At 59.3% G+C, this 55,350-nt stretch carries 55 protein-coding genes, 1 tRNA gene and 1 riboswitch (2 of these 57 cut by a window edge); of the genes, 41 read left to right on the top strand and 15 right to left on the bottom strand.

Going from position 1 to position 55,350, the window contains the following annotated elements; translation table 11 throughout:
• The 10 genes from KUW67_RS09205 to KUW67_RS09160 form a co-directional block, all read left to right on the top strand.
• Positions 1–1,127, top strand: the 3' portion of a protein-coding gene (locus KUW67_RS09205; RefSeq protein ID WP_224824995.1) for an RsmB/NOP family class I SAM-dependent RNA methyltransferase. Its footprint begins 145 nt before the window's first position; 1,127 of the gene's 1,272 nt are visible here — the last part of the coding sequence; the start codon falls outside the window, past its left edge; its stop codon occupies positions 1,125–1,127.
• A 73-nt stretch (positions 1,128–1,200) separates the two neighbouring features.
• On the top strand, positions 1,201–2,949 hold the full coding sequence (locus tag KUW67_RS09200) for a heparinase II/III family protein (RefSeq protein ID WP_224824994.1): 1,749 nt from the start codon (positions 1,201–1,203) through the stop codon (positions 2,947–2,949).
• 18 nt (positions 2,950–2,967) lie between these two features.
• On the top strand, positions 2,968–4,557 hold the full coding sequence (purH, locus tag KUW67_RS09195) for a bifunctional phosphoribosylaminoimidazolecarboxamide formyltransferase/IMP cyclohydrolase (RefSeq protein WP_224824993.1): 1,590 nt from the start codon (positions 2,968–2,970) through the stop codon (positions 4,555–4,557).
• Between the two features lie 11 nt (positions 4,558–4,568).
• Positions 4,569–5,051: a signal peptidase II gene (gene lspA, locus KUW67_RS09190; RefSeq protein WP_224824992.1), complete on the top strand. Its 483-nt coding sequence runs from the start codon at positions 4,569–4,571 to the stop codon at positions 5,049–5,051.
• Between the two features lie 52 nt (positions 5,052–5,103).
• A complete protein-coding gene (locus KUW67_RS09185; protein ID WP_224824991.1) occupies positions 5,104–5,631 on the top strand; it encodes a DUF3035 domain-containing protein in 528 nt (175 codons plus the stop codon).
• Positions 5,632–5,713: 82 nt separating this feature from the next.
• Positions 5,714–7,054 (top strand): pitrilysin family protein, encoded by a 1,341-nt coding sequence (locus KUW67_RS09180; protein ID WP_224824990.1) that lies wholly within the window; start codon positions 5,714–5,716, stop codon positions 7,052–7,054.
• Positions 7,051–8,364 carry a pitrilysin family protein gene (locus KUW67_RS09175; RefSeq protein ID WP_224824989.1) on the top strand — a complete coding sequence of 438 codons (1,314 nt, stop codon included), beginning with the start codon at positions 7,051–7,053 and terminating at the stop codon, positions 8,362–8,364. Before KUW67_RS09180 ends, KUW67_RS09175 begins: the two co-directional genes overlap by 4 nt.
• Positions 8,365–8,408: 44 nt before the next feature.
• Positions 8,409–10,220, top strand: a complete 1,812-nt coding sequence (gene mutL, locus KUW67_RS09170; RefSeq protein WP_224824988.1) for a DNA mismatch repair endonuclease MutL — start codon at positions 8,409–8,411, stop codon at positions 10,218–10,220.
• Positions 10,217–11,386, top strand: coding sequence for a DNA recombination protein RmuC (locus KUW67_RS09165; protein WP_224824987.1), 1,170 nt, complete (start codon positions 10,217–10,219; stop codon positions 11,384–11,386). Before mutL ends, KUW67_RS09165 begins: the two co-directional genes overlap by 4 nt.
• Positions 11,387–11,410: 24 nt before the next feature.
• Positions 11,411–11,866: a cupin domain-containing protein gene (locus tag KUW67_RS09160; RefSeq protein ID WP_224824986.1), complete on the top strand. Its 456-nt coding sequence runs from the start codon at positions 11,411–11,413 to the stop codon at positions 11,864–11,866.
• Positions 11,867–11,917: 51 nt separating this feature from the next.
• Here the strand turns inward: KUW67_RS09160 and KUW67_RS09155 are convergent, their stop codons facing one another.
• Together KUW67_RS09155 and KUW67_RS09150 are read right to left on the bottom strand one after the other, a co-directional pair.
• Positions 11,918–12,568, bottom strand: a complete 651-nt coding sequence (locus KUW67_RS09155; RefSeq protein WP_304522390.1) for a ChrR family anti-sigma-E factor — start codon at positions 12,566–12,568, stop codon at positions 11,918–11,920.
• Between the two features lie 5 nt (positions 12,569–12,573).
• The gene (locus tag KUW67_RS09150) at positions 12,574–13,110 is read right to left on the bottom strand and encodes a sigma-70 family RNA polymerase sigma factor (RefSeq protein WP_224825147.1); all 537 of its coding nucleotides are present in this window, start codon (positions 13,108–13,110) and stop codon (positions 12,574–12,576) included.
• Between the two features lie 240 nt (positions 13,111–13,350).
• Here KUW67_RS09150 and KUW67_RS09145 point away from each other — a divergent pair, with 240 nt between their 5' ends.
• From KUW67_RS09145 to KUW67_RS09120, 6 genes are all read left to right on the top strand, one after another.
• A complete protein-coding gene (locus KUW67_RS09145) occupies positions 13,351–14,649 on the top strand; it encodes an NAD(P)/FAD-dependent oxidoreductase (RefSeq protein ID WP_224824985.1) in 1,299 nt (432 codons plus the stop codon).
• Positions 14,646–15,404, top strand: a complete 759-nt coding sequence (locus KUW67_RS09140) for a DUF1365 domain-containing protein (protein ID WP_224824984.1) — start codon at positions 14,646–14,648, stop codon at positions 15,402–15,404. The genes KUW67_RS09145 and KUW67_RS09140 overlap by 4 nt, the downstream gene beginning before the upstream one ends.
• Complete coding sequence (locus KUW67_RS09135) at positions 15,401–16,642, top strand: MFS transporter (RefSeq protein WP_224824983.1); 1,242 nt, start codon at positions 15,401–15,403, stop codon at positions 16,640–16,642. The genes KUW67_RS09140 and KUW67_RS09135 overlap by 4 nt, the downstream gene beginning before the upstream one ends.
• Positions 16,643–16,647: 5 nt before the next feature.
• Positions 16,648–17,211, top strand: a complete 564-nt coding sequence (locus KUW67_RS09130) for a DUF3833 domain-containing protein (protein ID WP_224824982.1) — start codon at positions 16,648–16,650, stop codon at positions 17,209–17,211.
• On the top strand, positions 17,208–17,939 hold the full coding sequence (locus KUW67_RS09125) for an SDR family NAD(P)-dependent oxidoreductase (RefSeq protein ID WP_224824981.1): 732 nt from the start codon (positions 17,208–17,210) through the stop codon (positions 17,937–17,939). The genes KUW67_RS09130 and KUW67_RS09125 overlap by 4 nt, the downstream gene beginning before the upstream one ends.
• Positions 17,940–18,010: 71 nt before the next feature.
• The gene (locus KUW67_RS09120) at positions 18,011–18,328 is read left to right on the top strand and encodes a DUF3775 domain-containing protein (RefSeq protein WP_224824980.1); all 318 of its coding nucleotides are present in this window, start codon (positions 18,011–18,013) and stop codon (positions 18,326–18,328) included.
• Here KUW67_RS09120 and KUW67_RS09115 read toward each other — a convergent pair.
• Together KUW67_RS09115 and KUW67_RS09110 are read right to left on the bottom strand one after the other, a co-directional pair.
• Positions 18,325–19,464 carry a saccharopine dehydrogenase family protein gene (locus KUW67_RS09115; protein WP_224824979.1) on the bottom strand — a complete coding sequence of 380 codons (1,140 nt, stop codon included), beginning with the start codon at positions 19,462–19,464 and terminating at the stop codon, positions 18,325–18,327. The two genes, KUW67_RS09120 and KUW67_RS09115, sit on opposite strands and share 4 nt — an antisense overlap.
• Positions 19,465–19,467: 3 nt before the next feature.
• Complete coding sequence (locus tag KUW67_RS09110; RefSeq protein ID WP_224824978.1) at positions 19,468–20,520, bottom strand: saccharopine dehydrogenase; 1,053 nt, start codon at positions 20,518–20,520, stop codon at positions 19,468–19,470.
• Between the two features lie 192 nt (positions 20,521–20,712).
• Here KUW67_RS09110 and KUW67_RS09105 point away from each other — a divergent pair, with 192 nt between their 5' ends.
• The 11 genes from KUW67_RS09105 to KUW67_RS09055 all read left to right on the top strand — a co-directional run bounded on the left by KUW67_RS09105 (position 20,713) and on the right by KUW67_RS09055 (position 31,203).
• Positions 20,713–22,683, top strand: a complete 1,971-nt coding sequence (locus KUW67_RS09105) for an AMP-binding protein (RefSeq protein ID WP_224824977.1) — start codon at positions 20,713–20,715, stop codon at positions 22,681–22,683.
• 30 nt (positions 22,684–22,713) lie between these two features.
• Positions 22,714–23,532 carry an ABC transporter ATP-binding protein gene (locus KUW67_RS09100; protein WP_224824976.1) on the top strand — a complete coding sequence of 273 codons (819 nt, stop codon included), beginning with the start codon at positions 22,714–22,716 and terminating at the stop codon, positions 23,530–23,532.
• An 89-nt stretch (positions 23,533–23,621) separates the two neighbouring features.
• Positions 23,622–24,617, top strand: a complete 996-nt coding sequence (locus KUW67_RS09095) for a branched-chain amino acid ABC transporter permease (protein WP_224824975.1) — start codon at positions 23,622–23,624, stop codon at positions 24,615–24,617.
• A gap of 2 nt (positions 24,618–24,619) precedes the next feature.
• Positions 24,620–24,865, top strand: coding sequence for a hypothetical protein (locus KUW67_RS09090; protein ID WP_224824974.1), 246 nt, complete (start codon positions 24,620–24,622; stop codon positions 24,863–24,865).
• Positions 24,865–25,941, top strand: coding sequence for a branched-chain amino acid ABC transporter permease (locus KUW67_RS09085; RefSeq protein WP_224824973.1), 1,077 nt, complete (start codon positions 24,865–24,867; stop codon positions 25,939–25,941). The genes KUW67_RS09090 and KUW67_RS09085 overlap by 1 nt, the downstream gene beginning before the upstream one ends.
• A 119-nt stretch (positions 25,942–26,060) precedes the next feature.
• Positions 26,061–27,350, top strand: coding sequence for an ABC transporter substrate-binding protein (locus KUW67_RS09080; protein WP_224824972.1), 1,290 nt, complete (start codon positions 26,061–26,063; stop codon positions 27,348–27,350).
• A gap of 67 nt (positions 27,351–27,417) precedes the next feature.
• Positions 27,418–28,242, top strand: a complete 825-nt coding sequence (locus KUW67_RS09075; protein WP_224824971.1) for an ABC transporter ATP-binding protein — start codon at positions 27,418–27,420, stop codon at positions 28,240–28,242.
• On the top strand, positions 28,230–29,387 hold the full coding sequence (locus KUW67_RS09070; protein WP_224824970.1) for a phenylacetate--CoA ligase family protein: 1,158 nt from the start codon (positions 28,230–28,232) through the stop codon (positions 29,385–29,387). The genes KUW67_RS09075 and KUW67_RS09070 overlap by 13 nt, the downstream gene beginning before the upstream one ends.
• 61 nt (positions 29,388–29,448) lie before the next feature.
• Positions 29,449–29,880 carry a YeeE/YedE family protein gene (locus tag KUW67_RS09065; protein WP_224824969.1) on the top strand — a complete coding sequence of 144 codons (432 nt, stop codon included), beginning with the start codon at positions 29,449–29,451 and terminating at the stop codon, positions 29,878–29,880.
• Between the two features lie 3 nt (positions 29,881–29,883).
• Positions 29,884–30,309, top strand: coding sequence for a DUF6691 family protein (locus KUW67_RS09060; protein ID WP_224824968.1), 426 nt, complete (start codon positions 29,884–29,886; stop codon positions 30,307–30,309).
• A gap of 9 nt (positions 30,310–30,318) precedes the next feature.
• Complete coding sequence (locus KUW67_RS09055) at positions 30,319–31,203, top strand: MBL fold metallo-hydrolase (RefSeq protein WP_224824967.1); 885 nt, start codon at positions 30,319–30,321, stop codon at positions 31,201–31,203.
• Here the strand turns inward: KUW67_RS09055 and KUW67_RS09050 are convergent.
• The gene (locus KUW67_RS09050) at positions 31,200–32,372 is read right to left on the bottom strand and encodes a zinc ABC transporter substrate-binding protein (RefSeq protein WP_224824966.1); all 1,173 of its coding nucleotides are present in this window, start codon (positions 32,370–32,372) and stop codon (positions 31,200–31,202) included. The genes KUW67_RS09055 and KUW67_RS09050 overlap by 4 nt on opposite strands.
• A 126-nt stretch (positions 32,373–32,498) precedes the next feature.
• Here KUW67_RS09050 and msrA point away from each other — a divergent pair, with 126 nt between their 5' ends.
• The 3 genes from msrA to KUW67_RS09035 all read left to right on the top strand — a co-directional run bounded on the left by msrA (position 32,499) and on the right by KUW67_RS09035 (position 34,564).
• Positions 32,499–33,008 (top strand): peptide-methionine (S)-S-oxide reductase MsrA, encoded by a 510-nt coding sequence (msrA, locus tag KUW67_RS09045; RefSeq protein WP_224824965.1) that lies wholly within the window; start codon positions 32,499–32,501, stop codon positions 33,006–33,008.
• Complete coding sequence (locus tag KUW67_RS09040) at positions 33,008–33,505, top strand: peptide-methionine (S)-S-oxide reductase (RefSeq protein ID WP_224824964.1); 498 nt, start codon at positions 33,008–33,010, stop codon at positions 33,503–33,505. Before msrA ends, KUW67_RS09040 begins: the two co-directional genes overlap by 1 nt.
• Before the next feature lie 162 nt (positions 33,506–33,667).
• On the top strand, positions 33,668–34,564 hold the full coding sequence (locus KUW67_RS09035) for a PRC-barrel domain-containing protein (protein ID WP_224824963.1): 897 nt from the start codon (positions 33,668–33,670) through the stop codon (positions 34,562–34,564).
• Positions 34,565–34,654: 90 nt separating this feature from the next.
• On the opposite strand, the gene KUW67_RS09030 is transcribed toward KUW67_RS09035, so the two are convergent.
• The 3 genes from KUW67_RS09030 to KUW67_RS09020 form a co-directional block, all read right to left on the bottom strand.
• Positions 34,655–35,548: a homocysteine S-methyltransferase family protein gene (locus tag KUW67_RS09030; RefSeq protein WP_224824962.1), complete on the bottom strand. Its 894-nt coding sequence runs from the start codon at positions 35,546–35,548 to the stop codon at positions 34,655–34,657.
• Positions 35,549–35,626: 78 nt separating this feature from the next.
• Complete coding sequence (gene ykgO, locus KUW67_RS09025; protein ID WP_010141322.1) at positions 35,627–35,752, bottom strand: type B 50S ribosomal protein L36; 126 nt, start codon at positions 35,750–35,752, stop codon at positions 35,627–35,629.
• 51 nt (positions 35,753–35,803) lie between these two features.
• Positions 35,804–35,878: transfer RNA gene (locus tag KUW67_RS09020), tRNA-Val, on the bottom strand.
• Between the two features lie 160 nt (positions 35,879–36,038).
• On the opposite strand from KUW67_RS09020, the gene KUW67_RS09015 reads away from it, so the two are divergent.
• Complete coding sequence (locus KUW67_RS09015; protein ID WP_224824961.1) at positions 36,039–36,899, top strand: N-formylglutamate amidohydrolase; 861 nt, start codon at positions 36,039–36,041, stop codon at positions 36,897–36,899.
• Positions 36,900–36,963: 64 nt separating this feature from the next.
• Positions 36,964–38,013, top strand: coding sequence for a bifunctional transcriptional activator/DNA repair enzyme AdaA (locus KUW67_RS09010; RefSeq protein ID WP_224824960.1), 1,050 nt, complete (start codon positions 36,964–36,966; stop codon positions 38,011–38,013).
• Here the strand turns inward: KUW67_RS09010 and KUW67_RS09005 are convergent.
• Entirely contained in the window at positions 38,005–39,258 is a 1,254-nt protein-coding gene (locus KUW67_RS09005) for a DNA polymerase IV (RefSeq protein WP_224825146.1), read from the bottom strand. The genes KUW67_RS09010 and KUW67_RS09005 overlap by 9 nt on opposite strands.
• A gap of 75 nt (positions 39,259–39,333) precedes the next feature.
• Between KUW67_RS09005 and KUW67_RS09000 the strand changes: the two genes are divergently transcribed.
• Positions 39,334–40,347 (top strand): glycosyltransferase family 2 protein, encoded by a 1,014-nt coding sequence (locus KUW67_RS09000; protein ID WP_224824959.1) that lies wholly within the window; start codon positions 39,334–39,336, stop codon positions 40,345–40,347.
• Positions 40,348–40,369: 22 nt separating this feature from the next.
• Here KUW67_RS09000 and KUW67_RS08995 read toward each other — a convergent pair whose 3' ends face one another.
• The gene (locus KUW67_RS08995; protein ID WP_224824958.1) at positions 40,370–41,254 is read right to left on the bottom strand and encodes a hypothetical protein; all 885 of its coding nucleotides are present in this window, start codon (positions 41,252–41,254) and stop codon (positions 40,370–40,372) included.
• Positions 41,255–41,258: 4 nt separating this feature from the next.
• A complete protein-coding gene (locus KUW67_RS08990) occupies positions 41,259–42,071 on the bottom strand; it encodes a hypothetical protein (RefSeq protein WP_224824957.1) in 813 nt (270 codons plus the stop codon).
• 151 nt (positions 42,072–42,222) lie between these two features.
• On the opposite strand from KUW67_RS08990, the gene KUW67_RS08985 reads away from it, so the two are divergent.
• From KUW67_RS08985 to KUW67_RS08970, 4 genes are all read left to right on the top strand, one after another.
• Positions 42,223–44,037 carry a glycosyltransferase family 2 protein gene (locus KUW67_RS08985; RefSeq protein WP_224824956.1) on the top strand — a complete coding sequence of 605 codons (1,815 nt, stop codon included), beginning with the start codon at positions 42,223–42,225 and terminating at the stop codon, positions 44,035–44,037.
• Between the two features lie 87 nt (positions 44,038–44,124).
• Positions 44,125–44,210: riboswitch (glycine riboswitch) on the top strand.
• A 127-nt stretch (positions 44,211–44,337) separates the two neighbouring features.
• A complete protein-coding gene (locus tag KUW67_RS08980; protein ID WP_224824955.1) occupies positions 44,338–45,591 on the top strand; it encodes a D-amino acid dehydrogenase in 1,254 nt (417 codons plus the stop codon).
• A 51-nt stretch (positions 45,592–45,642) separates the two neighbouring features.
• Positions 45,643–46,536 carry an SPFH domain-containing protein gene (locus tag KUW67_RS08975; protein ID WP_224824954.1) on the top strand — a complete coding sequence of 298 codons (894 nt, stop codon included), beginning with the start codon at positions 45,643–45,645 and terminating at the stop codon, positions 46,534–46,536.
• Entirely contained in the window at positions 46,536–46,820 is a 285-nt protein-coding gene (locus KUW67_RS08970) for an NfeD family protein (RefSeq protein WP_224824953.1), read from the top strand. The genes KUW67_RS08975 and KUW67_RS08970 overlap by 1 nt, the downstream gene beginning before the upstream one ends.
• Here the strand turns inward: KUW67_RS08970 and KUW67_RS08965 are convergent.
• The 3 genes from KUW67_RS08965 to KUW67_RS08955 form a co-directional block, all read right to left on the bottom strand.
• Positions 46,807–47,517 carry a hypothetical protein gene (locus tag KUW67_RS08965; protein WP_224824952.1) on the bottom strand — a complete coding sequence of 237 codons (711 nt, stop codon included), beginning with the start codon at positions 47,515–47,517 and terminating at the stop codon, positions 46,807–46,809. The two genes, KUW67_RS08970 and KUW67_RS08965, sit on opposite strands and share 14 nt — an antisense overlap.
• Positions 47,518–47,855: 338 nt before the next feature.
• A complete protein-coding gene (gene pyrF, locus KUW67_RS08960) occupies positions 47,856–48,545 on the bottom strand; it encodes an orotidine-5'-phosphate decarboxylase (RefSeq protein ID WP_224824951.1) in 690 nt (229 codons plus the stop codon).
• 63 nt (positions 48,546–48,608) lie between these two features.
• Entirely contained in the window at positions 48,609–48,917 is a 309-nt protein-coding gene (locus KUW67_RS08955; RefSeq protein ID WP_224824950.1) for a hypothetical protein, read from the bottom strand.
• Between the two features lie 208 nt (positions 48,918–49,125).
• Between KUW67_RS08955 and clpB the strand changes: the two genes are divergently transcribed.
• Complete coding sequence (gene clpB, locus KUW67_RS08950) at positions 49,126–51,741, top strand: ATP-dependent chaperone ClpB (RefSeq protein ID WP_224824949.1); 2,616 nt, start codon at positions 49,126–49,128, stop codon at positions 51,739–51,741.
• A 202-nt stretch (positions 51,742–51,943) separates the two neighbouring features.
• Here the strand turns inward: clpB and KUW67_RS08945 are convergent, their stop codons facing one another.
• On the bottom strand, positions 51,944–52,429 hold the full coding sequence (locus KUW67_RS08945) for a fasciclin domain-containing protein (RefSeq protein WP_224824948.1): 486 nt from the start codon (positions 52,427–52,429) through the stop codon (positions 51,944–51,946).
• Positions 52,430–52,679: 250 nt separating this feature from the next.
• On the opposite strand from KUW67_RS08945, the gene KUW67_RS08940 reads away from it, so the two are divergent.
• The 3 genes from KUW67_RS08940 to msrQ all read left to right on the top strand — a co-directional run.
• On the top strand, positions 52,680–54,173 hold the full coding sequence (locus KUW67_RS08940) for an FMN-binding glutamate synthase family protein (protein ID WP_224825145.1): 1,494 nt from the start codon (positions 52,680–52,682) through the stop codon (positions 54,171–54,173).
• A gap of 69 nt (positions 54,174–54,242) precedes the next feature.
• On the top strand, positions 54,243–55,145 hold the full coding sequence (gene msrP / locus KUW67_RS08935; protein WP_224824947.1) for a protein-methionine-sulfoxide reductase catalytic subunit MsrP: 903 nt from the start codon (positions 54,243–54,245) through the stop codon (positions 55,143–55,145).
• On the top strand, positions 55,142–55,350 hold the 5' end (the start) of the coding sequence (gene msrQ / locus KUW67_RS08930) for a protein-methionine-sulfoxide reductase heme-binding subunit MsrQ (protein WP_224824946.1). Its footprint extends 406 nt past the window's final position; only the first 209 of its 615 coding nucleotides appear in the window; it begins with the start codon at positions 55,142–55,144; its stop codon lies beyond the right edge, outside the window. Before msrP ends, msrQ begins: the two co-directional genes overlap by 4 nt.

The raw sequence follows: 55,350 nt of genomic DNA, 5'->3' as shown, positions 1-55,350 counted from the left end.
CGGAAACCCTGCGCCATTTGGACCGTGCAGATCGCGTGTTGAAGCGGTTCTTGAAGAAAACGCCGCCAATTGCTGTGCAAAATGTGCTCCGTCTGGGCGTCGTGGAGATGGCCGAAATGGGGTCGGCTTCCCACGGTGTCGTCAACGATGCGGTCAGCATTGTGGCCGCCAACAAGCGCACCCAGGGTATGAAGGGGCTGGTCAACGCGGTGCTGCGCAAAGTGGGTGATGCGGGCTTTGACCGGTGGCATTCACTGCCCCTCGCGCGATTGCCGAAATGGTTGCGCGGGCCTTTGTCAGAGGCTTACGGCGAGAAGGCAATCGTCGCCATGGAGCGCGCCCATGGCCGCGGCGCGCCGCTTGATCTGACCGCGAAAAGCGATCCAAGAGCGGTTGCCAAGGCCGTTGGCGGTACGGTCTTGCCGACTGGCAGCGTCCGGATTCCGGAGGCCGGTCAGGTTTCGGCACTTGCGGGATTTGAGGCAGGTGACTGGTGGGTGCAGGACGCGGCTGCCGCTTTGCCGGTGCGCATCCTTGCGCCGCAAAAGGGTGAGCGCATCTTGGACATGTGTGCGGCCCCCGGTGGGAAAACCATGCAGATCGCAGCATCTGGGGCACATGCTGTTTCTTTGGATATTTCAGAAAAGCGAATGGGGCGGGTGCGCGAGAATCTGCAGCGGGTCGGCCTTGAGGCCGAGGTCGTTGTGGCCGATGCGCTGGACTATGAAGACGGGCCATTTGATGCGGTGGTGTTGGATGCGCCTTGTTCGGCCACCGGGACTTTGCGGCGCCATCCTGATTTGCCTTATGCCAAGGACGGGAGTGCCATTGCGGGTTTGATTGAATTGCAGGGCTATCTTCTGGACCGCGCCTTGGGTTTGCTTAAACCCGGTGGGCGTCTGGTCTTTTGCACCTGTTCGCTGTTGCCTGATGAGGGAGAATGCCAGGTTGATTGGGCGCTTGAGCGGCACTCCGATCTAAAGGTCGAACGGGATGCGGTTTTGATCGAAGGCGTTGATCCCGCATGGCAAAGCAGCGAAGGCGGGCTGCGTTTGCGGCCTGATTATTGGCCTGATCACGGCGGCATGGACGGTTTTTTCATCGCGATGTTACGTAAGCCTGCCTGAAATTCGTGACTTGGGTGCGGCGGCGCTGTAGGCTGTCTGCAAAACAATAAACGTCACATTGAGGCTCTATCCCGTGACACTCATTGATGCTGTGCGCGCGCGACAAACGCGTCTGGTGAACCTGTGGCATGCGCGACGGGCCGCCCGCGTGCATCCTGCGACCGGGCTTGTCTCGCAACCAGAGCCGAAAAGCATCGGCTCTTTCGCGCGCGGGCGTCAGCTTGTGGCGGGCAATTGCCTGTTTGCAGGGCATCTGATCGAGACGGATGGGCGCATGATCTGGGAGATCGACGCACCTGATGCCGCGTTCGAGGATGAGATCCACGGGTTTGCCTGGCTTGATGATCTGGCGGCGGTCGGGGATGCGCCCGCGCGGCAGTTGGCGCAGCAATGGTTGCTGGATTGGATCGCGCGTTACGGGCGCGGTTCTGGCCCCGGTTGGACGCCGGATCTGGCGGGGCGGCGGCTGTTTCGATGGACCAGCCATGCGATGATGCTGTTGCGTGGGATGGACGCGGAGGCGTCCGAGCAGATGTTCCGCTCGCTTGCGCAGCAGACCGTGTTTGTGAGCCGGCGCTGGCAGGCGGCCTCGGACGGGCTGCCGCGATTTGAGGCGCTTATGGGGTTGGTTTACGCCGGACTGTCGCTGACCGGGCTTGAGGCGCATATTGGCCCGGCGCGCAAGGCGCTGGCGGCCGAATGCACGCGCCAGATTGATGCGACAGGCGGGATCGCCACGCGTAATCCCGAACATTTGCTTGAGATTTTGTCGTTGCTCACATGGGCTGCTGAGGCGCTTGAAGATGGTGCGATGCCTGTTGAGGACAGCCACCGGGACGCGATCCAGCAGATCGCAGCGACCTTGCGCGTATTGCGCCACGCGGATGGCGGTTTGGCGCGGTTTCATGGTGGTGGGCGCGGATTGGACGGGCGGCTTGATCAGGCGCTTTCGCTGGCCGGGGCGCCGTCGACGATGACCGACACGTTTGCGATGGGCTATGCGCGGCTGAGCGGTGGGCGCAGCACGGTTATTCTGGATGCGGCCCCACCGCCAAAAGGCGCGGCCTCTGTCAATGGCCATGCCTCGACCCTCGCGTTTGAGCTGACATCGGGGCGACGTCCGGTGATTGTGAATTGCGGGGCGGGAACCTCCTTCGGGGCGGATTGGCAGCGCGCGGGGCGCGCCACGCCGTCCCATTCGACGCTCGGGCTTGCGGGTGTTTCGTCGGCTCAATTAGGGCCACAAGCCGAGCATCGCGGGCATTTGCGCGAATTGCTGGTGGGTGGCCCGCGCCGGGTGCCGCACCAGTTGAACCAAGGCCGGACGGGACCGCGTTTTGAGGGCGGCCATGACGGCTATCTGGATCGCTTCGGTCTGACCCATGTGCGTCAGCTCGAGTTGAGCGCGGATGGCCGCACGCTGGATGGCGAAGATACGCTCGCTTGTCTTGAAGCAGCTGATCAAAAACGGTTCGACAAGGTGTTGGATGGGCGCGCTCTGGAAGGTGTGCCTTTCGCGGTGCGCTTTCACTTGCACGCCGAGGTGGATGTCGCGCTGGATATGGGCGGCAATGCCGTTTCTTTGGCGTTGAAAAGCGGGGAAATCTGGGTGTTCCGCCACGATGGCACCGCGACCATGACGCTTGATCCCAGCGTTTATCTGGAGAAAGGGCGTCTGCAACCGCGCGCCAGTCAGCAGATCGTGCTATCTGCAAAGGCCGTGACATATGCGACGCGGGTCTGTTGGTCCTTGGCTAAGGCGCAAGATACGCCTAATAGCATCCGCGACGTGTGGCGGGATGATCCCGCGCTGCCTGAATAAGACCACTGGGGACCTTTCATGACCGATCTTGTGCCACTGCGCCGTGCGCTTCTTTCCGTATCCGACAAGACCGGGCTGATTGATCTGGGCAAGGCGCTGGCTGCGCGCGGGGTTGAACTGCTGTCGACCGGCGGAAGCGCCAAGGCGCTGCGCGATGCCGGGCTTGAGGTAAAGGACGTGGCCGAGGTGACCGGGTTCCCCGAGATGATGGATGGTCGGGTAAAGACGCTGCACCCGGCGGTGCATGGCGGTTTGCTGGCGCTGCGCGACAATGACGATCATGTGGCTGCGATGGCGGAGCATGGGATCGGGGCGATCGACCTGCTGGTGGTGAACCTTTATCCGTTCGAGGCGACGGTCGCTGCGGGTGCGGGCTATGACGACTGCATCGAGAATATCGACATTGGCGGGCCCGCGATGATCCGGGCGGCGGCCAAGAACCATGGGTTCGTGTCGGTTGTGGTCGATGTCGAAGACTATGACCCCTTGCTGAGCGAATTGGAGGCGAATGACGGGCAGACCTCGCTCGCCTTCCGCAAGACGCTGGCGCAAAACGCGTATGCGCGCACAGCCGCTTATGACGCGGCAGTCTCCAACTGGATGGCGGATGCGATTGGCCAAACTGCGCCGCGCCGTCGTGCTGTGGCTGGCACGCTGGCGCAGACCCTGCGTTACGGGGAGAACCCGCATCAGACGGCGGCGTTCTATACCGACGGCACTAACCGCCCCGGTGTGGCCACTGCGGCCCAGCTTCAGGGCAAAGAGCTGTCTTACAACAACATCAACGACACCGATGCCGCGTTCGAGTTGGTGTCGGAGTTTCTGCCTGCAGACGGCTTCGCCTGCGCAATCATCAAGCACGCCAACCCTTGCGGCGTGGCGCAGGGCAAAACGTTGAAAGAGGCGTATACCCGCGCGTTCGATTGTGACCGCACCTCGGCTTTTGGGGGGATCATCGCGCTGAACTCGACACTGGATGGCGAGACGGCAGAAGCAATCTCAGAGATTTTCACCGAGGTCGTGATTGCACCCGGTGCGCATCAGGAGGCCAAGGATATCTTTGCGAAGAAAAAGAACCTGCGCCTGCTGCTGACCCCCGGTCTGGCTAATGTGCGCGATGGCAACATGACCGTGCGCCAGGTTTCGGGCGGGTTGCTGATGCAGGACAAGGACAATGGCTATGTCGGGCTGGATGATCTGAAAACCGTGACCAAGCGCGCGCCAACCGAGGCTGAGCTGAAAGATCTGCTTTTTGCCTGGAAGGTCGCAAAGCATGTCAAATCCAACGCGATCATCTATGTGAAAGACGGCGCCACCGTTGGTGTGGGTGCCGGTCAGATGAGCCGGGTGGACAGCGCCCGGATTGCCGCCCGCAAGTCGCAGGACATGGCCGAGGCGATGGGGCTGGACAGCGCGCTGATCCAAGGCTCGGTTGTGGCCTCTGACGCGTTTTTCCCCTTTGCCGATGGCCTGATGGCTGCGGCTGAGGCCGGGGCGACGGCTGTGATCCAACCCGGCGGTTCGATGCGCGATGACGACGTGATCGCGGCAGCAGACGAAGCGGGTCTGGCGATGGTCTTCACCGGCATGCGCCACTTCCGCCATTAGGAGCCCGACCGATGCGCCTTCTCACTTGGACTGCCTTCTGGGCGTTTCTGGCAGACCAGATGACGAAATATCTGGTCGTCCATGTGATGGAGCTTGAACGGACCTCTCCTATCGAGGTGTTCCCACCGTTCCTGACCTTTATCATGGGGCGCAATTACGGGATCAACTTTGGCCTCTTTGCCAATCAGGGCGATGCAATGCGCTGGATCCTGATCGGTCTGGCGCTTGTGATCTGTGCGCTTGTGGTTCACTGGATGCGCTCGGAAAGCTCGCGTTGGTCGTTTATTTCGGCCGGATTGCTGATTGGCGGGGCGCTTGGCAACGTGGTTGATCGCGTTCTCTACGGCTACGTGGCTGACTTTTTGAATATGTCGTGTTGTGGAATCCGCAACCCCTACACGTTCAATGTGGCCGATATTGCAATTTTTGCAGGGGCGATTGGGCTTGTGATCTTCACAGGCGAAAAGAAAAGCGATGATGCAAAGACCCCGTGACGCCGCCCAATGGATCGGCTAACAAAGGGGCAACAAGCAGATGGAGGCTTCAATGCAAGGCAAGATGCGTAGCACAATCGGTGTGATTTGTGTGGCGATGACCTTGTCCGCCTGTGATCGGGACCGGGTGCCAGAGCTGCTGCACATCCGCTCGGATGGCCCTGACGAATTCGCGATCCTGCCGAACAAGCCTCTGCAAGCTCCGACGGATTACACGGCCTTGCCACAACCCACCCCCGGTGGGGCCAATCTGGTCGATCCGACGCCAAAGCAAGACGCTGTGGCGGCCCTTGGGGGCAGCCCTGCGCGGATGCAGCGCAACAACGCTTCTGCCGGTGATGGTGCAATCCTGGCCCATACAACGCGCTTTGGTCGCGCCGGTGGCATTCGCGAAAGCCTTGCCTCTGCGGACGAGGATTATCGCCGCCAGAATGACGGGCGTTTGCTGGAGCGTTGGTTCAACGTGAACATCTACTACGACGCCTATGCGCCACAATCGCTGGACGCCTATCGCGAGCTGGAACGCTTCCGTCGTCTGGGTGTGCGCACCCCGTCTGCTCCGCCCCCGATCGAAGAGTGATCTCACATCCCCGTTGGGATGCTTGAAGTTGGGCCGCCGTGACGTAAGTCTCTCACAACGTTTCTTTATGAAAGGACGCTGGATGCGCCGTCTCTTTGCTTGTTTCATGGCCCTCTCTCTTGCCGCGCCCGCGCTGGCCGAGGAGGAGGTGACGACCTTCACCCTTGAAAACGGCCTTGAGATCGTCGTGATCGAAGATCACCGCGCGCCCGTTGTGGTGAACATGGTCTGGTATCGCGTCGGCTCGGCGGATGAACCCGCAGGTAAATCCGGCATCGCTCATTATCTTGAGCATCTGATGTTTAAGGGCACCGAAGACCTGGATCCGGGCGAGTTTTCCTCAACCGTGGCAGCAAATGGTGGCACGGATAACGCCTTCACCAGCTATGATTACACCGGCTACTTCCAGCGCATCGCCGCAGATCGGCTTGAACTGATGATGAAGATGGAAGCCGACCGGATGGTCAATCTTCAGCTGAGTGAAGAGGACTGGTTGACCGAACGCGATGTGGTCAATGAAGAGCGCAATCAACGGGTCGAGAATAATCCCGGCGCGCTTTTCGGCGAACAACGTCGCGCGGCGCAGTATCTGAACCACCGATACGGTGTGCCGATCATCGGCTGGCAGCACGAGATGAACGCGCTGACATTGGATGATGCGTTGGCGTTCTATGACCGCTTCTATGCACCGAATAACGCCGTGATGATCGTCGCCGGTGACGTGGAGCCTAATGAGGTTCTGGCCTTGGCAGAGACCCATTTCGGCCCGATCCCCGCGAACCCCGATCTTAAGCCGCGCAACCGCACCCAAGAGCCTGAACAGACCGCTGAGCGGCGTCTGGTCTTTTCCGACCCGCGCGTGTCTGAGCCGTATGTGATCCGCACCTATCTGGCCCCTGAACGCGATCCCGGCGCGCAGGAAGAGGCCGCGGCCTTGGTGATGCTTTCGCAGCTGCTGGGTGGTGAAAGTGCCACCTCCTATCTGGGCCGCGCGCTGGAGTTTGACACGCAAACGGCCGTCTACACCTCGGCCTTCTATGACGGTACGTCGCTCGATGACACGACCTTTGGCTTTGTCGTCGTCCCGACGCCTGAGGTGTCGCTGCAAGAGGCTGAAAACGCTCTGGACGCCGCACTTGCCCAGTTCATGATTGACGGTGTGGACACCGAAAAGCTGGAGCGTATCAAGATGCAGCAACGCGCCTCGCTCATCTACGGCAAGGACAATGTCCAGTCGCTCGCCAACCGTTATGGCAACGCCTTGACCAGCGGTTTGACGGTCGAAGATGTGCAGGCCTGGCCGGACATTCTACAGGCGGTGACGCCCGAAGACATCATGGCTGTGGCCGAAAACGTGCTTGATAAACGCCGTGCCGTGACTGGCTGGCTGACCCGTGCTGAACCTCAGGAGGTCACCCAATGACCCGGCTCTTTCTCGCGCTTTGCGCCACGATCCTTTTGTCGCTGCCCGCCCGCGCTGCCGTTGATATTCAGGAAGTCACCTCGCCCGGCGGCATCACCGCATGGCTGGTCGAAGAGCCCTCGATCCCGTTTACAGCGCTTGAGCTGCGCTTTCGCGGTGGCACCAATCTGGACCGTGAGGGCAAGCGCGGGGCGGTGAATCTGATGACTGGCTTGCTTGAAGAAGGAGCCGCCGATCTGGATGCCCGCGGCTTTGCCGTGGCGCGTGACAACCTTGCCGCCAGCTTCGATTTCGACAGTTATGATGACGCGGTGTCCATCTCGGCGCGTTTCTTGTCTGAGAACCGCGATGACGCGCTCGCCTTGCTGCGCACGGCCCTTGTTGAGCCGCGCTTCGACCAAGACGCGCTGGACCGTGTGCGCGCGCAGGTGCTGGCGGGCATCAGGTCTGATCTGAAAGACCCCGATGAGATCGCTTCCAACGCGTTCAACGCGATTGTTTACGGGGATCATCCTTACGGTACGAATGACACGGGCACCGTTGAAACGGTAACCGCACTGACCCGCGATGATATCCTGCAAGCCCATCAGGACGTGCTTGCACGCAGCAACCTTTACGTCAGTGCAGTTGGGGATATCACCGCTGACAAGCTTGGCGTGATGCTGGACGAGCTACTGGGTACGCTGCCCGAAGAGGCGGCCCCCCTGCCGCCGCGTGTCGAGATTGCGACCGAAGGCGACATCACTGTCGTGCCTTATGACACGCCGCAATCCGTTGCGATTTTCGGCCATCGCGGCATCGACCAGGACCATCCGGATTTCTTCGCGGCCTTCATTCTGAACAACATCTTCGGCGCCTCCGGCTTTGAAAGTCGCCTGATGACCGAAGTGCGCGAGAAACGCGGGCTGACCTATGGCATTTACAGCTTCCTCGTCTCCAAGGATTTGGCCGAGGTCATGGTGGGTCAACTGGCCTCCAGCAATGAACGCATGCCCGAGGCGATTGAGGTCGTCAAAGCCGAGTGGGCGCGCGTTCAGGCCGAAGGGGTGACTGCGGAGGAGGTCGAGGCGGCCAAGACCTATCTGACAGGGGCCTACCCCTTGCGCTTTGATGGCAACGGCCGCATCGCGAACATCCTCGTGGGGATGCAGATGACCGGCTTGCCGATCGACTATGCCGAGACCCGCAACGACCGGATTAACGCCGTTCCATTGGAAGAAATCAACCGCGTCGCTTCCGAGTTGATGCAACCTGATGCGCTGCGGTTCGTGGTGGTGGGCCAGCCCGAAGGTTTGGCCTCTACCAACTGATCTGACCTTTCAGAATCGCGGTCGGGCATGCTACACCTTGTGGCATGCTCGACCGTCACCCCAATATAAAGCCGATTATCCGGCAGCTTGATGAAGCCGCGATCAACCGTATCGCGGCAGGTGAAGTTGTTGAGCGTCCCGCCTCTGCGGTGAAGGAACTCGTTGAAAACGCTCTGGATGCGGGTGCTGGACGGATCGAGATTTGCTATGCCGAAGGCGGCAAAGCCCTGATCCGGGTGACCGATGATGGCTGCGGAATCGCGGCTTCTGATCTTCCACTGGCGCTGTCGCGTCATGCCACCTCAAAGATTGACGGATCGGACTTGCTGAACATCCATACATTTGGATTTCGTGGCGAGGCTTTGCCGTCGTTGGGGGCCGTTGGTCGGCTCACAATCACCTCGCGGGTCGAAGGGGAAGACGCGGCGCAAATTCATGTCGCTGGTGGCAAGATGGATCCGGTGCGCCCTGCCGCGCTGTCCAAAGGCACGGTCGTCGAGCTGCGTGATCTCTTCTACGCCACGCCCGCGCGCTTGAAGTTCATGCGCACCGACCGGGCCGAGGCGCAAGCGATCACGGATATCATCAAACGTCTTGCGATGGCCGAACCGTTTGTTGCCTTCACCCTGCGCGATGTGACGGGCGGTGGCGAGGGGCGCGTAACCTTTCGCGCGGATGCTGAAACCGGCGATCTATTTGATGCGCTGCACGGTCGTCTTGCCCGCGTGTTGGGTCATGAGTTTGCCGATAACGCACTTCGCATCGACGCCCAGCGGGAGGCGCTTCATCTGACGGGATACGCCGCGCTGCCGACCTATTCGCGCGGCTCTGCGGTGGCGCAGTTTCTTTATGTGAACGGTCGCCCGGTGCGGGACAAGCTGCTGATCGGTGCTTTGCGCGGTGCCTATTCCGACTTCCTGAGCCGGGACCGCCATCCGGCGGCCTGTCTCTTCATCGACTGTGACCCGACGCTGGTCGACGTGAACGTGCATCCCGCGAAATCAGAGGTCCGCTTCCGCGAGCCGGGGCAAGCCCGTGGTCTGATTGTCTCAGCGCTCAAGCACGCTTTGGCAGAGGCCGGGCACCGCGCCTCGACCACGGTTGCGGACGCGACGCTGGGCGCAATGCGCCCCCAGTTCTCTGAATCGCGTGTCTATCAGATGGACCGTCCGTCGCCCTCCACCCTGACGGCGAGCCACCAAGCCCAAGCGCCTGGTTTTGCTGAGACCAGCGCCGTTTTCGCCCGCGTCGAAGAGCCTGTGGTGGATGCCGCAAATCACCCCCTCGGCGCCGCGCGCGCGCAGGTGCATGAGAATTACATCATCGCCCAGACTGCCGACGGCATGGTGATCGTCGATGGTCACGCCGCCCATGAGCGTCTGGTCTATGAGAAGCTGAAACGTCAAATGGCGGAGAACGGCGTCGCCGCGCAGGCGCTTTTGATCCCGGAGATTGTCGAGCTGAGCGAAGGCGATGCAGCGCGTCTGATGGACATCGCGGACGATCTGTCCAAGCTGGGTCTGACGATTGAACCCTTTGGCGGCGGCGCCGTCGCCGTGCGCGAAACCCCGGCCATTCTGGGCGAGGTGAACGCCGCCAACATGATCCGCGATATCCTTGATGAGCTGGCCGATCTGGGCGACAGCCAAACCGTGCAGGCGCGGATCGAAGCGATCCTGAGCCGGGTCGCCTGCCACGGCTCCATCCGCACCGGGCGCCAGATGCGCGGCGACGAGATGAACGCGCTCCTGCGTGAGATGGAGGCGACGCCCCATTCCGGTCAATGCAACCACGGGCGGCCCACCTATGTGGAGCTGAAGCTGGCCGATATCGAACGGCTTTTTGGGCGCACATGATCCAGCTCGGTGATCAAACCTATGCGCTCAGCGATCCGCTGGTCATCGCGGCGCTCATCGGGGTCGGCGCGCTTCTACTGATCGTGATCTTGCTTGTGATCGCCGTGCGCGCGGCGGGCCGCTCTGCCCGCTTGGCCGAACCGCTGGCCCAGCAGATTGGCGTTCTTGGCCAGCGCGTTCAAATGCTGGGGGACGGCCAGCAGCAACTCTCTGGCGGTCTGACCCATGTGTCCGAGGCGCAGGCGGCGGCGCAGAACAACATGCTCACCTTGATGGAGCAGCGCTTGGCGCAAGTCACGGAAAAGATGAACGAAAACCTGCAAGGTTCCGCACGCCGCACCGCGCAATCGCTGGGCGATTTGCAGCAGCGCTTGCAGACGATCGACAAGGCGCAGGCCAATATCACCAAGCTCTCGGGCGATGTTTTAAGCCTTCAGGACATCCTGTCGAACAAGCAAACGCGCGGGGCTTTTGGGGAAATTCAGCTGCATGACATCGTCTCAAAAGCGCTGCCGAAAGACAGCTATAGTTTGCAGGCCACACTCTCGAACGGGCGGCGCGCGGACTGTTTGATCCACCTGCCGAACCCACCGGGTCCGATTGTGGTCGACAGTAAATTCCCGCTGGAAGCCTATGAGGCGCTGCGCAACGCGACGACCGATTGGGAGTTGAACGAGGCCGCAAAGTTTCTGCGGACTTCGGTCAAGAAACACATCAAGGACATTGCCGAGAAATACGTAATCGAAGGCGAAACAGCCGATGGCGCGCTGATGTTCCTGCCGTCAGAGGCGGTTTATGCCGAGCTGCACGCCAACTTTCCCGAACTGGTTCGCGAAGGGTTCGCGGCGCGCGTCTGGATCGTTTCGCCCACGACCTGCATGGCGACGCTCAACACAATGCGCGCGATCCTGAAAGACGCGCGGATGCGCGAACAGGCCGGCGCCATCCGCAAAGAGCTGGGCTTGCTTTATGCGGATGTCGATCGGCTTGGCACGCGGGTCGAGAACCTGGACCGGCATTTTGGCCAAGCCTCCAAAGACATCGCGGATATCAAAATCTCTGCCGATAAGGCGGGGCGCCGCGCAAAGCGGCTCGATAACTTTGATTTTGAGGAACTGGCCGAGGATCGTGATAAAGTTGTCCCGCTGAAAGGCCCCGCTGAATAGGGCCTGCCCCAAAGGACGACGCCCATGCCGATCATCAAACTTGCTGATGCCCCGATCGAGGAAATGACACCTGAGACAGCTGATGCGCTTGGTCCTTACTGCGCGCATCTGCTCAGCGATGCGGGCGGACTGACCCAATTCGGAGCGTTCGTCGAAGTGCTCGCCCCCGGTTCGCGCTCGTCGGACAAGCATTATCACATGACCCAGGATGAGTTCGTCTACGTGCTGGATGGCACAGTGACGCTGCACGAAGGTGACAGCACGACAGATATGAGCGCAGGCGATGCAGCGACCTTCAAAGCGGGCGCGCCGGTTGGACATTGCTTTGAGAACCGCTCGGACGGGCCGGTGAGCTACTTGGTTGTTGGGACGCGGTCGGGCGATGATGTGGTGCACTACACCGAAAGAGATAAGGTGCTTACGGTCAAGGATGGGGTTCGCTACGTCACGGATCGCAAAGGCAATCCGATCCCGGAATGAAAAAGGGCGGGGAAGCCCCGCCCTTGTCTGATCTTTTGCAGTGTCTTCGCGTCAGATGCGCAGGAAGGGCTGCGCGATCCGCGGGATGAGAGAGTTGAACTTGAGCGGCGCATCGGTTGCGGCCAAGCAAATGCAATCCTCGCCTGCTTCGGCAACAGGGTGATGATGAAGCTCTTGATCCGCGATCTCGATATCGCCACGACCAAAGCGACCATCTTCGTCACTGAACGCGCCTTGAAGCACCAGCGTCATCTCCATGCCCTTGTGCGAGTGATCCGGCATCGCAGCCCCCGCAGGGATATAGAGCAACCGAACCGAAGCTTCTTTTGAGGTTTTCAAAACCGCCTGTTTCACACCCATGCCGATACCGCGCCATTGCACGCTGTCCAGATCACCGCCGACATAATCCTGCAAAGGCGTCGGGAAAATGCCGGGCTTGTGCGCCTGCACGGTCTGGATCGCGTCTTTTGGCATTTCGCTGATCAGCTTCAACGTTGCCTTGAACGCTCCGTCAGAGATTGTTGCAACCTCGTCGCTTTCCAACACCGCGCCGCCCACTGCGTCGTAACTTGCAGCCGCTGCACGACACTCGTCACACATCGACAGATGCGTTGCGACAACAAGGTTGAAGGCTTCGGGCAGCGTGCCTGCCGAATAAGCCATCAGAATATCGTCTGTCAGGTGATGCTTAATATTCATCATTCCATTCACTTCATTGCGTGGCGAAGTCGTTCCAACGCCAACCTAATCCGGGACTTGATCGTGCCAAGAGGAAGACCAGTCTCGTCAGCGATTTCGCTGTGAGAAAGGTCTCCGTAATAGGCGCGCATGATCAGGTCCCTTTGTTTCTGTGGCAGCTCAGTCAATGCCTGAGCCAGTTTGTCTGTCTCTTGTTGCAGGGCCAGAACGTCTTCCTGTTCGGGCTCTGCCTCGGGACCCCATGACAAATCCTCGGGCTCGGGCCGCCGCTGCTTGCGGAATGCGTCGATCTTGCGGTTTCGGGCAATCGTGAAGATCCACGTTGCCACACTTGCCCGCGAGGGATCGAACATATGGGCCTTGTGCCAGAGGGTCGCCATGACCTCCTGAGCAATCTCTTCTGCGAGGGCATCATTCGCCCCCGACTTCATCAAAAATGCTTTCACACGGGGCGCAAAATGCGCAAACAACTCGGCAAAAGCCGACTGATCCTGCGCGGCTTGAATACGCTCCATCTGAGCGACCCAAGGCCCCTGTTCTAGCATGTTGTTGACAGACACTTGTCCACTTCCGGTGACACGGATAGGTTGACCCGCGTCAGCACCATATGGGATCGGAGGAGCAATTGCACCCGATTCCTCAGCAGAGTGTGTGCCCTGTAACATGATTGATATACGGGGCGGTGAGGGGAACGGATCACTTGCAGGTGAAATTTATTTATCATCCGACGCGTGGTTCGCACCGTAATGAAAGATAACGGTTTGTGACCACGGAGAGACCAGTTCATGCCATTTGAAACACCGGCCGCTGCGCCGAAAAAGATCGCTGTCATCGGGGCAGGGATCTCGGGCATGGGGGCTGCCCATATGCTGGCCGACGATCACCGGGTCGTTCTGTTTGAAGCAGAGCCGCGTCTGGGCGGTCATGCGCGCACAATCATTGCAGGCAAGCGCGGCGATCAGCCTGTGGATACGGGCTTTCTGGTCTTTAACAACGTGAACTATCCGCATTTGGTGAAGCTGTTCGAAAAACTGGACGTCCCGATTGCCGACAGCAACATGAGCTTTGGCGTCTCCATCAATGGGGGGCGGTTGGAATATGCGCTCAATTCGCTCGACACGCTGTTTGCACAGCGCCGCAATCTGCTGAGCCCGCCGTTTTTGGGGATGGTGCGTGATATCTTCCGCTTCAACAATCAGGCCGAGCATGTGGCCCGCGACACCTCGCTGACCATTGGGGAATTTCTGAAGGAACTGGGCACAGGCGACGCGTTTCGTGACAATTACCTATTGCCGTTCTCTGGCGCGATCTGGTCGACGCCGACGGAAAACATCCTCGACTTTCCGGCGCACGCGATGGTCGAGTTTTTCAAGAACCACGCTTTGCTGAGCCATAAGGGCCAGCATCAATGGTATACGGTCAAAGGCGGCTCCATCCAGTATGTCGCGCGGCTTGAGGCTGCGATGAAAGCGCAAGGCGTCGACATTCGGTTGTCTGCCCCGATTGCAGCCGTGGCCCGTGCACCGGAAGGTGTGCGTGTGAAGGCTGAGGGTGGCGATTGGGAGCTCTTCGATGAAGTGGTCTTTGCCACCCATTCCGATGACAGCCTGCGCATGTTGGCTGATCCGTCCGAGCATGAAACGCGGTATCTGGGCGCGGTTAAGTATCAGCCCAATGACGTGGTTTTGCATTGCGATACGAACATCATGCCCAAAGCCCGAAAGGTCTGGGCGTCGTGGAATTATACCGAAGGTTACGCCAAGCAAAGCGACCGCATTGATTTGACCTATTGGATCAACAGCCTTCAGCCGATCCCGATGGATGATCTGCATTTCGTGACGCTCAACTCGACCCGCGAGATCAGGGAAGAGTGTATCTATGACCAGACGGTCCTGCGCCACCCGGTCTATGACACTCCTGCGCTTGAGGCGCAGGGCGTGATCGCCGAAGCCAATGGTACCAACCGCACATGGTTCTGTGGGGCGTGGATGAAAAACGGGTTCCACGAAGACGGGCTTTCCAGCGCTGTTGACGTGGTTGAAGCACTGAACCGGGCAACCCCGGCGGCTGTGGCGGCAGAGTGAGCGCCCGCGTCGATCATATCCAGGGCGAGACCTTTCACGGTCGCCGCGGCGCGATTGAAAACGCGTTCCGCTACACGATTGACTACGTGATGCTTGAGCCTGAGCAGGAGGTGAAAACGCCTGCTTTGTTCGGGCGCAATAGGGGCAACCTGACATCCTTGCAGGACAGCGATCACGGCGGCCCCCCGAAAGAGGGGCGTGGGGCAATCTGGGTGCGCGAGGTGTTGGCCGCACATCACCTTGACCTGCCGGGCCGCGTGATCCTGCTGGCCCAGCCGCGCGTCCTGGGCCATGTCTTCAACCCGGTCAGCTTCTGGCTATGCCATGATGCAGAGGACCGGATGTGCGCGGTGATTGCCGAGGTGTCCAACACGTTCGGGGATCGCCATTCCTATTTGTGCCATCACGACGACCTGCGCGAGATCAGCCGGGAGGATACGCTTCAGGCAACCAAGATCTTCCACGTCTCGCCGTTCCAGCAGATCGAAGGCGGCTACACATTCCGCTTTGACATTCGCGACGACAAGATCGGCATCTGGATCGACTATTCCGCGGGCAATGGCGGCTTGATCGCGACGCTGGTGGGCAAGCGCGTGCCGCTGACCAATGCGGGTATTCTCAAGGCCTGCCTGCGCCGTCCTTTCGGGTCGCGCCGGGTGCTGGGGCTGATCCACTGGCAAGCGCTTAAACTCTGGGCAAAAGGCGCGCGCTACAATGTGCGGCCCGAGCCGCCCACCCATGACGTCTCGAAATGAGCACAGCCACGGCCACAGCCCTGTCGGAACGTCTTCCGGCCTATTCGCTGTTTGCGATGATCCTGTCGGGGGCGGGCCTGCCGATCTATATCTACGCGCCGAAATTCTATGCCGATAACTTCGGGGTCAGCCTGACGGTGCTGGGGGCTGTGTTGTTTGGGTTGCGCCTCTTTGATGTGGTGCAGGACCCGGTTCTGGGCTGGCTGTCCGAGCGTCTGGGCGATGCGCGCCGTCTGGCTGTCTGGATCGGAGCAGTGTTGCTGGCCCTCTCGATGATCGGGCTTTTCGCCGTCGCACCGCCGCTTCCCCCGCTACTGTGGTTCGGTATCACGATCACGGGGCTTTTTACGGCGTTCAGCTTTCTCAGCATCAATTTCTATGCCCAAGGCGTGGGCAAAGCCGACACGATCCGCGGCAGCCATATGCGCCTTGCGGCATGGCGGGAGACGGGTGCATTGCTGGGCGTCTGCATCGCCGCAGTCGCACCCACATTGCTGGCAGATTATGTAGAAAGCCCGTTTGCTGTCTTCGCCTACAGCTTTGCCGCCATTACGATCCTTGCGGCCATCGCGATGCTGCCGGAATGGCGCGGCGGTGTCACAAACGAGCCATCCCCGATCCGCGAAATCCTCAGCGATAAGTTGGCGCGTCGCTTGCTGATCCTCGCATTAGTGAACGCGGCGCCGCTGGCCGTGTCATCGACGCTGTTTTTGTTCTACGTCGAAAGCCGCCTGAACGCGCCGGGCATGGAAGGCCCGCTTCTGGTGCTGTTCTTCCTTGCTGCGGCGGCGTCCAGCCCGTTCTGGTCCTGGCTCGCGGGCAAAATCGGCCCGAAATATGCGCTGTTCATTGCCATGATCCTCGCCATTGCGTCCTTTGCCTTCGTGCTGACGCTGGGCGAGGGCGATACGACCGCCTTCGCGATCATTTGCGTTGTTTCTGGCGCGACGATCGGCGCTGACCTGACGCTTATGCCCGCGCTTTTCGCCAAGCGTATGGCCAAAATCTCGCCGAATGGGGGGCAGGGTTTTGGCCTCTGGTCCCTTGTTTCCAAGTTTACGCTCGCTTTTGCGGCAGCCGCACTACTTCCCATCCTAGAAGCCAGCGGTTTCAGCGCTGGAGACGCCAACTCCGAAGCAGCGCTGAGCACGTTAACGTATCTTTACGCACTGGTGCCGTGTGCACTGAAACTTATTGCCGTCGCCCTGTTGGCGGCGACGTCCTTGGAAGAAGGCTAAGACCCATGGATTATGTGATTTACATCCTCCTTGGCATCGCCCTCGTTATCGCGGTGTTGTGGAGCAAGAACCGTTATCTCTCTTTCAAGGCGCAAAGCCCGGATGACTACGAGGGTAAAGGCCCTCAGTTCGATATTCGCGAACATCTGAGCGGCCCGATCATCTGCGAAGGTGTGATCTATGGCCCCACGGGCCGCGTATCGTCGCGCTTTGTGGGCGACTTCGAGGCCGAGTGGAATGGCAATGTTGGAACCATGAAGGAAGTGTTCCGTTATGACAGTGGCAGCACCCAGGAACGCCAGTGGACGCTGACGCTGGGCAATGATGGCTCCATCAAGGCCGAAGCGCCAGATGTGATCGGGGCGGGCACCGGCAAGCAGCAAGGCTCTGCGGTGCAGTTAAACTACCGCATCAAGCTGGGCGAGGATGCAGGCGGGCATGTGCTGGATGCGACAGACTGGATGTATCTGGTCGAGAACGGGTCGATCATGAATCGCAGCCAGTTCCGCAAATTTGGGTTCAAGGTGGCAGAATTGGTCGCCACGATGAGGAAAAAGGAAACGACGTGACAGACTGGAATGGGAAGCGCTATTGGCTGGTCGGAGCAAGTGAAGGGCTCGGACGCGCGGTGGCAGAAGTGATGAGCCGTGCGGGCGTCGAGGTAATTGTCTCGGCCCGCTCGGAAGACCGGCTGAAAGAGCTGGTCGCAGAGCTTCCCGGAAAGGCGTCTTACGTCACGGTCGATGTGTCGGACCGCGAAAGCGTTAAAGCCGCCGCCAAAGAGGTCGGAGAGATCGACGGCGTCGTGTTTCTGGCTGGCATTTACTGGCCCATGAAAGTGCATGAATGGGACATCGAAAAAGCCGAAACGATGGCGGATGTGAATTTCACAGGCGCATTCCGCGTGGTCGGCTCGGTTATTGGCGACATGCTGGAGAAAGACAAAGGCCACATCGTGCTGACCGGCAGCCTGTCTGGCTTCCGTGGCTTGCCCGGCACAGTGGGCTATGGCGCATCAAAAGCGGGCGTCATGTATCTGGCGGAATCCATGCACGCAGATTTGCGCAACACCGGGGTCAAGGTCCAGATCGTGAATCCTGGCTTCATCAAAACGCGCCTGACCGAGAAGAACGACTTCTCCATGCCCTTCATCATGGAGCCGGAGGACGCCGCCAAGGAATTCTTCGAGCATATGAATGATGACAGCTTCAAAAAGAGCTTTCCGATGCTCTTTTCGTGGTTCTTCCGGGTCAGTCAGTTCCTGCCCGATTGGCTTTACTACCGCATTTTTGCGTAATCGCTTGTTCCAGATCAAAGGGTTTGGCCAGTCTGCAGGCTAGGGTTTCGTAACGACTCTGGGAGGCAAACATGCTCGACATCAACACATCCAAGATCGCGCAAGTGATCCTTTACGCCCGCGAGATGGAGCGGGCCGAGCCGGAACTGCGCGGCTTTATCGACAATCTCAACGAGGACGAACAAGCCTCGCTTGTTGCCGTGATGTGGATTGGGCGCGACAGTTTCGACGCGGATGATCTGGAGGAAGCCAAAGCCACCGCGCGCGAAGAGGCGACGACGCCCACCGCAGATTACCTGCTGGGAACGCCGCATCTGGCCGATCATCTTGAGAATGGTCTGGACGCGCTGGGCATCAGTGCCACCGACGCCGAGGATGATCTGCTTTAGATGTGATCGACGACCGCGAGGTGTTGGGCCAGCTCGTCCACTGCGCTGAGCCATGCGTTGAAAAGTGCCGGATCGCTGGGCGCTGCTGAAACGCCTGCTGGCATTTGGCCATTCATCACCGCCTCGACACCCAAGGACACCGGGATCGAGACAAGCCGCGCCATTGCGGTGCCGTTCTCGTCGCCCCAGGCGTCCATGGCGTAGGTCTTGTGATAAACCGCTTTGCCATCCCGCTCGGCCTGTAGTGAAACGCATAGAACCACTCGGTCCGGCTCGCCTTCGTCATAGGCGTTTTCCGCCCAGAACTGGTCGGCCATTTCCTTGAGCCGTGCCTCGCCCGTGGGGCCTTCCAGCGTTTCAATCTCTTGAAAGACCGGCGTCCACGCGTCTTTCCAACCGTTCAGGCGCAAGGTGCCTCGCACGAAATCGCGGACCTTCCACGCGGCGTCGAACTTGTAGTCCTCCATGAAGGGCAGCGAGTCGCGGTTGGGGTAGACCTCAAAGCTCTCGGCCACCTCTAGCGGAGCCATGTAGCTGCTGATTGCATCCCATGGGCGCGCCACGTCGAACGCTTTGAAATCGCGCAGGGATTTCGACGGTGAGCGCAGCGCTTTCAGCACGCCCAAAGGCGCCCAGCTAAACTTGTAGCGGAACGGGTTGGGGTGCTTTGGAATGCCCCCGCAATACGAGATGAAGGACAGCACGTTGCCCGCGTCATAAGCCTCCGACGCGCGGTAATCCGCGACCAGCCAATGGGCCATCAGATGATCAATGCCGGGGTCCAGACCAACCTCGTTCACAAGCGACACACCTGCCGCTTCTGCCTTGGCATGCAGCGCGCGCATTTCGGGCGCGATATAGCTGGAGCTGACGAAATGCGCGCCTTTGGCAATCGCCAGCTCGGCCAGCGGCACGTGCCAATCGCCGGGCAGCATCGACACGATCACGTCGCCCGGCTGCACTTCGGCCCCCAGCACGTCGATGTCAAAGGCCTGAATGCGCTGGGTCAGATCGCCCACGGCGTCTTGCGCTTTCTCGACCGTCCGATTCCAGACGGTCACCTCGTGACCTGCCTCAATCAGCCGACGCAGGCCGGGGATTGCAGATAGACCGGTGCCGCACCAATGGATCGTCATGGCTCAAACCTTTTCAATATGAGTGTCGAATGTCGCCTTCGCGCGGCCCCAGACGCCTTTGTCGATCGCATCCAATTGCAGCAGCGTGGGGAGCAATTGCCCCGCATAATCCTCAGAGCTTTCAACAGGCAGCATCGAGGGCAGATTGTCGATAGCGGTCACATCCAGCATCGGGGATGCGTGAACGCGCAGGGCCGGTTCCTCCCATGTCGTGACGCGATCATACACCTTGATCGGGTTGAAATCGCTGTCGGGATCGCAGGCGATATCGCCGATCACGCTGAGCTTGCGCTGAGCGGTCTTGGCAGATGCAGGCACGAACACAGGCGTTCCGGGGCGCGCGAGGATGCAGTTGAAGAACAGCTCATGCTGCAGGATTTCGGGGAAGGGCCCACCATGCGCGGTCTCGGCAATGTCCCAGCCGGTGACCGGCACGCCCATATGCGTGCACAGGTCCGCTGCCCCGGTGCCAACACGGCCCAACGCCCCAATGATCAGCGCAGTGGGGCGGGTGAACGCCCCGTTCAGGTCGGTTTGCAGATCGGCCAGCAGATGCTTTGAGCTGTCATAGACGCCAACAGGTCCGCAAATCTCGTCCCGCTGCTGAGCAGCCCAGCATTTCAGCGCGACAGCCGCGCCTGCATAGCCTGCCCAATACCCGAAGGCTGCAACCCTGCGACCATCCTCGGCCACCAGATACTCCAGATCGTAAAGGGTTCCGCCGCCCGCCTTGAAACGCTCAAGCAACTGCTTGCCGGATGGCTGCCCCTTGTAGGCATGACCAAACATGATGTGGCGGTGGGTAAGGGGGCGTCCGTCTTCGGGCAATTCTTTAAGCCCGAAGACAATCGCATCGTCCGGGGCTTGCCGCCATGAATTCTCGGGCGCGATCTCGCAACCGGCATCAACATAGCCCTGCAAGGGAATCGCCCGTACGGTGCTTTCCTCGACGGTTACATGCACCCCAGCGTCCAGAAGTGCCTTTGCGCCTTCCGGTGTCAGCCCGACGCGTTGCTCATGCTCCCGCTCTTCCGCGCGCACCCAAAGATGTGTCATGCATCCCTCCCGATTTACCAAAGGCTTAGGCAAAATTTGCCCTGATGCCAATGCCCATACCAAACCACTGTGAGCGATAACTGAACAAGTGTTCAAAAAAATCATTTGACGGAACGTCACAGCCGTCCCATCATCCACTCACCCTGCGAGTGAGCGGGAACTGCCAAAGTGCAGGTCTGGGAGGACTTCACGATGACAACGACTGCTGCGTCCGAAGGGGCGTTGGTCTCTATTCCGCATCTTCTTGCGCGCAACGTGTCGGCGTTTGGCGACAAGCCCGCTTACCGCGAGAAGGAGTTTGGTATCTGGCAAAGCTGGACCTGGCGCGAGGCCGAGGCCGAGATCAGGGCCATTGCGCTTGGCCTGTTGGAATTGGGCGTTGAGAAAGGCGACTTCATCGCCATCATCGGGCGCAATCGGCCGGCGATGTACTGGTCGATGGTCGCCGCGCAGATGTGCGGTGCGGTGCCTGTGCCTTTGTATCAGGACGCTGTCGCCGAAGAGATGGCTTATGTGCTGGAGCATTGCGGCGCGCGCTTTGTGATCGTGGGTGATCAGGAGCAGGTCGATAAGGTCATCGAGGTGCAGGAAACCGTGACTGGGATCGACCAGATCATCTATCACGACCGCCGGGGCATGCGGAAGTACGACCACACCCATATGAACGCGCTGGGCGATGTTCAGGCGACCGGTAAGGCCGCCCATGAGCGCTTCGACAAAGAGCTGGACGCACGCTGGCAGAGCCTTGGGTATGACGATACCTGTGTGATGCTTTACACCTCTGGCACGACGGGACGGCCCAAGGGCGTGGTTCTGTCGAACCGCAATATCATCGAGACCTCGAAGAACTCTGCCGAGTTCGACAACTTGCTGCCGGGAGACGAGGTTTTGGCCTATCTGCCTATGGCGTGGGTCGGTGATTTCATCTTTTCCATCGGACAGGCTTATTGGACCGGGTTCTGTGTGAACTGCCCCGAAAGTGCGGGCACGATGATGACCGATCTGCGCGAGATCGGGCCGTCTTACTATTTTGCGCCACCGCGGATTTTCGAGACGCAACTGACCAACGTGATGATCCGGATGGAGGATGCAAGCCGCTTCAAGAAGTGGCTTTTCCATACATTCATGGCGCATGCCAAAGAGGTTGGCCCGAAACTGCTCGATGGGCAAAGCGTGAGCGGTATGGACAAGCTCAAATATGCGCTGGGCAATCTGTTTGTATACGGTCCGTTGAAAAACACGCTTGGACTTTCCAAGGTGCGCGTCGGTTATACGGCGGGGGAAGCGATTGGCCCGGAACTCTTTGATTTTTATCGCTCTTTGGGGATCAACCTGAAGCAGCTTTATGGCCAGACCGAAGCGTCGGTCTTCATCACGCAGCAAAAAGACGGTGAGGTGCGGTCGGATACCGTCGGCACACCGACACCCGGTGTGGAGTTGAAAATCGCCGATAATGGCGAGGTCTATTACCGCTCTCCGGGCGTGTTTGTGGAGTATTTCAAGAACGCCGACAGCACTACTGATACAAAGGATGCGGAAGGCTGGGTCGCCACGGGGGACGCGGGGTTCATCGAGCCAGAAACCGGTCAGTTACGTATCATCGACCGGGCCAAGGACGTGGGCAAGATGGCCGATGGGCGGCTCTTTGCGCCGAAATATGTAGAGAACAAGCTCAAGTTCTTCCCCAATATTCTGGAGGCTGTGGTCTTCGGGGCTGACCGTGCGATGTGCACAGCATTTATTAACATTGATCTGACCGCCGTCGGCAACTGGGCAGAGCGCAACAACATCGCCTATGCCAGCTATCAGGAACTCGCGGGCCATCCGCAGGTTCTGGCGACCATCCAGTCCCATGTGGAAGAGGTCAATGAGAGCGTGGCGCAGGACGAAATGCTCTCAGGCTGTCAGATTCACCGTTTTCTGGTCCTCCATAAGGAGCTGGACGCCGATGACGGCGAAATGACCCGCACCCGCAAGGTGCGCCGCCGGATTGTGGAGGAGAAGTTCGCCGACTTGATTAACGCGCTTTACGACGGCTCCGAGACGGTCTCGACGGTGACGGAAGTGACCTATGAGGACGGGCGCAAAGGGTCGATCAAGGCAACGCTTGAGCTGCGCGACGTGAAAGTCCTGGCAGATCAACAGCAGATAGCGGCGGAGTGATTTCATGCGCGAAAACAAGCGGGTAGCATCATGAAAGACATGGCTGACGGCTACATCACCGAGGATGGGCGCAAGATTGGCGGCGTCATGATGGAGATGAAGAACATCACGCTGCGGTTTGGTGGGGTGGTGGCGATCAAGGATATCTCTTTCGATATTCGCGAAGGGGAAATCCGCGCGATTATCGGGCCGAACGGGGCGGGCAAATCCTCGATGTTGAATGTCATCAGTGGCTTCTATCATCCGCAAGAGGGCGAGGTTTGGTTTCACGGGAAGAAACGCCCTTCGATGAAGCCCTATCAGGTGGCCCAGCAGGGCATCGCGCGGACGTTCCAGAACATCGCCTTGTTTGAAGGCATGAGCGTTCTGGACAACGTGATGACGGGCCGTCTGACGCATATGAAAACCAACATGTTCCAGCAGGCGATCTGGTGGGGCAAGGCGCAAGCCGAAGAGACCGCGCAGCGCGAAAAAGTCGAGAAAATCATAGACTTCCTTGAAATTCAGCACATCCGCAAAACCCCGGTGGGGCGGCTGCCTTACGGTCTGAAAAAGCGGGTCGAGCTGGCCCGCGCGCTGGCCGCCGAACCCAAGCTCTTGCTGCTGGATGAACCCATGGCGGGGATGAATGTCGAAGAGAAGGAAGACATGTCGCGCTTCATCCTGGATGTGAATGACGAATTCAGCACCACCATCGCCCTGATCGAGCATGACATGGGCGTTGTGATGGACCTGTCAGACCGCGTGGTCGTGATGGATTACGGCAAGAAAATCGGGGACGGCACCCCCGATGAGGTGCGCAACAATCAAGACGTGATCGACGCATATCTGGGGGTGGCCCATGACTGATTTGAGCGCGGACAGCCCGTATGGTTTGCGTCTGGTTCGGGTATGGCTGGCGTATGGCACCTGTATGGACATATTGAACGGAGGCGTCGATGCCTGATCAGTTTCTCTTTGGGGTCGAGGTTGTCCTGAACGGCCTCATGGCGGGGGTCCTTTACGCGCTGGTCGCCCTAGGTTTCGTTTTGATTTTCAAAGCGTCCGGTATCTTCAACTATGCGCAAGGTGTGATGGCGCTGTTCGCAGCGCTCACCCTCGTCGGGATCATGGAAGGGCAGGTGCCGTTTGCGCATCTGATCAACGCGATCTTCGGCACGGAGGTGCATTACTTTGGCTGGAACGTGCCAGCGCTGGCGGCGATACTATTAACCATGGTGTTGATGATCTTCTTTGCCTGGGCGGTGAACCATTTCGTGATGCGCCATCTGGTGAACCAAGAGCCGATCATTCTGTTCATGGCGACCATTGGCTTGGCCTATTTCCTTGAAGGGGTCGGGGATCTGATGTGGGGCTCCGAGATCAAGAAGCTGGATGTGGGCCTGCCGCAGGGTGCCTCGATCTGGGTGGAGGAGAATACGGCCTTCCTTGGCACCGACAACTTTTTCGGGTTCTTCATCGACAAGCTGGATATGGTTGCCGCTTTGGTCGCGGCTGTGCTGGTCATCGCACTGGTCGCGTTCGCGCAATACACCAAGCAAGGCCGCGCGATGCGGGCGGTGGCGGATGACCACCAGGCGGCATTGAGCGTGGGTATTTCGCTCAACTTCATCTGGGTGCTGGTCTGGTCGCTTGCAGGCTTCGTGGCACTGGTCGCAGGCATCATGTGGGGCGCGAAATCGGGCGTTCAGTTCTCGCTTTCGCTGATCGCGTTGAAGGCGCTGCCAGTGCTGATGCTGGGCGGATTCACCTCAATCCCCGGCGCGATTGTCGGCGGGTTGATTATCGGGGTCGGCGAAAAGCTCTTTGAGTTCACCATCGGTCCCATGATCGGGGGCGCGACCGAAAACTGGTTCGCCTATGTGCTGGCGCTGTTGTTCCTCGTCTTCCGGCCTCAAGGGCTGTTCGGCGAAAAAATCATCGAGAGGGTGTGACCATGAGCAAGCTGATTGCGATTTTGAATGTGGTGGCTTGGTCGGGCTTTTGGGCTTTTGGCTATCTCGCGCTGACGGCTGATCCGGCGAATACCGGACAGATGATGACGGCGGTGATATTGGCCGCTGCTGGCGCTGCCATCGGCATTTTCGCGTATTTCTGGCTGGTTCGACATGCCGAGGCGAAGGGCTATGCCAAGCGCGCGAACCGCGCCACGCCCACTTATGACGACGAGGAGACCGCCTGATGTTTTACCGCGAGGCAGGTGATTTCAAGACGTCCTATGTGGATGACAGCCAGACCTTTCCCATCGCGTTTGATCGGTATCGCTATTATTTCGTGCTGGTCGTCGCCTTCGGGATCATCCCGTTCATCATCAATGATTACTGGGCCAATGCGGTCATGGTACCATTCCTGATCTACGCGATTGCCGCGATTGGGCTGAACATTCTGACGGGCTATTGCGGGCAGGTGTCACTGGGCACCGGTGGCTTCATGGCTGTGGGCGGATACGCTTGCTACAAGCTCATGACGGCATTTCCGGATGTCTCGATCATGATCCATCTGCTGCTGGCGGGCTTCATTACGGCAGGGGTGGGCGTGCTCTTTGGCCTGCCATCCTTGCGCATCAAAGGGTTCTATTTGGCGGTGGCCACACTGGCGGCGCAGTTCTTCCTTGTGTGGATGTTCAACAAGGTGCCGTGGTTCTACAACTACTCGGCCTCTGGCCAGATCAGCGCGCCGGAGCGGTTTGTGTTCGGCGTGCCCGTCACCGGCCCGAATGTCGAGGCTTGGGCGAAATATATGGTGTGCCTTGTCTTTGTGACGGGCTGCGCGTGGCTTGCGCGGAACCTGACGCGGGGCACCATTGGGCGGTCGTGGATGGCGATCCGCGATATGGATATCGCGGCTGAAATCATTGGCGTGAACCCGTTGAAAGCCAAGCTGACGGCCTTTGCGGTTAGTTCCTTCTTCATCGGCATCGCGGGGGCATTGCTGTTTGCCGTCTATCTTGGCGCGGTCGAAGTGGGCGAGGCGTATGGCATCAACAAGTCGTTCCTTGTGCTGTTCATGATCATCATCGGCGGCTTGGGCTCAATCTTCGGCGCGTTCGCAGGGGCGGCGTTCATGGTGCTGCTGCCGGTGCTTTTGAAGAACGTGCTGGTCGGCGGCTTGGGATGGGACACGGCGCTGGCCACGCATTTCGAGTTCGTGATCGTCGGCGCGTTGATCATCATCTTCCTGATTGCTGAACCGCACGGGCTGGCGCAGCTTTGGAAGCTGGCGAAAGAGAAACTAAGACTGTGGCCGTTCCCGCATTAAGCGGCGGCAATCAGAAATGGCGCGAGGCCCCGGATCTGGTCCGGGGCGGGATCGCTGAAACAGAGATCGGGGTGCACCCCGGCAGACATTAACTGGAGTTCCTTAGGGAGGAGACCAAAATGAAAAAGAGACTTGCAACAATGGCCGTGGCCGCTGTGATGGCGGCAAGCCCTGTGCTGGCGGACCTTGTGTTCCCGTCGCTCAGCTACCGCACCGGACCTTACGCGGCGGGCGGTATTCCGTTCGCGGATGGCTATGCCGATTACTTCACGCTGCTGAACGAGCGGGATGGTGGCATCGGTGGCGTCATGACCCGCGTCATCGAATGTGAGACGGGATACAACACCGAGAAGGGCGTGGAGTGCTATGAGGCAACCAAGGGCGAAGGCTCGCTTGTGTATCAGCCGCTGTCCACCGGCATCACCTATCAGCTGATCCCCAAGGTCGAGGCTGACGGCATCCCGCTTCACACGATGGGCTATGGCCGGACCTCGGCTGCCAACGGCAAGGTCTTCAACAACGTCTTCAATTATCCCGCGAACTACTGGGATGGGGCGTCGATTGCCATCAAGCACCTGCTTGAGGAGAACGGTGGGGATATCTCAGGCAAGAAAATCTCGCTGGTCTATCACAACTCGGCCTACGGCAAGGAGCCGATCCGCACACTGGAGGAGCTGTCCTCCAAGCACGGTTATGAGCTGACAACGATTGCCGTCGACCACCCCGGTCAGGAGCAGAAATCCCAGTGGCTGCAAATCCGCCGCGAGCGTCCGGATTATGTGATCATGTGGGGCTGGGGCGTGATGAACCAGGTCGCCATTCAAGAAGCCGCCAACATCCGCTTCCCGATGGAGAACTTCATCGGCGTCTGGTGGTCCGGCTCGGAAAATGACGTGCTGCCTGCGGGCGAAGCGGCGAATGGCTACAAGTCGCTGAACATGCACAACATTGGCACGGATTACCCGATTTACGCCGATCTACAGCAATATGTGATCGACGCTGGTAAAGCAGCAGGTGCGGGCGATCAGGTTGGCACGGTGCTTTATAACCGTGGTTTCTATGCGGCAATGCTGGCGGCTGAAGCCGCTCGCAAAGCGCAGGAAATCCATGGTGAGACCGATATCACGCCTGCGATGATGCGCGACGGCATGGCCGCGTTGGAGATGACCGAGGAGCGCATGGCCGAGCTGGGCATGCCGAACTTTGGGCCGGCCTTCAGCGTGTCTTGCGAAAACCACGGTGGATCGGGCCAAGGCAAGATCCAGCAGTGGGATGCAGTTGCACAGGAGTGGAACATCATCACTGATTGGATCACGTCCGACAAAGACGTCATCCAGCCGCTGATCATGGAAGATAGCGAAGCGTTTGCGGCGGAGAACAACATCACGCCTGCTTGCGCAGACAGCTAAGATAACGGCCCCGGTCCGCTTGACGGCGGGCCGGGGACTTTGAGTATTTTTGCAAAGGTGAAAGCCCATGCTGGACGCTGGAAAGACCGAAGAGACGCTTCTTGAGGTCAACAATATCGAGGTGATTTATAATCACGTGATCCTCGTGTTGAAGGGCGTGAGCCTGAGTGTACCGAAAGGCGGCATCACCGCTTTGCTGGGCGGCAATGGCGCGGGTAAGACCACGACGCTCAAGGCGATTTCCAACCTGCTGCATTCCGAGCGCGGGGAGGTCACCAAAGGCTCGATTGAGTATCGTGGGGCGCCGGTGCAGGACAGCTCTCCGTCTGATCTGGTGAAGCGGGGCGTTATTCAGGTCATGGAAGGGCGGCATTGTTTTGAGCATCTGACGGTTGAGGAAAACCTGCTGACCGGCGCTTATACGCGGCGCGACGGGCGCGGGGCGGTGGATGCGGATCTGGAGCTGGTCTACAATTATTTCCCGCGGCTCAAAGAGCGGCGGAAAAGCCAGGCGGGGTATACATCGGGCGGGGAACAGCAGATGTGCGCCATCGGGCGGGCGCTCATGAGCCGCCCTGAGACGATCCTGCTGGATGAGCCGTCCATGGGGCTGGCCCCGCAGTTGGTCGAAGAGATTTTCGGGATCGTGAAGAGCCTGAACGAGAACGAAGGCGTGAGTTTTTTGCTGGCCGAGCAAAACACCAATGTGGCGCTGCGGTTTGCGCATTATGGCTACATTCTGGAGAGCGGGCGCGTCGTGATGGACGGGCCTGCGGCAGAGCTGCGCGAGAACCCCGATGTGAAGGAGTTCTACCTGGGCATGAGCGACGAGGGGCGTAAATCGTTCCGTGATGTGCGGTCTTACCGGCGGCGTAAGCGGTGGCTGTCGTGAGCCATTTCGACGACTTTGAGACGCGGTCGGCGGACGCGCGAGAGGCGGCTCAGTTGGAGGCGCTGAACGGGTTGCTGGATGCGCCCCTGTCGGATTTGGGCGAGCTGGCGTCTTTGCCAGTGTTTCGCAAATCTGAGCTTGCGGAGAAGCAAAAGGCTCAGCCGCCGTTCGGGGGGCTGACCGTGCGCAATGCGAGCCATGTGTTCCAGTCGCCGGGGCCGATTTACGAGCCCGGTGGGAACAGTAAGGACTGGTGGCGGTTCGGGCGGTTTCTGCACAGCCTTGGTATCGGGCAAGGCGACGTGGTTCAGAATTGTTTTGGCTATCATCTGACGCCCGCTGGCACGATGTTCGAGAATGGCGCCCATGCGGTGGGGGCGATGGTTTTACCTGCGGGGACGGGGCAGACCGCATTGCAGGTTGAGGCGGCGCTGGCGGTTGGCACCACGGTTTATGCTGGCACGCCGGATTATCTGAAGGTGATCCTTGAAAAAGCCGATGAAATGGGTGTGACGCTGGGCATCACCAAGGCTGCGGTCTCGGGCGGGGCGCTGTTTCCGTCTTTGCGTGACTATTACACGGGTCGCGGCATCACATGTCGGCAGTGCTATGCCACGGCCGATCTGGGGCATATCGCTTACGAATCCGAGGCGATGGAAGGGATGATCGTGGACGAGCATGTCATCGTCGAAATCGTGACCCCCGGCACGGGTGAGCCGGTCACCGAAGGCGAGGTGGGCGAGGTGGTCGTGACCGCGCTCAACCCGGATTACCCGCTGATCCGCTTTGCCACTGGCGATATGAGCGCCGTACTGGCGGGGCAAAGCCCCTGCGGGCGTACGAATATGCGCATCAAGGGCTGGATGGGACGTGCGGATCAGACGACGAAGATCAAGGGCATGTTCGTGCGGCCCGAGCAGGTTGCCGCTTTTGTCAAAGCGCATCCTGAAGTCACGCGTGCGCGGGTGATTGCCACGCGCGATGGCGATGCGGATGTGATGACCGTGCGGGTTGAAAGCCCCGGCGGGGAGTACGCGGGCGCGGTTCAGGACATGCTGAAGATGAAAGGCGTGGTTGAAGTGGTCGCTCCGGGAAGCCTTCCAGCGGATGGCGTTCTGATTGAGGATCAACGGACCTACGACTAGGGCTTGATTTCATTGGACGCGCATATCATATTCTGAAAAACGAATATGAATGGAGTCGCTGATGGAAACGAGTTTCACTCCCCTGATGTCGCTTGCGGGCGGGGCGCTGATCGGGCTGTCTGCGGTGTTGTTGATGGCAACGCTGGGCCGGATCATGGGCGCGACAGGTGTGCTGACCGGCGTTATCGTTCCCTACACGCGCAGCGATTGGAGTTGGCGGGCCGCGGTGCTGGCGGGCATGATCTCGGCCCCTGTACTGGCGGCGTTGGTGACCGGGTTTCGGCCTGAGATTTCGGTTCCGGGAACGCCGCTGATGCTGGTCGTTGGGGGCTTGATCGTAGGCGTCGGTGTGACGTTTGGTGCGGGCTGCACCTCGGGTCATGGCGTTTGCGGGAACGCGCGTCTGTCGCCCCGGTCGCTGGTGGCGACGGGTGTGTTCATGGTGGCAACGGCGGTGACAGTGTTTGTCATCCGGCATGTGGTGGGGGGCTAGGAGATGCGATTGATCCTCGGCTATCTGATCGGCTTGATCTTTGGCACCGGCATCCTGATTTCGGGCATGGCGAACCCCGCGAAGGTGCTGAACTTCTTTGATGTTTTCGGCACATGGGATCCTAGCTTGGCCTTCGTGATGGGGGGCGCTTTGGTGGTGACTTTTATCGGCTACCGCGTGGTTCTCAAGCAACCGAGCCCGCTGGCGGACAGCAAATTCCACCTGCCCACCAAACACGACATCGACGCGCGGCTGATTGCCGGTTCGGCGATGTTTGGCGTCGGGTGGGGCATCGCAGGCTTTTGCCCAGGCGGCGCGCTTCCGGCTTTGGGAACGGGCAATGCTTCGGTTATGATTTTCGTCACAGCGCTTGTTGTTGGCATCTGGGTCGCGACATGGGCCGGGCGGCGCATTCTGGTCGCGGCATAAGGGAGAAACGTGATGGACTATCCTGTGAAGATGGACGTGAAGCCCAAAGTGACGGGCTTTTTCGACGAGGCGACAAATACGATTTCCTATGTGGTGCAGGACCCTGCCTCAACGGCCTGCGCGGTGGTCGATAGCGTGATGGATATCGACTACGCGGCGGGCCGGATCACCTATGAGCATGCCGATCAGATCATCGCATTTATCCGCAAGAACGGGTTGGAGCTGGAATGGATCATCGAGACGCATGTCCATGCCGACCACCTGTCCGGCGCGCCGTATATCCAGCAGGAACTGGGCGGCAAGATCGGCATCGGGGAGAAGATTACCGTCGTGCAGGACGTCTTTGGCAAGGTCTTCAACGAAGGGACGGAGTTCCAGCGGGACGGCTCTCAGTTTGATGCGCTTTTCACTGACGGCGACACCTACCGGATCGGCGGGATGGAGGTCTTTGTGATGGCCACGCCAGGTCACACGCCCGCCTGTATGGTTCATGTGATGGGCGATGCGGCCTTTGTGGGGGATACGCTTTTCATGCCCGATGGCGGCTCGGCCCGGTGCGATTTTCCGGGTGGGTCGGCAGAGGAGTTGTATGACTCGATCCAGAAGATCTTGAGCCTACCCGACGAGATGCGGCTTTTCATGTGCCACGATTACGGTCCCAACGGGCGCAATATCGCGTGGGAGACCACCGTGGGCGATGAGAAGGCGCACAATATCCATGTCGGCGGCGGAAAGACGAAAGAAGAGTTCGTAAAGTTCCGCACCGAACGGGATGCGCAGCTAGATATGCCCAAGCTGATCATCCCGTCCTTGCAGGTCAATATGCGTGCCGGTGAAGTGCCGACCGATAAGGACGGCAATCCGATGCTTAAAGTGCCGGTGAACGGCCTTTAATCGACACAGCTGGCCAGAGAGTCTGCCATTGCTTTCAGAAGGTTCGGGTAAAAGTCCGGACCTTGTTCGATCGTGGTGCCAAGCGGGTCGATCTCGACGGTCTTGGCGTCTGTACCTTCGAGAACCGTGTCGATCATCCGCGTGTTGAACTGCGGCTCGGACATCGCGCAGGTCACCCCACGCTCGGTGATTTCGGCGCGCAACTCGGCGATGCGGGCGGGGCTGGGATCAACAGCGTCGCCCTGGCGGATGGCGCCGAGCGGGGTAAGGCCAAAGGGTAGTTCGAAATACTGATAGGCGTCGTGGAAGACAACATAGCTGGCGTTTTGAGCGCCGCTGAGCGTTTCGGTCACCTCAGCCTGAGCGGCGCTGATTTCAGCGCGTGCGGCTTCAGCATTGGCCGCATAGGCGGCTGCGTTATCCGGGTCGATCTCGGACAGGGCCGCTGCGATTGTATCGGTCCAGAGCAGGGCGTTGGCCGGGTCGAGCCAAGCATGGGGGTCGACGCCGCTGTGGTCATGATCGTGATGGTCGTGGCCTGCATGGTCGCCATGATCGTGACCTGCATGCTCTTCCTCTTTGCCGTGATCGTGGTCGTGATCATGCCCGGCATGCTCTTCTTCTTTGGCATGGTCGTGGTCATCATGGTCGTGACCGGCGTGATCGTCATGCGCGTGGTCGTCATGGTCATGGTCATGGTCATGATCGTGACCGGCGTGTTCTTCTTCCTTGGCGTGATCGTGGTCACCATGGTCGTGACCCGCGTGATCTTCGTGGCCATGGTCGTCGTGATCGTGGCCGTCATGATCACCGGCATCCAACGTCGCCGTTTCCCGGAAGTCGTGCAACACGGTGCCTTCGACCTCAAGCAGCTCAAGTTTCTGCGCGTCGCCTCCCAGAGCTTCCAGCGGGCCTTCGAGCCAGGGCGTCAGCGACTCGCCGATCCAGATCACAAGGTCGGCCTCATCCAGGGCCTTCGCCTCGGACGGGCGCATCGCGTGACCGTGGGGGGAGGCGTTGGCGGGCACGATCAAATCAGGCGTGCCGACGCCATCCATCACACGGGCAGTCAGGGCATGAACGGGCAGGATGTCAGTGGCGACGCGCGGGGCATCAGCATGAGCGGTGAGCGGGGCAAAGATCAGAATCAGCGGTGCGATATGTTTCATGAAACCTGTTATGTTATACTGTAACATATCGCGCAAGCTGGAAACCTCACGGCTCTGTGCGTTGGCTGGATTTTCGCCCCGCACCGCCCCACATTAGACTTAACGAAACCCATGAAAGGATATCGCATGGCACAGAAACGCGCCGTTTTGGCTGGAGGTTGCTTTTGGGGCATGCAGGACCTGATCCGCAAGCTGCCCGGGGTCACTGCGACCCGTGTGGGCTATACCGGTGGGGACGTGCCAAACGCGACCTATCGCAATCACGGCACTCACGCGGAAGGGATCGAAATTCTGTTCGATCCAGAAGTGATCTCGTACCGGCGTCTGCTGGAGTTTTTCTTTCAGATCCACGATCCAACCACACTGAACCGGCAAGGCAATGACCGGGGCATGTCTTACCGGTCGGCCATCTACTATGTCGACGAGGATCAAAAGGCCGAAGCCTTGAACACGATTGCGGATGTAGAGGCGTCGGGCTACTGGCCGGGCAAGGTCGTGACCGAGGTTGAGCCTGTTGGCGCATTCTGGGAAGCAGAGCCAGAGCATCAGGATTATCTGGAGCGTATCCCGCACGGCTATACCTGCCACTTCATCCGCCCCGACTGGGTTTTGCCCCGGCGCGACGCTGCGGAATAGTGCGCCAGCCCCAAGAACGGATTGGCCTTGGCGGTGGGTGCCATTGGTGTACTGAAGCGGTGTTTCAAGCGCTCGCCGGGGTCAGTTCGGTGACGCAGGGGTTCATCGCGAGTGCACCACCGGATGACAGCTATTCCGAAGCGGTCGATCTGATGTTTGACCCGCAGGTGCTTCCCCTGGAGGCGCTTTTGGAGGTGCATCTGCGGACCCATGCCAGCCAGTCCAATCACAAGATGCGCGGAAAATACCGCAGCGCGGTTTATGTGCATTCCGATGCGCAGGCGATGGTGGTCGCGACAGCTCTGGCGGGTTTGCAGGAGGGCTTTGAGGCCCCGCTTGTCACGCGGGTCCTGCCATTCAGGGCCTTCATACCCTCTGAGCCGCGCTATCAGGACTATGCTGCACGTTATCGCGGAGGACCGTTTTGCGAGCGCTATATTGATCCGAAGCTGGATATGCTTCGCAAAGAATATGTTGCCTTGTTGCGATCGGCATAAGAAAGCAAACGCGCCCGATACCCGCATAGTTCCCAAAAAAATCCTTTATTTAAAACGGTTTAATATAGATTAAACGAGAGTGTTTTTTCGGAACCATATGTCATCTCCCTCGGTTAGCCCGACATATCGCTGTTTGCGCAGCTCAACTGGAGGACGACCAAGATGAAACACTTTATGACCACGACTGCCGCTGCTTTGGTGCTTAGCACTGCCGCTTATGCAAATGAGACCATGGCGACATTCCAGGATACGGAATTCGACGCCGAAACCCATCTCAACGCGTCTGAGTTCATTGGCATGCGCGTCTATGCATCCGAAGCGCAGATCGAAGGCACCGTTGCCGAAGGCGGCGAGACCGAGTGGGATGATATCGGTGAGATCAACGAGCTCATTCTGACCCGCGAAGGCAGTCTTGAATCGGTGATTGTCGGCGTCGGCGGCTTCCTGGGCATGGGCGAAAAGGATGTCGCCATGGGCATGGATCAGATCAAATTCGTCGCCGAAGAAGGTGAAAGCGGTGAATTCTTCCTGGTGGTGAACGCGAATGCTGCCGGTGTTGAAGAAGCGCCGGAATATGAGCGCGTGTCGACCAGCGGCGGTTGGAGCGACAATGCTGATGCAACGGACGAGTCGGCAGAGATGAACAAGACCGACGACGCTGCTGAGATGGAAGCCGACACCGCGACTGAAACAGCGGATGCCGGAACCAGCGCCGAGACGGAAAACGCCGACGCTGAAATGGCAAAGGCCCCTTCGGTCGAGCGTGAAGGCTATACCACCGTCGATGCGGCTGATCTGACCGCTGACGATCTGACGGGTGCGCGGGTCTATAGCACCAATGATGAAGATATTGGCGAGATTGGCACTTTGCTGCTGACCGATGATGGCAAGATGGACCGCGCCGTTCTTGACGTGGGTGGCTTCCTTGGCATTGGCGAAAAAGACGTCGCCGTGCAATTCGACGAATTGCAGATCATTCGCAGCGAAGATGGTGCCGTGCGTGTCTATATCGACAGCACTCAGGAAGCGCTGGAAGCAAAGCCTGAATATCAGGGCTAAATATATGTGCAGGCCTTTGCCATTCGGTTGGGTCTCGCACGTCTGACGGAAAGGCCGCTCTTCTTATCAGAGAGCGGCCTTTTTTCTGTGTCAGATGATCGTATGTCCGTCGGCGATCAGCGCGTCATGGACGGCGCGAATGTGATCCGGACTGATCTCGCAACATCCGCCGATGATCGTGGCCCCTTGCGCTGCCCATTTCGAGGCAAAGGCGGCGTAATCCTCTGGCCCGAGGTCCTGCCGTTTGGTCAGCGCATCGACCGTGGGGGCATGTTGTAGAAACCCATCCGAGATCTTGGTGAAGCCGTTGGCATAACCGCCAAAGGGCAGGTCGCTGGTCGCAAATATGTCCATCGCGGCGGCCATCACTTCGGGGGCGGAACAATTGGCCAGGATCGCGGCGGCACCAGTTTGCGCGACGCTTAATGCGTCGGCCAGCGGCTCTCCAGAGCGCAGCTTGCTGCCGTCCTGATCATCAAGCGTGAAGGCCAGCCAGATGGGCGTGTCGATATCTTGTGTCGCGGCAAGTGCGGCACGCGCGGCATCAATGGAAGGGACGGTTTCAAACCCGATAACATCCACATGGGGGGCTAGTGCTTGTGCAAGCTCGGTATAAAGCGGTGTCGCTTCGGCCATGGGTGGATGCAGATCGGCACGATAGCTGGCAATCAGCGGCCCGATAGAGCCGAGGATGCGCTTGCCCGGATGGGCATCGCGGGCCGCTCTCGCCTCGGACAGGGCGGCGGTGATCAGATCGGGCAGAGGCGTCGTGACGCCTGCCAGTTCCAGCCGGTCGTGGTGCAGCGCATAAGTATTCGTGGCAATGACTGTCGCACCGGCATCATAAAAGTCGCGGTGAACTTCCTCGACCAGACCGGGATGGTCGATCATAACACGGGTCGACCAAAGCGGTGTCGGCTTGTCGCCTGAGCGGTGCACCAGTTCCTGGCCCAAGCCGCCATCCAGAAGCGTTATCTGTGCCATTGTCTCCTCCCAAAGACAAAAAAGCCGCCCGGAAAGGCGGCCTTTTTAGCGATATATTGCGTGGATCGGCGCGGGCAATCAGCCCTGACGCGCTTTGAACCGACGCTGTGTTTTGTTGATCACATACACACGGCCCTTGCGGCGCACGACACGACAGTCGCGGTGACGCTGCTTGAGCGAGCGGAGCGAATTTCTGACCTTCATGGGTCTTCTCCTTTTTCGCGGCGCGTCCCTGCGCCTGGGGTTTCAAAATCATGGTGGGCACTACTGGGATTGAACCAGTGACCCCTTCGATGTCAACGAAGTGCTCTACCGCTGAGCTAAGCGCCCATGATACCGCCAGCGACACATATCAGGTCCCTAAAACAAAAGGGACGCGAAATGCATCGCGTCAGGTGTGGGGTCTATAAAAGGAGTCGATCAGGGGATCAAGGGCTTTTGGACTTTGATTGAATCAGTCTATGTTTAAAGCACCATAGCAGGAACGACGATGCCCAAATACGCTTTCACATTGGACACGCCCGAGGTGCAGACAACATCTCTTGTCTTTGCATCGCCCCATAGCGGCGCAGACTATCCGGATGCCTTTCTGAAAAGCACCGTTCTGGACAAGCGCACGATCCGCTCGTCCGAGGATGCCTTTGTGGACGAGCTTTTTGCCAGCGCGCCCAGCTTTGGTGCACCGTTTCTAAAGGCTGGTGCACCGCGTGCCTATCTGGATTTGAACCGATCCTGTGACGAACTGGACCCGGCCTTGATCGAGGATGTGCGCAAGATCGCCCATAATCCGCGCGTTGCGTCCGGTCTGGGTGTCGTCCCGCGTGTGGTGGCCAACGGGCGTGCGATTTATCGCGGCAAGCTGCCGCGTCATGAGGCGCGCCACCGGATTGATGCCTATTGGCGCCCCTACCATGAAAAACTGCAGAGCCTTCTGGATATGACGCAATCGCAGTTTGGCGAGGCTGTTCTGATTGATTGCCATTCCATGCCGCATGAGGCGATCGACACGATTGCCCGCGGCGCTACCACCCGGCCTGAGGTGGTTCTGGGCGACCGGTTTGGCGCGTCTGCCCGGTCGGACATCGTGGACCGGGTCGAGGCGGCGTTTATCCATGCAGGCCTGCGGGTCGTGCGCAATGCGCCTTTTGCCGGTGCCTACATCGCGCAAACCTATGGCCGCCCGTCGCGTGGGCAGCATGTCGTGCAGATCGAGATTGATCGCGCGCTTTACATGAACGAATACGCGGTCACAAAGTCAGCTCATTTCGAGGATTTCCGCGCCGTTCTGACATCGGTGATTGCGGAACTTGTCACGATTGGCGAGCAATCCATGCCGCTGGCTGCCGAATAGCAGCAATTTGAATAGACGCCCGAAATGGGTGGGCTGCGTGGGGTGTCGCGCGGTATAGCAAGGTATGTTGTTTCCTCTCCCTTCCGACGATGAACTTTACCGCGCGCTTTTGGAGCGTGATCCGCTTTATGACGGGCAGGCTTATGTGGCCGTCCGCTCGACCGGGATCTTTTGTCGGCTGACATGCCCTGCGCGCAAACCCAAGCGCGAGAATTGCCAGTTCTTCGAGAATATCGGCGCGTGTCTGGAAGCCGGGTATCGGGCGTGCAAGCGGTGCAAGCCGATGGGGCCACAGGCCAAGCAGGACCCGGTGATCACGCGTTTGATGGAGGCTTTGGAGGCCGCGCCGGATCGGCGATGGTCTGAAGGCGACATCGTTGCGATGGGGATTGATCCCTCGACCGCGCGGCGCGCGTTTCAGCGTCAGTTCGGGATGACTTTCCTGAAGATGGCGCGGTTAGAACGGCTTCGGCGGGGTTTTGAGGCGATGCAAGGCGGTGGGCGCGTGATTGATGCGCAGCTTGAGGCGGGGTTTGACAGTCAGGCGGGTTTCGCCAATGCGTTTGCCAAATTGCTGGGCCAGCCCCCCGGTGCGCTAAGCCGTGATCCGATGATGCGCGCCCATTGGATCGACACGCCTTTGGGGCCGATGATCGCGGTGGCCGACAAACGGGCGTTGCATCTGCTGGAATTTGCGGATCGCAAGGCGCTGCCCAGTGAGCTGAAGCGGCTTTACAAGGATTGTAAATGCCTTGGGATTGGGCGTTTCGGTGTCCACGAGCAGGTCGAGGACGAGCTGAATGCCTATTTTATGGGCAAAACTGCGCGGTTCAAGGTTCCTCTGGCTTTGCGGGGCAACGACTTTACCCGCCGTGTCTGGGAGGCGTTGCTTAAAATTCCGGCAGGCGAGACGCGCAGCTATGGCGATCTGGCGAAAGCGCTTGGCCAACCAACCGCGACGCGGGCCGTTGCGCGGGCGAACGGGGCCAATCAGATCGCGCTGATTGTGCCATGTCACCGCGTTATTGGCGCTGATGGATCGCTGACGGGCTATGGTGGCGGGCTGTGGCGCAAGCAGCAACTTATTGAAATAGAGCGCAAATACCTACCTTAACGCGCGGCCCTTGATGATGGCATCAGCGCCGAATTTCTTGCGGATCTCATCGGCGGCGCGTTCTGCGTCGGTGCGTTTGGCGGCCTCCGGATCCAGCAGATCGCCGCTCAGATCGGCCTCGGTGTCTTTGGTAAGATCGCTGATGCCGACGCCCAGAAGGCGATAGGGGCCGCTGTCGGGCGTTTGGTCAAAGAGGTCGCGTGCGGTGCGGTAGATGCGGTCAGCCATTTGCGTGGCGTCCCGCAGGGAGGTGCGCCGGGTCAGCAACGAATGGTTGGCGCGCTTGAGCTTCAGCGTCACGACGCGGCCCGCCAGCCCTTTGGCCTTGGCGCGGTCGCTGACCTTTTCGGCCATGCGCCAGATATGCCCGTCGAGAATGTCGGGGTCGTTGGTGTCGTCGTGAAAGGTCGTCTCGTTGCTGATGGACTTCATTGGCGAATGGGCCGACACCCGGCGGCGGTCTTCGCCACGCGCGAGGTGGTAGAGCCGGTCGCCCATGGAACCGAACCGCGCATGCAGATCGCGCCTGTCCCAGCGCAGCAAATCTGAGAAAGTGCGGATGCCCGCCTTGTCCAAAGACGCTTGCCCCGCAGGCCCGATCCCCCAGATCATGCGCACGGGCTTGTCGCGCAGAAAAGCGTCTGTCTCGGCTTTGCCAATCACGGAAAACCCACGCGGCTTATCCAGGTCAGAGGCAACCTTGGCCAAAAACTTGTTGTGGCTCAAACCGATGGAGCCGGTGATCCCGATCTCGTCTTTCATGCGTCTGGTGAGCCGCGCCAGCATCACAGCGGGCGGCGCGCCGTGCAGTTTGGCGGTGCCGGACAAATCCATGAACGCCTCGTCCAGGGAGAGGGGTTCGATGGCGGGGGTGAGTTCCTCCATCAAGGCGCGAACCTGTTTTGAAACCTCGACATAGGTGCTCATCCGGCCGCGCACGATGACTGCGTCGGGGCACAGTTTCAGCGCCTTGAACATCGGCATTGCGGATTTCACGCCACGGATCCGCGCGATATAGCAGGCGGTGGAGACAACGCCCCGCCGCCCGCCGCCGATGATGACGGGTTTGTCGCGCAGTTCAGGATTGTCGCGCTTTTCGACGGAGGCGTAGAACGCATCACAATCCATATGGGCGATGGTCAGATCGAAAAGCTCGGGATGGCTGCGCACACGCGGAGAGTTACAGGACGGGCAGCGGTTTCCGTCCTCGAATTGGGTCAGGCAATCTCGGCATAACGCGGGCATGGGAGGGTGATACGCCTCTTTGCCGCGCCGCACAATTCGGTGGCGTTTGAGGCGTGTCGCAGGCAAGGTTGGTCCATGACGGTTTTGATTTTGACGTCGGTGCGTAACGAGGCACCGCATCTGCTTGAATGGATCGCGCATCACCGCGCGATGGGGGCGGAGTTTCTGGTTTTTTCCAATGATTGCGAAGACGGCACGGACACGCTTTTGGATGCGTTGCAGGCGGCTGGGATCGTCCGCCATGTGCGGACACCGGATGGTGACAAGCCCCCGCAATGGCGGGCGCTGAAAGCGGCGGAGGGGTTGGTCGATGCGGACTGGGTGCTGCATCTGGATTGTGACGAGTTCATCAATCTGCGCGCGCCGCTGGGCAGTTTCGCGGACCTGATTGAGGCTTTGCCTGCGGATACCGATGCGGTCGCGCTGCGCTGGCGGCTATTTGGTCATTCCGACCGGATCGTGACCAGCGACGGCTTGACGATGGAGCGGTTCACCGAAGCCGCGCCCGAGGATTGCGCCTTGCCGCTGTCATGGTTCTTCAAGAGCCTTTACCGTGCGGCGGGATTTCAGAAAGCCGGCGTTCATCGGCCCAAGCAGAAGAAAGGCTCTGCCCCTGCGTGGGTGAACGGAAGCGGGGAAGGCCTACCTGCGGATTTTGCGCGCGATGACGGGCGGATTAACCTTTACGGAACAGAGCATGGCTCTGCTTTTGTGCAGCTTAACCACTATTCAATCCGCTCTGCGCAGGAGTTCATGGTCAAGCGCTATCGGGGATTGCCGAACCGCACCGGTCGCGAGATTGGGTTGGCCTACTGGGCCGAGCGGAACTTCAACACCGTGCATGATGAAAGCATCTTATGGCGGCTGGAGCAGACACAGGCCGCCTTGACCGATCTGCGCGCGATCGCGGGTGTTGCCGGGATCGAGTCCAAGGGGCGGGATTGGCACGAGGCGCGTTTTGCGGCGGCCATGACGGACCCGGCAGAGGTGCAGCTATACTGGCATTTGCAATTGGCGGGCACCAGCACGCCGCCCAGCCCTAATGCGGTGCGCGCGCATTTGAAAAGGCGTCAAGACAACCAGTCTTGACGGCACCGAACTGAGTATCGGCTTAGTCTGCGCTGTCTTCAGGCGTTTCCGTCAATCGCCGCACGAAATGCTGGCCTGTCTGCTCAAACATCATCCGGCGGGCGTATTTCATTTGGCCCACCTCGCGCAAAATCTTGTGCTTGCGGTAGTGGATCGTGAAAATCTCACGGTCTTCGGGCAAGGGTTCGCCGCGTAGTTTGCCGCCGAGGATGTAATGCTGTTCCTCGGGGAGGACGTTCCATTTGAGGCCTGCGCGCTGGATCGCGACGGGCAGGCTCATCTGATCGAGATAGGGGCGGCGTTTTTCCAGTGTCTCGATCTTGTCGATTTCGCGGGCGGTGTCATACCAGACGTCCGGAAACCGCCCGCCTTTGCCAGGCTTTTCGGGGAAGATCACGAAACCGGCGCTGAAATACGGGATCACCGGCTTGGCGGAGCGGCGCATCAGGTGCATGCGTTCTTCGGGGATCGGCATGTCGAACGCGCCGTAGATATCGTCCCAGATGGATTGCTCGGCCCAGACCATTGAGGCCGCCATGGAACAGCTGACATGCCCTGCCTTGGCGATATTGGCGACGGCGTTTTTGCGCAAAAACAGCACATCGCTGTCGACGAACGCTGAGTACTGGCTGTCGCGGGGCTGCATGGCGGCGATGATCTTGTTGCCGTGGGGGTAGGGTTCATCCCACATGCCTTCGGTCTTCATCGGGCGGATTTCGCCGCCCATGATTTCGTGCGCTTTGAAGACCGCCGGATGCACCTCGTCCATCCGGTGCTCCGGCACATAGCCGATGCAGGCGACGCTTTTGGGAAAATGCGTGCGGATGGAGGCCAGAAGAGAGCAGGCCAGAATGTCGTATTCCGGCGGCTCGACGATATAGGTGAGGGTCAGGCGAGGCGTGGCCATCGGTCTATTCCAGCGCGTCGGCTGGGTTCACGCCGGTTTGTTGGCACATGCGCCAGGCATAGGAGTTCTCAAGCGGGACATTCTTGCGCCACCATGGTTTTGTACCGTTGGTATAAAGGTGCACGGACAGGGTGTTTTCGGTGAAATGCCCTTCGACCCGGCCATGGGGATCGTAGAAAATGTCGTTCAACTGGAACGGCACCGGGTAGAGGTAGTCGTTCGTCAAAGCATGCTCTATCGCGCCGGTTTCGCGGGCGAAATAGGTGAAGGCTTGCGGGCCGAAGGCGGTGCGTTCGGCTTTGTAGATCTTCACGGCATGGGGCAGGCTTTCATCCTGACGGCCCAGCTTGCGCAATTGGTTCTTGTTGAACCATGGCGGCGCGGGCGGCAGGTTGTCGTAATAATCCAGCAAGCGGTCCATCAGTTCCCCGGTTTGGGGGATCGCGACGACACCGCAGTTCAGCGCGCCGCGAAAGCCATGACCGGCGAAGATATATTCCATCTCATCGGGGAAGGGCTTGTGGCAGAAGGCGTCGCAATCAATCCAGATCGCGCCGGTCTTCTGGATCATCTTGTAGCGGAAGACGTTGGACAGGAACGAGGCCGAGGTTTGTTCGACGATATCCATGGGGATATCCATAATCTCGGTCGCTTTGCGGACCTCGACGCCTTCGGGAACATTGCTGACCTCATCGGTGCAATAGAGCGTCGTGGGGTGTCCGGCTTGCACATGGCTCAGCAGGCAAATCTGGTTGAGGTATTGCAGCTTCTCGCCAATCCACAAAGAAGCCACGGGACGCCGAACGGGTGTTGTCATGTTTACTGCCCTTGCTTGTCTAGGGCTGCACTATGCGCCCCAGATCATATTTTGTTTGGTTGAGAATATGCAGGAAAGCGGAAATTTTGTCTAGAATTCCCCATCGCGTTGGAATGATTTAGACAGCATAAAACGCGAAAGCGAGGCAGGCGTGGCACGGTCCAACATGAAATCCAGAGCGGGAACGCTTCCGGACAAGCATATCAGTCCGCATGGCACCGTCATGGCCGTGTCGATGATGAAGGACGAAGGGCCGTTCGTTCTGGAATGGATCGCCCATCACATGGCAGTCGGGTTCACCGATTTGCTGGTCTACACCAACGATTGCAGCGATGGCACCGATGACATGCTGATCCGGCTGGAAGAGCTGGGGCTGGCTTATCACCGGCGCAACGATATCCCCGAAGGGATCAAACCGCAGCCATCGGCCTTGAAATACGCGCAGGTTGAGCCGCTGACGGCCAAGGCCGATTGGCTATTGGTCTTTGATGCGGATGAGTTTTTGTGCATCAAACATGGCGACGGGTCGCTGGACGGTCTGATTGACGGGATCAAGGCGGAGGGTGGCAACGGGATGGTCATCACCTGGCGCATCTTCGGGTCGGGCGGCGTGCATGACTGGTCGCGCGATCCGGTGACCGAACAGTATCTCTATGCAGCCCCGCCGATGTGGAACAAGGGCTGGGGCGTGAAGACGTTGTTTCAGTTTGACCCGGACGTGTGGAAGCTGGGCATCCACCGCCCCAAGATGAAGAACAAGGTGCTGGACACAGAGTTTCCCGACAGAGTGAAGTGGCTCAATGGCTCTGGCCGCCCGATGGAGGATTACTTCAAATTCCGCGGCTGGCGGTCGATCGTGCGCACGGTTGGTTATGACTGGGCGCAGATGAACCACTATGCGGTAAAGGGCATCGACAGCTACGCGATGCGCAAATTCCGTGGCAACGTGAATAACAAGAAAGACAAGTATAACGACGCCTACTGGTCGCTTCAGGACCGCAATGAGGTGCGTGATGACACGATGCTTCGTTATTCCGAGCGGCGACGCGAGATTTTCGAGGGGCTGCTGAGCGACCCTGAGTTGAACCGCCTGCACCATGCGGCCTTGGAAATGGCCGAGGCGAAGTTGAACACGTTCAAAGGCACGCCGGAATATGAAGAGTTCGTCGCCAATCTTAAGACAGCCAGTGCCGCACCGATCACGCAGGTAGAGGCCAAACCGCCAAAAGCCCGCGACAAGGAAAAGATCGCGGCATTGATGTCGGATGTAGAAAAACGGGCAACCTCCAAGCCGAAAGAGCAAAAGAAAAAGCCGGTGGAGCAGCAGGAGGTTCTGCCCGTCGACGTTTATGTGCGCGGGGAGGTTGATATGTCGGCCACTCCACCGATGGAATGGTTTGCCAACCACTCGGTCCAGTTGCCGGCCGATCCGCGATTGTTCACGCCGCCTGCGCTGATCCAAATCTCTGAAGGGAAGTTCGAGCGCCCCCTGGCGCGCAATGTGCCGAAATGGGTGCAAGCGGGGGGGACGTATCTGGATTACGGCGCGGCTTCTGGGTTTGTCGGCACTCATATCGCGCAGGAGCGGGCGGATGTGACCGTGGTTTTGCAGGAACGCTGTGCCGAATTACGGACGTTCATTCGCGGGCTTTGGGCGCAAAACGGTGTCGCTGAGTCCGCGCGCGTGCAGTTGGCTGAGGATGTGTCGCTTGGCGATTTGCTCAAGCAGCATCAGCCTGATGTGCTGGCGCTGGGCGATCCTGAGATGACAGCGGACGCTTTGCAGGACGCGTTCGCCGTTTCAAAAAGCCCGCAGATCGTTTTGCTGATGGGGCGGCTTTGGGCGGATCGCGTCGGCGAACTGAAAGCCTTTGAGGCTGTCTTTGCGGCCGAGAAATATGTCGAGCGGCTGCAAATCTCGCCACTGGTTGCGGCAGGCTATCGCAAGGCGTCCACGGCGGTGTGACCGCCGCGCCATAGCGTTCGCCTCACCATCATCATGAAAGAAATTCGGTTGCCGCGAATCGCATCATCTGCGACATGAAACATGTGAACAGTTTGGTCGGGAGAGAGCTTTCCCAGCCGCCGAAGGAGCAACCGCCCCGGTAAACTCTCAGGCAAAAGGACCGGCCCGGCTGCAACACTCCGAAGAGCCGCCTCGAAAGGGCGCACCGAAGGAGCAAGCCTTGTGCGACAGGTGTCGCATCTGGTGAATCTCTCAGGTTCAAGACGGAGGGGGCATGGCCTGTTGGCTTGAGTAACAGACATGACCCATATTGCTATTCTGGGAGCCGGTATCACCGGTGTCACAACCGCTTTTCAACTGCAGCAGCGTGGCTTCGACGTCACCGTTTTTGACCGCAACCGCTATCCGGCGATGGAAACGAGCTTTGCCAACGGCGGGCAGCTTTCCGCGTCGAACGCGGAAGTGTGGAACACGTGGTCGACCGTCTTCAAAGGCCTGAAATGGCTGGCGAAATCGGATGCCCCTTTGTCGGTGAACCCCACGCCCACCTGGCACAAAGCCTCGTGGATGGCCGAGTTTCTGGCGGCGATCCCGCGCTATCGCAGCAACACTGTGAAAACCGCGTCCATGGCCGTTGCCTCGCGCCGGATCATGTTTGAGATGGCCGAACAGGCGGGCGTGGATTTTGACCATTTGCCTGCGGGTATCCTGCATTTCTACAAGTCGCAGAAAGACCTGACCCATGCACGCCGCGTCACGCAGATGCTGGCCGAAGGCGGGCTGGAGCGGCGCGAGTTGAGTGCGGCTGAAACGCTTGAGAAAGAGCCGACATTGCGCGGCGATGTCATTGGCGGCTTCTGGACCGACAGCGATAGCACCGGCGATATCCATAAGTTCACAGTGGGTCTGGCCCGATGGCTTGAGGCGCAAGGGGTCACATTCGCGCTGGGCCATGAGGTGCGCGACGTGAAGGCGGACAAGACTGTTGTCACGATCACCACCGACGGGGTGCAGCAGCGCTTTGACGGTGTGGTTGTTTGTGCAGGCGTCGGCAGCCGGAAATTCGCGAAAATGGCGGGCGACCGGGTGAATGTCTATCCGGTGAAGGGCTACTCGATCACGGTTAACCTTGATGATGCGCAATCGCAGGCCGCCGCCCCGATGGTCTCTTTGCTGGATGATCAGGCCAAGATCGTAACCTCGCGGCTGGGCCAAAACCGTTTCCGCATCGCTGGCACAGCAGAGTTTAACGGCGAAAACCGCGATATCCGTGCCGACCGGATCGCGCCGCTGACGAAATGGTGCGAAGTGCATTTCCCGGATGTGAACACCGAAAGCGTGGTGCCATGGGCCGGCTTGCGTCCGATGATGCCCAACATGATGCCGCGTTTGGGGCGGATCGGACAGAACCGGGTGTTTTACAACACCGGTCACGGCCACCTTGGCTGGACGCTTTCTGCGGTGACTGCGGACATCGTGGCGGGCCGTGTTTCCGAGGCGTTTTCAGAGACGTCTGCCCCTGTCTCGGGCGGGTTTCGTCTTAAAAACGCCTGAAATCGGCTTATATGAGGGGGTAACGAGGCATAAATTCCGAGGGACCCCCTTATGAACATCGAGCAGATTTTATTGAACTTTCTGGGTGAGAACCTGTTTTTGCTGGTTCTCGCCGCCTTCATCATCGTCTGTATCGTTCTGGGCGTGCGTATTGTGCCGCAGTCCGAGCAGTTCGTGGTGGAACGCTTTGGCCGCCTGAAATCGGTTCTGGGGCCGGGCATCAACTTTATCGTCCCGTTTCTGGACCGGGTGGCGCATAAAATCTCGATCCTTGAGCGGCAGTTGCCAAACGCCAGCCAAGACGCGATCACCGTCGACAACGTGCTGGTGCAGGTCGAAACCAGCGTGTTTTATCGCATCACCGAGCCTGAGCGCACGGTTTACCGTATCCGCGATGTGGATGCCGCCATTGCCACAACCGTGGCCGGTATCGTGCGCGCCGAGATCGGTAAAATGGAGCTGGACGAGGTGCAATCGAACCGTTCGCAACTGATTACGCAAATCAAGGCACTGGTTGAGGATGCGGTGGATGACTGGGGCATCGAGGTGACGCGTGCCGAAATTCTCGATGTGAACCTCGATCAGGCGACCCGCGATGCGATGATGCAGCAGTTGAACGCAGAACGCGCGCGTCGTGCCGAAGTGACGAAAGCCGAAGGGAACAAACGCTCGGTCGAGTTGGCGGCGGACGCCGAGCTTTATGCCGCTGAGCAAACCGCCAAAGCACGCCGGATTGAAGCCGAGGCGGAGGCTTATGCGACCCAGGTCGTGGCTGCGGCGATTGCGGAGAACGGCTTGGAAGCGGCGCAATATCAGGTGGCGCTGAAACAGGTCGAGTCGCTGAATGCGCTGGGGGGCAGCCAAGGCTCCAACACGATTGTGCTACCCGCCAACGCGATCGAAGCGTTCGGCAATGCGTTCAATATGCTGAAAGGACGTGGCTGATGGATTTGGTTTTTGAATGGTGGGTCTGGGCGGTTGCCGCTCTTGTGCTGGGTATCCTTGAGATCCTTGCCCCCGCTTTTGTCCTTCTGGGCTTCGCCATTGGTGCGGGTGTCATCGCGGTCCTGTTGCTGATCGGTGGCCCTGCGCTTGTGGGCGGGTCCATCGCGATGGCGCTTGTGATCTTCGCATCCGTCTCACTGATTGCGTGGCTGGTGTTGCGCAAGGTCTTTGCGCTGAAAACTGGTCAGGTGAAGACATTCGATACGGATATCAATCAGGGCTGATCCCGAAAAAGCCGTGCAATGTCTCGCCTTTGACCAGCCAGGCAATGGCGAAGGCGCCAATCGCAACTGTCTCCAGCCAGAACACGATGTTGATGGCGTCGAGTTGAGTGTCCAGTGCGGAGCCGTCATCGACCAGCAGAAAGGCTGTTGCCAAGCCGCCAAGGGCGGCCAAGATCGTAATTCCGCACCACCGATATACGGCGTTCGCGCGGCGCTTTTCAAAGTCGGGCTTGGTGCCCGGCGCCGAGCGGGTGAACAGAACCAGACAAAACACTGCGATAGCCAGAAAGAACGCCGCCGCCCCTGCGTAATGAAGGTTCGAGGCAGCGAAACCGGTCACTAAGCACGCAACCGTTTCGCAGTCGATCTGCGTGTCGATGGGCGTCGGGAACAAGGCCGTGACAATCGCGCCTATCCCCGCAACCTGAGAGACCCAGCGATCCGAGATGACCTCTCCGGGTTCGGGGGGGTAGCCTTTATAGGCAAAAAGAAAAACGCCAATCGCGAAAAGCGTGCCGACGAATACATCGCCCATGCCGGTGTAGTAAAACGCGCTGACTGAATCCTCGATCTGGCCGTTGATCGCAAGGCCGTAGCCGATCAGCACAGCGGGCAAGGCCAGCCCCAGATAGCCCAGTGCCTTGCGCACCGTCAAAAAGGAAAGAACGAGGGCGTTATTGGCTTTGGCATCTGTCATGGCGATCTCTTTCATTAAGGCGCGCGGAGCATAAGGACAGATTATAAAGAAAACCTGATTGCACCGCGCGCGCCTTGGTCCGAACCCGGCGGCACCGTCTGAAAAAAGCGGTGCCGCGCGGGCGGAGTGCGGAGCGCTTCGAACATGAGGGAGGCATGTTTCATGGGCCGGGAGAAGTCGCGAGAGCCTCCGCAAAGGTATGACTCGTAGCCTTGCGCTGGGACGGCGACAGGCCTTTCGAGATGATTGTTGTTTAGCAGAAAGGGGCGCGTCTCCCGAAGCGTTGGGGCGAAGTGCCCATGCGCTTTGACGGAGAATTCACGAAATGTGCGGTTGGTTCAGGGTAATTCGGCCAGAACGGCCTCGGCGGCGGATTTGGGGCTGGAGGCCTGCCAGATCGGGCGTCCGACCACGATGTGATCCGCGCCATCGGTGATGGCCTGTGCAGGGGTCGCAACGCGCTTTTGATCGCCAAGGGCGGCACCTGCCGGGCGCACACCAGGCGTTACGATCAGCTTTCCCTTGGCTTCGGGCAAGGCCCGGATCAGGGCCGCTTCTTGTGGGGAGGCGATCAAACCGTCGGCCCCGGCATTCAGGGCATTGGCGGCACGTTCCAACACGAGGTCCTGCACATCACCGGGTTTCAGGCAGCTCGCATCTAGATCACTGCGGTCCAGCGATGTCAGGATCGTAACCGCAAGGATTTTCGTATCCTTGTTGCCTTTGCCGATCTGTGCCGCGCGGACCACATGGGGGTCACCATGAACTGTCAGGAAATCCAGATCGAATTGCGCAAGCCCGCGTACTGCAGCCTCGACCGTGGCGCCGATATCAAAGAGCTTCATGTCCAGAAAGATGCGCTTGCCGTGATCTTGTTTCAGCTCATTGGCCAGTGCCAGCCCGCCCGTGGTCAGCATGCCCAAGCCGATTTTGTAGAAGGATACGGCATCGTTCAGCACTTCGGCCAGTTGCAACCCCTCAATGGCTGTGGGGACATCAAGCGCAACAATGAGGCGGTCGTCGGACATAGGGAGGCTCCTGTGATCGGTGCCACTCCTATGGCCGCAAACGGTCCGCCTTCGCAAGTGGGATCAGGCGGCGCGGGCGAAGAGGCTGTCGAGCATGGTCTTGAGCGGCGCAAGATGCGCGCGCGGCACCGGCAGGCTTTCGCCATCGGCCAAAAGACGGGTCCGAAGCCCCGGCGTTTCTGAGCGATGTTGTTTATGTGCCCGCGCAATCATGCCTGCGCTGATCGTCTCAAAGGACGCATTCAGCGGGGCTTTCAGGCTGGCGGCATAGCGTGCGGTGACCGGGCCGTCGTGGATCGTGACGATCGCCTCGAACGCGGTCTCGACAGGGTTGTAGATCAGTTCGGAAATCTCTGTACGTTTACTGCTCATGTTGCACCTCTTTGGGTCCTGTTTGCTTTTATCTAAATGGGGCGGAACCTACGGATTAAACGGGGAAATCACGAATTTGTTCCCTGTGCGTGAAGATGCGTCTTGAAGCGGGCGGTATCGCCTCCCATTTATTTGACAAGGTCCTTGCTGGGGTATGCCGCGAAGTCGGGTGCGCCAAATCCGGGACGCTTAAAAAAGGAGAGAGCTTATGAACTTGGAGAAGTTCACCGAGCGGTCGCGCGGCTTTATTCAGGCCGCCCAGACGATCGCCATGCGGGACAGTCATCAACGGATGACGCCCGAACACCTGTTGAAAGCATTGATGGATGACGATCAGGGGCTTGCAAGCAACCTGATCAAACGGGCTGGCGGTGCGCCTGAGCGTGTGCTGGAAGCCGTCGATCTTGCCTTGGCCAAGATGCCAAAGGTGACGGGGGATGCGGGCCAGACCTATCTGGACCAATCCACCGCCAAAGTGCTGGCCCAGGCCGAAAAGATCGCAAAGAAAGCGGGCGATAGTTTCGTGCCGGTCGAGCGGATGCTGATGGCGCTGGCATTGGTCAAATCCAAAGCGCGCGAGGCGTTGGAGGCGGGGGCCGTTTCGGCGCAGTCCTTGAATGAAGCGATCAACGATATTCGCAAAGGGCGCACAGCGGATACGGCCTCGGCCGAGGAAGGCTATGACGCGCTGAAGAAATATGCGCAGGATCTGACCGCGCGGGCCGAGGAAGGCCGGATCGACCCGATCATCGGGCGCGACGAGGAAATTCGCCGGACGATGCAGGTGCTGTCGCGCCGCACCAAGAACAACCCTGTTCTGATCGGTGAGCCGGGCGTTGGTAAGACCGCGATTGCCGAAGGCTTGGCCTTGCGCATCATCAACGGTGACGTGCCTGAATCTTTGCGCAACAAGCGCCTCATGGCTCTGGATATGGGCGCGCTGATTGCCGGTGCGAAATACCGGGGCGAGTTTGAGGAGCGTTTGAAAGCGATCCTGTCCGAAGTCACGGCCGCCGCGGGCGAAATCATTCTGTTCATTGACGAGATGCACACGCTTGTCGGTGCGGGCAAAACCGATGGCGCGATGGATGCGTCGAACCTGCTGAAACCTGCGCTTGCGCGGGGCGAGTTGCATTGCGTTGGCGCGACCACGCTGGATGAGTACCGCAAATATGTCGAAAAAGACGCGGCTTTGGCGCGACGCTTCCAACCTGTGATGGTGGAGGAGCCGACGGTCGAGGACACGATCTCGATCCTGCGGGGCATCAAGGAGAAATACGAGCTGCACCACGGCGTGCGGATTTCCGACAGCGCGTTGGTTGCGGCATCAACTTTGAGCCACCGCTACATCACTGATCGGTTCCTGCCCGATAAGGCGATTGATCTGGTTGATGAAGCCGCGTCGCGATTGCGGATGGAGGTCGACAGCAAACCCGAAGAACTGGACGCGCTGGACCGTGAGATCTTGCAAAAGCAGATCGAAGCGGAAGCGTTGCGGCTTGAGGATGATGCGGCCTCCAAGGATCGGCTTGAGACGTTGGAGAAAGACTTGTCTGACCTTCAAGAGCGCTCAAGCGAGATGACCGCCCAATGGCAATCCGAGCGCGACAAGCTGGCGTCTGCGCGCGATTTGAAAGAACAGTTGGACCGTGCGCGGGCCGAGCTGGATATCGCCAAGCGCGAAAGCAATCTGGCAAAGGCCGGTGAGTTGTCATACGGCGTGATCCCCGAGCTTGAGAAGAAGCTGGAAACGGCGGAGGACCAAGGCGATGAGGTCATGGTCGAAGAGGCCGTGCGGCCGGAACAGATCGCCAGCGTTGTGGAGCGGTGGACGGGTATTCCGACCGCCAAGATGCTGGAAGGCGAGCGCGAAAAGCTGCTGCGCATGGAAGAGCAGATCGGCAATCGTGTGATCGGTCAAAGTCAGGCTGTGACGGCTGTGGCCAATGCCGTGCGCCGTGCACGCGCGGGGCTGAATGACGAGAACCGACCGTTGGGCTCATTCCTGTTTCTTGGGCCAACCGGCGTCGGTAAGACCGAGCTGACAAAGGCTGTCGCAGAGTTTCTGTTTGATGATGACAGCGCGATGGTGCGCATTGATATGTCGGAGTTCATGGAGAAACACGCGGTTGCGCGTCTGATCGGCGCCCCTCCGGGCTATGTGGGCTATGATGAAGGGGGCGTGCTGACCGAAGCTGTGCGGCGGCGTCCGTATCAGGTCGTCTTGTTTGACGAGGTCGAGAAAGCGCACCCGGATGTGTTCAACGTGCTGTTGCAAGTGCTGGATGATGGCGTGCTGACCGATGGTCAGGGCCGCACGGTGGACTTCAAGCAGACGCTGATCGTGTTGACATCCAACCTTGGGGCGCAAAGCCTGAGCCAATTGCCCGATGGCGCGGATCCCAGCGGTGCCCGGCGTGATGTGATGGACGCCGTCCGCGCACATTTCCGGCCAGAGTTCCTGAACCGTCTGGATGAGACGATCATCTTTGATCGCCTTGCCCGCGAAGACATGGCGGGGATCGTGGATATTCAGTTGCAACGGCTTACCTCTCGCTTGGCGGGGCGCAAGATTACGTTGGAGCTTGAGGAAAGTGCCAAGGTCTGGATGGCCGAGGAGGGCTATGACCCGGTTTTCGGTGCCCGTCCGCTCAAGCGTGTGATCCAGCGTGCTTTGCAGAACCCGTTGGCAGAAATGCTGTTGTCTGGGGATGTAAAAGATGGCGATACCGTGACCGTATCCGCCGGAGCAGATGGATTGCTGATCGGCGACCGTGTTGCGTCGAGCAACCGACAGCCACCCGAGGATGCCGTGGTTCATTAACGGCACTCGTTTGTGAGTACCGTTCAAGCGCCAGGTGATTTGAAAAATCACCGAAAGCGGTCGTCTTGTAAGGTGTTGCGCCGCGTCGCCCGGCGGGGGCTCTGCCCCCGCACCCCCGGGATATTTGAAAAAAGCGAAATGAAAAAAGGCCCCGGAGCGCTGTGCTTCGGGGCCTTTGCAATGTGCGTTGCGTCGCTGGAGCTTAGCTCTCCGGCGGCAGGATCACGCTGTCGATGACGTGGATCACGCCGTTCGATGCTTCGATGTCAGCCGTCACAACGGAGGCGTCCTGCACCGTGACGCCATCTTCGGTCATGATGGTCACGGCGGCACCGTTCAAGGTTTCGGCTTCCATACCATTGCTCAGGTCGGTCGACATGACTTTTCCGGGCACGACGTGATAGGTGAGGATCGCGGTCAGCTGATCCTTGTTCTCGGGCTCGAGAAGAGACTCAACAGTCCCTTCGGGCAGCGCTGCAAATGCTTCATCGGTGGGGGCGAAAACGGTGAAAGGGCCTTCGCCTTTGAGCGTGTCGACCAGCTCGGCTGCGGTGGCTGCGGCGAGAAGTGTCTCGAACGAGCCTGCGCCAGCGGCGGTATCCACGATGTCTTTCTTCATGGAGCCGGCCCAGGCAGGGGCGGCGATCATGGTGGCGGCTGTCAGTGCGACGAAAGTTCTGCGTAGCATCAATTAGTCTCCTAAGAAAAAGCGCAGGTCCATCCCGCGCTGATGAGTGAGAGTTAGAGAGCCGTTTGCGAAAGAAAATGCGCAAAACCTTGCCATTTGCGGAAAGCTGTACCTTGTCATGGCAGTCGGTTCCCCTAAGCAGGGGCGTTTTTCGATTTCCAATAAAAAATAGTTGAGGATCTGTGAGCCTGCTTGTGCTGACGTACCGCCTTGCCCAAGGTTCATCAGCACTCAGGAGGATAAAACGATGATGAGTTGGGCTGGATATCTGTTGGAAGCTCTGGCGGTGGCTTTTGTCGCTGTAATCGGGGTCGTCACTTTGGTGGCGCTTGTCTTGTTTATCATCGACCGCACCCAGACCGAAGATGCGATCCGGCGCAACTATCCGGTGCTTGGACGCTTTCGGGGGTTGTTCAGCACATTGGGCGAATTTTTCCGCCAGTATTTCTTTGCGATGGATCGCGAGGAATTGCCGTTCAATCGTGCACAACGCGAATGGGTCAAGCGCGCGGGCGAAGGGCATGGGAATACGGTGGCGTTTGGATCGACGCGCAACCTGAGCGTTGTCGGCACGCCCTTATTTGTGAACGCTGCGTTTCCACCGCTCGACGATCAGTTCGCCTCGACCGAGCCGGTGGTGATTGGCGCAGGTACGCGGATGCCCTATACCGCTATGTCCATCTTCAATCTCTCGGGCATGTCCTATGGCGCCATCTCAAAACCTGCTGTTCAGGCTTTGAGCCGGGGCTGCAAAGAGGCGGGTGTCTGGATGAATACAGGCGAGGGTGGGCTCTCTCCGTTTCATCTGGAAGGCGGCTGCGACATCGTTTTTCAGATTGGCACCGCCAAATACGGCGTGCGTGACGACGACGGAAATCTGGATGACAGCAAGCTGCGCGAGGTTGCAGCGCATACTCAGGTGCGGATGTTTGAGATTAAGCTCGCCCAAGGGGCCAAGCCTGGCAAAGGTGGGATTCTTCCCGGCGAGAAGATCACGCCAGAGATTGCCAAGATCCGCGGGATTGCGCAGGGGGCGGACAGTATTTCTCCGAACCGTCATGCGGAGGTGGATGATTGGGAAGACCTTCTCGATTTCATCGCCCATGTGCGCGAGGTCACGGGTAAACCTGTCGGGATCAAAACGGTTGTTGGGGCGGAAGAGCCGTTCCGCGACTTATTTATGGCCATCAAGGCGCGGGGTGATGACAGCGCGCCTGACTTTATTACGCTGGATGGGGGCGAGGGTGGCACAGGGGCCGCACCGATGCCGTTGATTGATCTGGTCGGGATGCCAATCCGCGAGGGACTGCCCCTGGTCGCGAACCTGCGCGATGAGTTCGGACTGAAAGACCGCATCCGACTTGTCGCGTCTGGCAAGTTGGTAAACCCCGGCGATATCGCTTGGGCCATGGCGGCGGGGGCGGATTTTGTGACCAGCGCGCGCGGCTTCATGTTTGCGCTTGGCTGCATTCAGGCTTTGAAGTGCAACAAGAACACATGCCCCACGGGTATCACCACCCATGACCCGCGTTTTCAGAAGGGTCTGGTTGTTGAGGAGAAATACAAGCGCGTCGCGCGCTATGCCAAGGAAATCACCAAAGAGGTCGAGACGATTGCTCATTCTGTCGGCGTGGCCGAACCTCGCCTGATGCGCCGCCGCCATGTGCGGCTGGTTCAACCCAATGGCCGTTCCGTCCCGATGAACGAGATTTATCCAAGTTACAGTGCGACCACAGCTTCGTGAGGACAGTTGGTTTGGCTTGGTTTTGACACACTCTTATCTATGAGTGAGCAAAACAAAGGAACGGACCCAATGGCTGGACGCTGGAAGAACGACCTTACGTATAATGATGTGACGCCCGAAGCGGTGTTTCTGAACCGGCGTCAGTTGATCGCTGGTGCGGCTGCGGCTGGGGTGGCGGGCACAATTGCCAGTCCCGCGATGGCGGAAGAGCTTGTTCCGAACAGTTTTGAAGACATCACCAATTACTGCAACTTCTATGAATTCGGCACCGGCAAGGATGATCCTGCGCGTTACGCGAGTGCGCTGACCACCCAGCCGTGGTCGATCGAGATCGACGGCATGGTCGACAACCCCGGCACCTATTCGTTCGAGCAGGTGATGGACGGCATGACCGTCGAAGAACGCATCTACCGTTTCCGCTGTGTCGAGGCATGGTCGATGGTCGTGCCGTGGAACGGTTTTGAACTGGCTGATCTGCTGGAAAAGGTCGGCGTGCAGTCTGGCGCCAAATATGTTGCGTTCGAAACCGCCTATCGCCCTGACGAGATGCGTGGCGTCGCGTTCCCCGTTCTGGATTGGCCCTACCGCGAAGGTCTGCGCCTGGACGAGGCAATGCACCCGCTGACCATGGTGGCCACTGGTCTGTACGGCAAACCGATGCCCAACCAGAATGGCGCGCCCATTCGTTTGGTGGTTCCGTGGAAGTATGGCTTCAAGTCGATCAAGTCGATTGTGCGGATCACGCTGACCGATGAAGAACCCTTTGCCAGCTGGAACCAGGCCAACCCGCGCGAATATGGCTTCTATAGTAATGTGAACCCGAACGTGGATCACCCGCGCTGGTCGCAAGCGACGGAGCGTGTGATCGGTGGGGGCCTGTTTGCCAAGCGTCAGCCGACGCTGATGTTCAACGGGTATGAAGACGAGGTCGCGTCCCTTTACGAGGGCATGGATCTGACGACGTTCATTTGACCCTGACCGACACCATAAACGGAGCCGCGCGCCGGCTCCCAGCGTGGCCTATATATATAGTAGGGCTGATCCCGGCGGGTGGGCTGTTCTATTTGGGCCTGACGGGCGGGCTTGGGCCTGAGCCTGTGAAGGTGTTGGAACACGAATACGGGCTCATCGCGCTGCAACTGCTTTTGGCGGGGCTCGTCATTTCACCTTTGCGGAA

This window comes from Cognatishimia sp. MH4019 (genome assembly GCF_020177595.1).
GTDB lineage: Bacteria > Pseudomonadota > Alphaproteobacteria > Rhodobacterales > Rhodobacteraceae > JAHTBL01.
The sequence above is the reverse complement of the archived record's forward strand: the minus strand, read 5'-3'. Positions and strand labels throughout refer to the sequence as shown.

Coding starts and splice junctions, on each gene's coding strand:
- purH (WP_224824993.1), top strand. CDS start 2,968: ATGACCGATCTTGTGCCACTGCGCCGTGCGCTTCTTTCCGTATCCGAC.
- lspA (WP_224824992.1), top strand. CDS start 4,569: ATGCGCCTTCTCACTTGGACTGCCTTCTGGGCGTTTCTGGCAGACCAG.
- KUW67_RS09185 (WP_224824991.1), top strand. CDS start 5,104: ATGCAAGGCAAGATGCGTAGCACAATCGGTGTGATTTGTGTGGCGATG.
- KUW67_RS09180 (WP_224824990.1), top strand. CDS start 5,714: ATGCGCCGTCTCTTTGCTTGTTTCATGGCCCTCTCTCTTGCCGCGCCC.
- KUW67_RS09175 (WP_224824989.1), top strand. CDS start 7,051: ATGACCCGGCTCTTTCTCGCGCTTTGCGCCACGATCCTTTTGTCGCTG.
- mutL (WP_224824988.1), top strand. CDS start 8,409: ATGCTCGACCGTCACCCCAATATAAAGCCGATTATCCGGCAGCTTGAT.
- KUW67_RS09165 (WP_224824987.1), top strand. CDS start 10,217: ATGATCCAGCTCGGTGATCAAACCTATGCGCTCAGCGATCCGCTGGTC.
- KUW67_RS09160 (WP_224824986.1), top strand. CDS start 11,411: ATGCCGATCATCAAACTTGCTGATGCCCCGATCGAGGAAATGACACCT.
- KUW67_RS09155 (WP_304522390.1), bottom strand. CDS start 12,568: ATGATGAATATTAAGCATCACCTGACAGACGATATTCTGATGGCTTAT.
- KUW67_RS09150 (WP_224825147.1), bottom strand. CDS start 13,110: ATGCTAGAACAGGGGCCTTGGGTCGCTCAGATGGAGCGTATTCAAGCC.
- KUW67_RS09145 (WP_224824985.1), top strand. CDS start 13,351: ATGCCATTTGAAACACCGGCCGCTGCGCCGAAAAAGATCGCTGTCATC.
- KUW67_RS09135 (WP_224824983.1), top strand. CDS start 15,401: ATGAGCACAGCCACGGCCACAGCCCTGTCGGAACGTCTTCCGGCCTAT.
- KUW67_RS09130 (WP_224824982.1), top strand. CDS start 16,648: ATGGATTATGTGATTTACATCCTCCTTGGCATCGCCCTCGTTATCGCG.
- KUW67_RS09120 (WP_224824980.1), top strand. CDS start 18,011: ATGCTCGACATCAACACATCCAAGATCGCGCAAGTGATCCTTTACGCC.
- KUW67_RS09115 (WP_224824979.1), bottom strand. CDS start 19,464: ATGACGATCCATTGGTGCGGCACCGGTCTATCTGCAATCCCCGGCCTG.
- KUW67_RS09110 (WP_224824978.1), bottom strand. CDS start 20,520: ATGACACATCTTTGGGTGCGCGCGGAAGAGCGGGAGCATGAGCAACGC.
- KUW67_RS09105 (WP_224824977.1), top strand. CDS start 20,713: ATGACAACGACTGCTGCGTCCGAAGGGGCGTTGGTCTCTATTCCGCAT.
- KUW67_RS09100 (WP_224824976.1), top strand. CDS start 22,714: ATGAAAGACATGGCTGACGGCTACATCACCGAGGATGGGCGCAAGATT.
- KUW67_RS09095 (WP_224824975.1), top strand. CDS start 23,622: ATGCCTGATCAGTTTCTCTTTGGGGTCGAGGTTGTCCTGAACGGCCTC.
- KUW67_RS09090 (WP_224824974.1), top strand. CDS start 24,620: ATGAGCAAGCTGATTGCGATTTTGAATGTGGTGGCTTGGTCGGGCTTT.
- KUW67_RS09085 (WP_224824973.1), top strand. CDS start 24,865: ATGTTTTACCGCGAGGCAGGTGATTTCAAGACGTCCTATGTGGATGAC.
- KUW67_RS09080 (WP_224824972.1), top strand. CDS start 26,061: ATGAAAAAGAGACTTGCAACAATGGCCGTGGCCGCTGTGATGGCGGCA.
- KUW67_RS09075 (WP_224824971.1), top strand. CDS start 27,418: ATGCTGGACGCTGGAAAGACCGAAGAGACGCTTCTTGAGGTCAACAAT.
- KUW67_RS09065 (WP_224824969.1), top strand. CDS start 29,449: ATGGAAACGAGTTTCACTCCCCTGATGTCGCTTGCGGGCGGGGCGCTG.
- KUW67_RS09060 (WP_224824968.1), top strand. CDS start 29,884: ATGCGATTGATCCTCGGCTATCTGATCGGCTTGATCTTTGGCACCGGC.
- KUW67_RS09050 (WP_224824966.1), bottom strand. CDS start 32,372: ATGAAACATATCGCACCGCTGATTCTGATCTTTGCCCCGCTCACCGCT.
- msrA (WP_224824965.1), top strand. CDS start 32,499: ATGGCACAGAAACGCGCCGTTTTGGCTGGAGGTTGCTTTTGGGGCATG.
- KUW67_RS09035 (WP_224824963.1), top strand. CDS start 33,668: ATGAAACACTTTATGACCACGACTGCCGCTGCTTTGGTGCTTAGCACT.
- KUW67_RS09030 (WP_224824962.1), bottom strand. CDS start 35,548: ATGGCACAGATAACGCTTCTGGATGGCGGCTTGGGCCAGGAACTGGTG.
- ykgO (WP_010141322.1), bottom strand. CDS start 35,752: ATGAAGGTCAGAAATTCGCTCCGCTCGCTCAAGCAGCGTCACCGCGAC.
- KUW67_RS09015 (WP_224824961.1), top strand. CDS start 36,039: ATGCCCAAATACGCTTTCACATTGGACACGCCCGAGGTGCAGACAACA.
- KUW67_RS09010 (WP_224824960.1), top strand. CDS start 36,964: ATGTTGTTTCCTCTCCCTTCCGACGATGAACTTTACCGCGCGCTTTTG.
- KUW67_RS09005 (WP_224825146.1), bottom strand. CDS start 39,258: ATGCCCGCGTTATGCCGAGATTGCCTGACCCAATTCGAGGACGGAAAC.
- KUW67_RS09000 (WP_224824959.1), top strand. CDS start 39,334: ATGACGGTTTTGATTTTGACGTCGGTGCGTAACGAGGCACCGCATCTG.
- KUW67_RS08995 (WP_224824958.1), bottom strand. CDS start 41,254: ATGGCCACGCCTCGCCTGACCCTCACCTATATCGTCGAGCCGCCGGAA.
- KUW67_RS08990 (WP_224824957.1), bottom strand. CDS start 42,071: ATGACAACACCCGTTCGGCGTCCCGTGGCTTCTTTGTGGATTGGCGAG.
- KUW67_RS08980 (WP_224824955.1), top strand. CDS start 44,338: ATGACCCATATTGCTATTCTGGGAGCCGGTATCACCGGTGTCACAACC.
- KUW67_RS08975 (WP_224824954.1), top strand. CDS start 45,643: ATGAACATCGAGCAGATTTTATTGAACTTTCTGGGTGAGAACCTGTTT.
- KUW67_RS08970 (WP_224824953.1), top strand. CDS start 46,536: ATGGATTTGGTTTTTGAATGGTGGGTCTGGGCGGTTGCCGCTCTTGTG.
- KUW67_RS08965 (WP_224824952.1), bottom strand. CDS start 47,517: ATGACAGATGCCAAAGCCAATAACGCCCTCGTTCTTTCCTTTTTGACG.
- pyrF (WP_224824951.1), bottom strand. CDS start 48,545: ATGTCCGACGACCGCCTCATTGTTGCGCTTGATGTCCCCACAGCCATT.
- KUW67_RS08955 (WP_224824950.1), bottom strand. CDS start 48,917: ATGAGCAGTAAACGTACAGAGATTTCCGAACTGATCTACAACCCTGTC.
- clpB (WP_224824949.1), top strand. CDS start 49,126: ATGAACTTGGAGAAGTTCACCGAGCGGTCGCGCGGCTTTATTCAGGCC.
- KUW67_RS08945 (WP_224824948.1), bottom strand. CDS start 52,429: ATGCTACGCAGAACTTTCGTCGCACTGACAGCCGCCACCATGATCGCC.
- KUW67_RS08940 (WP_224825145.1), top strand. CDS start 52,680: ATGAGTTGGGCTGGATATCTGTTGGAAGCTCTGGCGGTGGCTTTTGTC.
- msrP (WP_224824947.1), top strand. CDS start 54,243: ATGGCTGGACGCTGGAAGAACGACCTTACGTATAATGATGTGACGCCC.